We start from the raw sequence: 57,671 nt of genomic DNA on the forward strand, positions 1-57,671 counted from the left end.
TAAAGAAGGAAGATAGCGATTGACAAAGCTAGAAAAATGAAGTATCTTGTAAATAAGATTTAAATAGGTACGTTGATGAGAAAAAGTAGAAACAAGCTCTTTATTTAGCGAACTTGGGTAGGTGAGAGCCAAGTGAAATCTTGTTTTGAAAAGGCGTTTCGGAGTACAGACGAAATCAAGGTGGGAATTTAACAATTCCAAGTAGGGTGGAACCGCGAGATAACTCTCGTCCCTATATGTTGTCATGGCATATAGAGACGAGAGTTTTTATATGGCCGTAAAACTTTGGAGGTGCTAAAAATGAATTTACAAAAAATGATTCGCACATTGCAAGATTATTGGTCAGAACAAGGTTGTATCATGTTACAATCCTATGATGTTGAAAAAGGAGCCGGAACGATGAGTCCGTATACGTTCTTAAAAGCAATCGGACCAGAACCGTGGAAAGCGGGTTACGTGGAACCATCGCGCCGTCCAGCTGACGGTCGTTACGGAGAAAATCCTAACCGCTTGTTCCAACACCACCAGTTCCAAGTTGTGATGAAGCCGTCACCAGACAATATTCAAGAGCTTTATCTCGGCTCGCTTGAAAAGCTAGGCATTAATCCGTTAGAACATGATATTCGCTTCGTTGAGGACAATTGGGAGAATCCTTCACTAGGCTGTGCTGGTCTAGGCTGGGAAGTATGGCTTGACGGGATGGAAATCACACAATTCACTTATTTTCAACAAGTAGGTGGGTTGGAATGTTCGCCGGTCACATCGGAAATTACGTACGGCTTGGAGCGCTTAGCAAGCTACATTCAAGATGAGGAAAATGTTTTTGATTTGGAATGGACAGAAGGCATCACCTATCGCGATATTTTCTATCAAGCTGAATATGAAAATTCTAAATATGCGTTTGAAACGTCCAATACTGAAATGCTATTATCGCTGTTTGACACATATGAACGCGAAGCAGGCAACCAAATGGGCGAAGGGCTCGTTTTCCCGGCATATGACTACGTGCTAAAATGCTCGCACACCTTTAACTTGCTCGATGCAAGAGGTGTCGTATCTGTAACAGAGCGCGCGCAGTACATTGGCCGAATTCGAAATCTCGCAAGACGAATTGCACGCACCTTTTACGAGGAACGCGAAAAACTTGGCTTCCCTTTAATAAAGGAGGAACAAAACCATGAATAAAGACTTTTTACTTGAAATCGGGCTTGAAGAAATGCCCGCTAAATATATTACGGCTTCTGTAGAGCAGCTAAAAGAACGCGCTGCAGACTGGTTTAAAGAGAAAAAAATTGCTGTTGAAGCGATTCAAACGTATTCTTCGCCAAGACGCCTCACAATTTTGGCGAAAAACGTTGCCACGAAGCAAGAAGACCAAATCGAAGAAGCAAAAGGACCAGCTAAAAAAATCGCTTTTGATGAAAACGGTGACTGGTCCAAAGCCGCACAAGGATTCGCTAGAAGTCAAGGCGTTACGCCAGATGACTTTACTTTTCGGGAAATAAAAGGCGTCGAGTATATCTATATCAAAAAAGAAGTAAAAGGCCTTAAAACGCTTGATTTACTCTCTGAATTCCAAAAAATCGTAACAGACATGACTTTCCCGGTTAGCATGCACTGGGCAGACTGCGATTTGCGCTACATTCGGCCGATTAAATGGCTTATCGCGTTATTCGATACGGAAATTATCCCGTTTGAAGTGGCAGGTGTGAAAACGGGAAATGAAACGCGGGGGCATCGCTTCCTCGGCAAGTCTGCGGTTGTGAAAACGCCATCTGATTATGAAAAAGTACTCCTTGAACAATTTGTTGTAGTTGATGCGGAAGCAAGGAAAGATGCGATTCGCGAACAAATTGCGGAAATCGAAACTATTCAGAACTGGAAAATTCCGGCCGATGCGGATTTACTAGAAGAAGTCAACAATCTTGTCGAATATCCGACCGTTTTATTTGGTAATTTTGAAAATGAATATTTGGCGCTGCCAGAAGAAGTTTTAATTACAACAATGAAAGAGCATCAACGTTATTTCCCAGTATTTAGCGAGGATAACAGCTTGTTGCCGCATTTTGTGACGGTTCGTAATGGAAACCATGAAAACTTGGAAACCGTGCAAAAAGGAAACGAAAAAGTACTGCGCGCTCGGTTGTCAGATGCGGATTTCTTCTATCAAGAAGATTTAAAAATGACGATTGACGAGGCTGTTCATAAGCTCAAAAATATTGTGTTTCATGAACGTCTAGGCTCATTGACTGAAAAAATGAAGCGTGTTCAGAAAGTAGCATTACTGCTTGCTGATTACTTGGACTGGGCGGAAGAAGAGAAAAAAGATATTTACCGCGTGACGGATATTTACAAATTTGATTTAGTCACGAATATTGTCGGTGAGTTCCCTGAATTACAAGGCATTATGGGAGAAAAATACGCCAAGCTTCAAGGCGAAAATGATGCTGTGGCTACAGCAATTCGTGAACACTACATGCCAATTTCGTCTGAAGGAGAACTGCCACAATCAGATTTAGGTGGACTAATTGCTGTGGCCGATAAATTAGAAACGCTCGTTAGCTTCTTCTGTATTAATATTATTCCAACTGGTTCAGCTGATCCATTTAGTCTTCGCCGTAGCGCGTTTGGTGTCATGCGAATTATTCAAGCGAACGAGTGGAATTTGCCATTTGCAGAAGTACTTGCTGAAATTGTAGGCATTGAGCGCAAAGAAGGCTTCTCAGATTTACCGGGCGAAGAAGTTTATCAAGTGGCGCAAAACTTCATGAAAAACCGCCTACGTGCCATTTTACGCGGTCATGATGTGCGTCAAGATATTATTGAAGCGGTTGTCGGCGGTGAGCCAAATCGCATCCCAGAAGTAATCAACAGCGCAAAAGTATTAAATGAATCGGCGCAAGATGACTGGTTCCGACCTACTGTTGAGGCTTTAACACGTGTGACAAATATTGCGAAAAAATATGATGACCATGAACCCGTTAATCCAAACTTGTTTGAAAACGAGTATGAAAAAGAACTCTTTGAGAGCGTGCAAGAGTTAAAACATGATTATCCAAACATGACCATTGTTGAGCGACTGAAACGCTTTGCTAAAATTCGCCCGATTATCGATGCTTATTTTGAGAATACGTTAGTCATGAGTGAAAATGAGGCCTTAAAAGCAAATCGTCTAGCGCTCCTTGTTGAGCTTTCAACCTTTATCCGCGAATTTGCACAAATGGATGAAATTCAGGTAAAATAAATATATAAAATGAAGCAGGAATTTTTCTAGAAATGGGAGTTCCTGCTTTTTAAAGGAGACGAGTTTAATGACCCAACCAGCCGTTTATGTCGTTTCCGATTCAACTGGTGAAACTGCTGAACTTGTAACACGAGCTGCTCTTGCTCAGTTTGGACAAACCCCAAAATTCATTCACCGCTTTCATCATGTTGACTCGATTGAAATGATTGAAGAAATTATTGATTTAGTAGCTGTTAACAATGGCATCATTGTGCATACAGTCGTTTTAGAAGAAGTACGCACTCGGTTAAATGAAACCGCAGAAGCTTACGGGGTACCGATTATTGATATTTTCGGTCCACTTCTAGCACAACTTGAAAAAACGTATAAAATTAAGCCGCTATCTGAGCCAGGTCGCGTCCGCTCGTTAGATGAAGCTTATTTCAACAAAGTAGCTGCGATTGAATTTGCGGTAGAAAATGATGACGGGAGAAACCCGCGAGGCATCTTGCAGGCGGATTACGTTCTAATCGGGATTTCGCGAACATCTAAAACGCCTTTATCCCAATATTTAGCTTTAAAAGGGTTAAAAATTACCAATATTCCAATTGTGCCAGAAGCAAGCATTCCAGAAGAACTGTTTGAAATTGACCCGAAAAAAATTATCGGGCTTAAAATTAACAAGAAAAAATTAAATCAAATTCGTTCTGAACGATTAATTTCCATGGGGTTAAGCGGAAAAGGAATGTATTCCAGTGGCGACCGGATTGACGAGGAGCTCAAATTTTTCAAAAAGTTGACGGATAAATTGGGTTGTTTCGTACTCGATGTGACAAATAAAGCCGTTGAGGAGACTGCAAATGAAATTTTAAGTCACATTGGTCAACTTGATGAAGAAAAATTTGATTTATAAGAAGGAATTTTAACTTTTATGTCGAATATATATATTATACGCGATTTTTAAGCTTGAAAATAAGATTTTAATCGCGTATAATGCAATTTTGCTACATGTAAAATTGTTATGCATAAAAACGGGTTATCAGCTCGTTTTTTCGTTTGTCATCAGCTGAAAAGGAGGGAATGATTTGCCAAAAATAATTGTGGATGCAGATGCATGCCCCGTAAAGGCAGAAATTAATCAGCTCGCTAAAGATTTTCAGCTTGAAGTTATTTATGTCGCTTCTTATAACCATTATAGAAGCACAGAAACCGATGAAACTTGGATTTATGTAGATACAGAAAAGGAATCTGCAGATATCCGGATTGTCAATTTAGCTCAAAAAGGAGATATTATCGTCACGCAGGATATTGGGCTCGCAAGCATGTTGCTCACAAAATGTATTGTTTTTTCAAACCGAGGTGAAATTTACTTGGAAGAAAGAATGACGATGATGCTCGAACAGCGTAACGACAGACGCAAAGAGCGCAAACTTGGGAAGTATAGCAAAGGACCAAAAGCGATGACGGACCAAGATCATATTCGTTTTTACCAAAATGTTCGTGATTTTTTAGAAAATAAAGTGGAGTTGACGATAAAAAATGAAAAGGATTCCTGAAGAAACGATTGACCGCATTCGGAATCAGACGGATATTGTCGATATTATTGGTAACTACGTACAGCTTAAAAAACAAGGACGAAATTATATTGGTTTATGTCCTTTTCACGGGGAAAAAACGCCATCTTTTTCCGTTTCACCTGAAAAGCAAATTTTTCACTGCTTTGGTTGCGGAAAAGGCGGCAATGTATTTTCCTTTTTAATGGAACATGATCACTTAACTTTCACGGAAGCCGTTCATAAAGTGGCGGAACTAGGCCATATTGATGTGGATCTCCCCAAACTTACAAGCGATGAAACTTTGTCGGCACCTAAGGAAACAAGCGAAACACATAAAATGATAGATATGCATCAGCTTGCGGCTAAGCTTTATCATTATTTGCTTTTGGAAACCGAAGAAGGTTTAGAGGCTTTAAATTATTTGAAGGAACGCGGCATGAGCGAGGAACTCATTCAGACTTTTCAAATTGGTTTTGCGCCGAATCAACATGCGACGCTGACGTCTTTTTTTGAAAAGCGCGCGATGGATTTGCATTTGGCGGTAGCGGCTGGTCTGCTTTCTGAGCGCGATGACGGCAAAATTGTGGACCGCTTTCGCAATCGAATTATGTTTCCGATTACGGATGACAGAGGGCAGCTAGTTGGCTTTTCTGGCAGGTTATATAATCAGGAAGACGGTCCAAAATATTTAAATAGCCCGGAAACGCCCATTTTTAACAAAAGAAAGCTCTTGTATCATTTTTCAGAAGGTCGTCAGGCGATTCGAAAACACGAGGAAGTAATCCTTTTGGAAGGGTTTATGGACGTGATTTCGGTGAGTGAAGCGGGGCTTTTAAACGGTGTGGCTTCGATGGGGACCAGTTTGACGGAAGAGCATATTGGGCTGATTAAACGCGTGGCGAATCGTGCTGTTATTTGTTATGACGGAGACCGCGCGGGAATTGAGGCGGCTTTTAAGGCGGGGAATCTGCTTGCACAAGGCAGAATGGAAATTTTCGTCCTTAGTCTGCCGAGCGGAAAAGACCCAGATGAATACATTCGAACGTACGGAGCAGAAAAATTTAACACGCTTTATTTGCATGAGCGGCAAACCTGGACGGCGTTTAAATTGTATTACTTGAGCCGCAATCGTAACATGGCCAATGATACGGAACGCCTAGCGTACATCGATGAAGCACTTCTTGAAATCGGCAAAATTGACCAAGCTGTCGAACGCGAATTTTATTTAAAGCAGCTTTCCGATGAATTTGACATTACAATCCCAACTTTAAAAGAGCAACTTCAACGTGCGATGCAGGAATTGGCTCGAAAGAAACCACGCGAAACGCAGTTTGATGATTTTGCCAATTTGGCCCCGCCGCCTGATGATGATATGAGTTTTGTACATGCGGGACCAAGAGAACAGCAAAAACGTGAGGCGCATTATGTGGCGGAACAACATTTGCTTAAGGCAATGATTGAAAACCAAGATGCCTTTAGCCAAATCCATCAGCTTCTAGAAGGACTTGTTTTTTATAATGATGATTTTCAGGCGCTGTATACGCATTTGATTGCCTACTATTTAGACGGAAATGAAGCAAGTGCCTCAAGGTTTATGGATTACGTGACGGATATGCGCTTAAAAAACGTTGTGTCCAGTCTCGAAATGTTGGAGTCGCCCGAAGAACAAACAATAGAAGCTTATTCAGACTATATTTTAAGCATGAAAAGATATCGTCTTGAAATAAAGATTAAACAAAAAGAACAGGAAGTATCTGAGAAAATGCGCATGCAAGACCATGAAGGCGCCATAAAGGCATCTAGCGAAGTGATTTTGCTTCGAAAAAGTCTTGCCAACAAGGATTATGATTCTGCAAGTGATGAAACGTTTTAAAACCGCGAAATGATGGTAATGACTAATAGTTGGTCGTAACGCGGTATTTTGGGAGGAGGAAACAGGCAGTATGAGTGAAAAAGCACAAGAATTAAAACAAGAAACGATTGAACAAGCGAAAGAAGGCCTAGTTGAAGAAGGTAAAAAGACAGGGATTTTAACCTATAGTCGAGTAGCTGCTAGATTAGCTCCCTTTACACTAGATTCAGAGCAAATGGACGAATACTTGGAACAGCTCGGGGAAGCGGGGATTGAAGTCGTAGATGATGATGACGATGCAGATCCAGATGAAACTGAGCTTGTAAAAGAAGAAACTGAAGAATTTGACCTCACAGATATGAGCGTTCCTCCTGGTGTTAAAATTAATGACCCTGTCCGTATGTATTTAAAAGAAATCGGTCGAGTTGACCTTTTGTCAGCGGATGAAGAAATCGCGCTCGCAAAGCGCATCGAAGCAGGCGATATTGAAGCGAAAGGTCGCTTAGCTGAGGCGAACTTACGACTGGTTGTAAGTATTGCGAAACGTTACGTTGGTCGCGGTATGCTTTTCCTCGATTTGATTCAAGAAGGAAACATGGGCTTAATGAAAGCTGTTGAAAAATTTGATTTCAACAAAGGATTTAAGTTTAGTACGTATGCTACGTGGTGGATTAGACAAGCTATCACCCGTGCTATCGCTGACCAAGCACGTACAATCCGGATTCCGGTGCATATGGTTGAAACCATCAATAAATTAATTCGTGTGCAACGTTCCTTACTTCAAGATTTAGGACGCGATCCGTCACCAGAAGAAATCGGAGAAGAAATGGATTTACCGACTGAAAAAGTTCGTGAAATCCTTAAAATCGCGCAAGAGCCAGTATCACTTGAAACGCCAATTGGTGAAGAGGACGATTCTCATTTAGGTGATTTTATTGAAGACCAAGAAGCGACATCACCGTCTGATCATGCGGCATATGAGCTTTTAAAAGAACAACTAGAAGATGTACTTGATACGCTTACGGACCGCGAGGAAAACGTACTTCGCTTGCGCTTTGGCCTAGATGACGGTCGCACGCGCACGCTAGAAGAAGTGGGCCGCGTATTTGGCGTAACGCGTGAGCGCATTCGTCAAATCGAAGCGAAAGCACTTCGGAAGCTTCGTCATCCAAGTAGAAGCAAACAGTTGAAAGACTTTTTGGAATAAAAATAAGAGGTTTGGACTGGGCTTTTTTATGCCTAGTTCCGGCCTCCTTTTTATAGGGAGTGTCATAATGAACGAGCAAAAACTATCAAACCGCCTCACTTGTGTGGCAAATTACATACCTAAAGGCAGCCGAATTGCTGATATCGGTAGCGACCACGCTTATTTGCCTTGTTACGCGATTTTAAATGAAATGGCAAGCTTTGCAGTGGCAGGTGAAGTCGCCAAAGGCCCGTTTGAATCGGCGCAAGAACAAGTCATAAAAGCGGAACTGTCAGGAAAAATTGACGTGCGTTTTGGTGATGGCTTGGCAGTCATAACGTCGGCGGATGCCATTGATACGGTCGTCATTGCTGGCATGGGTGGCACATTAATTCGGACGATTTTAGAAGCGGAACCACAAAAATTGACCTCCGTTAAGCGACTCATTTTGCAGCCTAACATTGGCGCTTGGCAAATTCGCGAGTGGGCGGAAAACAATTACTTTAAGCTTATTTCGGAAGCGATTTTACGCGAAGATAATAAAACGTATGAAATTCTTGTTTTAGAGAAAACAGAAAGGGCAGCGAGCTATACGGATAAGGAGCGTCTGCTTGGTCCGTTTCTCTTAACGGAAAAAAATGATGTTTTTGTCGCAAAATGGCAACACGAGCTAGCGAATTGGCAACGGATTGTTGCAGGGCTTCAAAATGGGCAGGAAAGTGAACAAAATGCGGATAAAATGAAAGAACTTACCAAAAAAATACAATTAGTGGAGGAAGTGCTCAAATGAAAGTAGCAAATGGCTATGAATATGTCGCCATGCTGGAAGAAATTGCACCTAAAAAGCTTGCTATGGATAATGATCCCATCGGACTTCAATTAGGTGATTTATCCAAAAAAGTACGCAAGGTCATGTTTACTTTAGACGTTTTAGAGAGCGTTGTGGAGGAAGCGGTCAGCAAAAATGTGGATATGATTATCGCACATCACCCGTTTTTATTCCGACCGCTCAAAAAAATTGATATGGCAACTGCTGAGGGGCGCATGATTCGAAAGCTGATTAAGCATGACATTATCGTATATGCGGCGCACACCAATTTGGATATCGCGGACGGTGGGGTTAACGATATTTTGGCGGAACTTTTAGCACTCGAAAATACGGAAATCATTGTGCCTACACACAGCGAAAACTATATGAAGATTGCCGTTTATGTGCCCGAAGACAGCGCTGAACAAGTGCGGTTAGCGCTCATGCATAACGGGGCCGGCAAGATTGGTGCAGAATACGAGGAATGCAGCTTCCGCACACTCGGAACGGGAGAGTTTAAACCAAGTGAAAAAGCGAACCCTACGATTGGTGAAAAAGGGGAGTTAACAGCCGTCTCTGAGGTCAAACTAGAAGCCGTAGTCCCTTCTAGCGCAGCTGACAAGGTCGTAAAAGCAGTACGCACTTCTCACCCCTACGAGGAGCCAGCGATTGATTTAGTTCACCTGCAAAACTTGCAGGAAACAAAAGGACTCGGCCGAATTGGTACGCTAAAAAAAGAAAAAAGCATCGAAGCATTCATCGAAGATTTAAAAGGTGCACTTGCGATTGACCATGTTCGTTTCATCGGTGATCCTAGTAAGCTTGTTAAAAAAGTGGCTGTAATTGGTGGCGACGGAAATAAATTTATTCATGACGTCAAGCGAAGCGGCGCCGATGTTTTCGTGACGGGAGATATTTATTATCATACAGGGCACGACTTACTTGCGATTGATTTACCTACGATTGATGCGGGACATAATATTGAAAAAGTGATGAAACGTTATTTAAAAACGGAATTTGAAAAAAGGGCGGAAAATCTAAAATATGAGGCTGATTTTATCATTTCAGAAGTCGATACTGATCCGTTCACGTTCTTATGAAAACGAAATTAATTCTTTAAAGCGGCAACTCAGGCAGTGGGAAAGCAACGCTCTTTCAATGTCATTAGAGTAAATTTTTAATTCAATCTGTCGATGTCTAGTAATGTGAAAATGCTGGGACATCGACAGAAATCCGGAATTCATTGCGGGAGAAGGGAAGATGGCGGAAAGAGAGACAATGACTTTCTTTTTTACTCCATTTTTCTCCAAAAATCCGGGGGTCGACAGAAAATCACTTTTGAGCTATGATGGGAGTAAGAGTCACGAGGGTACCTGTTTTAATCTATGTATTGTGAAATGTAAATACCAGTTCGGAGCGCAACAAACGCAAACCAGTGTGTTTTAATCTATGTATTGTGAAATGTAAATCCATGCCATTATCAGAATCACATACACAATAGGCATGTTTTAATCTATGTATTGTGAAATGTAAATTTGCGTAGCATCATTGGTATTAATCCAAGAACATGTTTTAATCTATGTATTGTGAAATGTAAATTTGATGAATTTTGTGACATCTATCCTAATGCTTCCAGTTTTAATCTATGTATTGTGAAATGTAAATGTTGTTAGACCTGAATAGGCTACATCATCTTGAATGGAGTTTTAATCTATGTCCTATGAACTGTATGTTTAGCCAAATAAAAAGTTAAAGCACAATTAGAGCATATATTAAAACAAAACAAAAAGCATAAATCCAGTAGTGATTCCATTTCAGAAATGGTTTTTACTGGGTTTATGCTTATTTTTTATCGACCGCCGTTTTTTAAATGTTCTAATCGGGCGCGGCGTTTTTCTTCCATGTTTTTCTTTTTGGCACGCGGTAGAATGGCTTCGGCGCTTATTTGGTGGTGGCGTTCCCAAGTTGTGGGGTCATCTGGTTCGTACTGGTCTAAAAAGACGAGCACTTCTCGGATAATATGTGTTGGCGTGCTAGCACCAGCAGTTATCGCCACTTTTTTAGCATCTTTAAGCCAATCTAAATTAATTTCGCTCACATCGGCCACTCGATATGCGGGGACTAAAGCTTTTTCAATCGAAACTTGGGCGAGACGATTCGTGTTATTGCTCCGCGGGTCGCCTACAACAATTGTGACGTCAGCGCCGACAGCTTGTTCTGCAACGGCTTCTTGGCGTGTTTGTGTCGCCATACAAATTTCTTTATGATTTTCTGCTTGTGGGTACAAGGTTTGAATGTAGTCCATCAAATCGAGGACGTCCCACTGGCTCATTGTCGTCTGATTCGTTACGAATATTTTTTCAGAAGAAAGGTTTAAAGCATCAATATCGGCCGCTGTTTCAACAAGGTGAACGATGTCAGGGGCAGTCCCGTAGGCGCCTTCTGGCTCTGGGTGGCCTTTTTTACCGATATAAATAACGTGATAGCCTTCTCTTTTTTTCTCTAAAATGAGGTCATATGTGCGCATAACGTCAGGACAAGTGGCATCAATCGTTACAAGTCCCTTTTCTTGTGCGATTTTTTTTACGCGAGGGGAAGTACCGTGTGCCGTGAAAATAACAGTTCCTGTATCAATTTTTTCGAGAATAGCTTCCCGATTTTCTCCGTCAACCGTGTAGATTCCAATTTCTTCAAATGCATCGGTGACATGTTTATTATGAACAATCATACCTAAAATATGAATAGGACGTGGCAAATTTGGATCAAGCGAAGCGTTTTTAGCAATGACCATTGCATCGACAACACCGTAACAATAACCGCGTGGGCTAATTTTGATAATTTCCATTGAATCCTCCTAAACTAAAAAAGCAAATTCTACATCTATTATAACGAAGAATCTTTTTTTTTGCTAGAACGCGTTTTTCTATATTTTTTTGTCGCAGTCATGCGCTGTAGATGGTATAATGGCACAAGGAACTGAAACGGAGTGAAATGATGACTATGAAAAAGACAAGGTTTGAACAATTTGGTTTTCAGCCTTTTATCAATGTTGCGATTGAAAAATTAGGTTTTTATGAACCAACAGAGGTGCAACAAAAGTTAATACCGGGCGTCATGCGCGGAGAAAGCATTATCGGGCAGTCGCAAACTGGAACGGGAAAAACGCATACTTTTTTACTGCCGATTATTGAAAAAATTAATCCGCATAAAGATGTTTTGCAAGCTGTTATCACGGCGCCAAGTCGCGAACTAGCTACACAAATTTATAACGAAGTAAAAAAAATTACGAAATACAGCGAGAACGACATTAGCGCGCAATTAATTATCGGAGGTACGGATAAAAAACGCGCGATAGAAAAACTTAAGAAACAGCCGCAAATTATTGTGGGGACACCTGGTCGTATTAATGATATGATTCGGGAAAACGCGCTACAAGTATACACGGCAAATGTGCTCGTCATCGATGAAGCTGACATGACACTTGACATGGGCTTTTTAAATGACGTGGACCAAATTGCTGGGAAAATGCCGCCTGAACTTCAAATGCTTGTATTTTCGGCGACTATTCCGCAAAAATTAAAACCATTTTTGAAAAAATATATGGAAAATCCGCGCTATGAGCACATTACGCCAAATGTAGTGGCATCAAAATCAGTCACGCATGAATTAATTGCGGCCAAAAGTAAAAATAAACTCGACTTATTAAAAGATTGCTTGGTGACTTTCCAGCCATTTTTAGCCATTGTATTTACGAATACAAAGCAGACAGCAGATGAAGTTCATGCTGGGCTTGTTAGTCGCGGTTTAAAAGTGGCTAAAATTCATGGCGATGTGAATCCGCGCGAACGTAAACGGACGATGAAGGCCATTGAAAATATGGATTATCAATACATTGTTGCGACAGATCTTGCGGCAAGAGGGATTGATATTCAAGGCATTAGCCACGTTATTAATTATGAACTTCCAGACGATAATGATTTTTATATTCACCGTACAGGTCGGACGGGCCGGGCGGGGCACTCTGGTATTGCCCTTACCATTTTTGAACCAGCCGATGAGGATCGTTTAAATCAATTGGAGAAACTGGGAATTAGCTTTAAACATGTAGAGCTTAAAAAGGGCGAATTTGTTGAGGTTCAAGACCGCAATAAACGCGCGAAACGTGAGGCGAAACGTGAGGCAGCTGATCCGCGTGAAATCGGCATGCGTAAAAAAGCGAAACAGAAGCGAAAACCTGGTTATAAAAAGAAAATCAACTACAAAATGGCGGAAATTAAACGCCGTGAAAATCGTAAAAAGAATCGAGGGAAAAAATGAGCAATTTAAGAATTGGTTCGCACGTTTCGATGAGCGGCAAAAAAATGTTGCTAGGTGCAAGCGAGGAAGCGGCTTCTTACGGTGCCAATACGTTTATGATTTATACGGGTGCTCCGCAAAACACGCGGCGTAAACCGATTGAGGAATTAAATATTGAAGCAGGACTTGAGCATATGGCTGACAATGAGATGCAAGATATTGTCGTGCATGCGCCGTACATTATTAATATTGGTAATGCAGTTAAGCCAGAAACATTCGAACTTGGCGTAAGTTTCTTACGTCAGGAAATCGAACGCACCGCAGCACTTTCGGCGAAGCAAATTGTGCTACATCCGGGCGCGCATGTTGGGGAAGGCGCTGAAGTTGGGATTAAGCAAATCATCAAAGGCTTAAACGAAGCGCTTGATCCAAGTGTTGATGTGCAAATTGCACTTGAAACGATGGCTGGAAAAGGAACGGAAATTGGACGTTCTTTTGAAGAAATTGCCCAAATTATTGACGGGGTGACACATAATGAGCTTTTGTCAGTAACATTTGATACGTGCCATACGCACGATGCTGGTTATGATATTGTGAATGACTTTGATGGTGTTTTAAATGAGTTTGATAAAATTATCGGCATCGACCGTTTAAAAGTACTTCACATTAATGATAGTAAAAATGTTTGTGGGGCACATAAAGATCGTCACGCGAATATTGGATTTGGTCATATTGGTTTTGATGCATTAAATTACATCGTGCATCACCCGAATTTAATGTCTGTTCCGAAAATTCTCGAAACACCTTATGTGGGTGAAGATAAAAATAATAAAAAACCACCATATCGATTTGAAATTGAGATGCTGCGCAAGCAAAAGTTTGATCCCGATTTAATCGAAAAAATTATGGCTGATGAATAAGGAGAGATAAATATGGAAAAAATGTTAGTTTTTGGGCATAAAAACCCGGATACCGACACAATTTGTTCGGCGATAGCCTTCAGCGAACTAAAAAAGGCAGAAGGTTTTGAAGTGGAAGCAGTTCGCCTCGGTGAATTAAATTCTGAAACGGAATTTGTTTTAAAAAGTGCAGGCATCGAAGCCCCGCGTTTAGTCCAAACGGTTGCAAATGAAGTAACTACAGTGTGCCTTGTCGACCATAATGAAGCGCAACAAAGTGCAGACGATATTAAAAACGTGACGGTACATACGGTCATTGACCACCATCGTATCGCCAACTTTGAAACAGCAGATCCGCTTTATTACCGCGCAGAGCCAGTTGGATGCACGGCGACAATCCTATTAAAACTTTTTGTAGAAAAAAATATTGAAGTTCCAAAAACCGTTGCCAAACTGATGGCTTCCGCAATTATTTCGGATACATTGCTATTTAAATCCCCAACATCAACGGCAGAAGATCAAGCTGCGGCAGAAAAGCTAGCAGACATTGCGGGCATTGATCTACAAGCTTACGGCATGGAAATGCTCCGTGCGGGCGCCGATGTAAGCAAAAAATCCGTCGCTGAACTATTACTTGATGCGAAAGAATTCGATATGAACGGTCATAAAATTGAAATCGCACAAATTAATGTCGTAGATGAAGAAGATGTGTTATCACGCATGAGCGAAGTGGAACCTGTTATCCAAAAAGCCATTGCAGACAAAGGCTTAGGCTTATATTTATTCATCATTACCAACATTTTAACAAATGATTCTGTTGGTGTAGCGATTGGTACAGAAACAAATGCTGTAGAAGAAGCGTATAACGTGAAAATTGTAAACGGCAAAGCACCACTTGCTGGCGTTGTATCACGTAAAAAACAAGTTGTTCCAGTGTTGACAGAGATTTTCTCTAAATAATAAAAAAGTGCCAAGCGAAATTACGCGCTTGGCACTTTTTTATTTATATTGCTTTAAACGGAACCAATTCAACATGAAAATCATAATCGCCATAATGAGCGCTGTATAGGCAACAAACGGTGCCAATGCGTAATCGCGAATGAAAATACCGATGAATGCCCAAACAAAAACGAGCGGCACAATAAAATCATTTTGCTTGTAACGAAATACGAGAACGAAGAAGCTTGCTAAAAGAAGTAAAATAATTGTTGCGCCAGATTGAAAGCTCACTAAGCCCAAGACATTGAAGTAATAACAAATGTTAGCAATTGTTGCCACGAAAATCCAGCCAAGATATACTGAAATTGGCACACGCCACAAACGTCGCTTTGAAATTTGCTTTTGATACGCATAAAATAATAGTAGCGAGAGAAGCAAGAGCAGCATCACAACGATGGATAAAAAAATCAAATTGAAATGCCACATAAAAATCCAAAGTGCATTTAAAAGGCTACTTGAAGTAAAGACAAACGCCAGTTGACTTGTTACGTGCTCACGTTTCACAGTCACGCCTACAAGCCAAACAAATAAGAGTAAGTAAATAAGACCCCAAATTGAAAACACATAACCGGCAGGTGTAAACAAGGTTTGATACCGATTGCTCACTTCGCCAGTCGTTACCCCGTTTAAAGGTAAAATATTGGCAAAAGCATTAACTGCCACCATTACAAAATACGTTATGTACATCCAGATTAAATTCATCTGTCGCACCCCCTGACAACTTATTTCCCTAAAGTACAAGAAAGTAATCTTTTTTCTTAATCAGATTCATTACGATTTACATTTTAACATAAATCCGCTATACTAGGAAAGTGCTTGAAAAGCTCAAAAAGGAGTTTTGAAAATGAAAGAAATCTTGGAAATAGCAGGGCTATCCTTTCATTATGATCATGAGGAAGTTCTTGAAAACATACATTTTTCTGTTAAAAAAGGAAGTTTTACAGGTATCATTGGACCGAATGGCTCTGGCAAGTCAACGCTTTTAAAATTAATTTTAGGGCTTTTAAAAAATCAAAAGGGAAGTATTTCTTTGTTTGGCGAGAAACAGCAAAATTTTCGCCATTTCGAAAAAATCGGTTTTGTTTCCCAAAAATCAAACGCGTTCAATTCAGCGTTCCCGGCTACCGTGAAGGAAGTTGTGGCGAGTGGTTTAACCAAGAAAAAAGGGCTGTTTAAAATGTTAGGTAAAGCGGACAACGAAGCCATTTTCGAGGCGCTTAAAACCGTTTCAATGACGGACTTTTTAAACCGCAACATTGGCGAACTATCAGGTGGACAGCAGCAGCGCGTCTTTATCGCGAGGTCACTTGTCAGCAAGCCTGAAATGCTCATTCTGGACGAGCCAACTGTCGGCGTCGATGTAGAAAATGTTAAAGCGTTTTATGAGTTGTTAGGGAAACTCAATCAGACAAAAGAAATGACGCTAATACTTGTAACGCACGACATGCTTGCGATTAACAACTATGTCGACCATGTCATCAGCATCAACAAGCGAATTTTGTTCGATGGGAGTACGCGCGATTATCATCTTTATTTAGAAGAACGTGAAATCGAAGCGGCCACAGAAGGGCTAGAAAGAGAGGGAACGCATTGTGATTGCCACACTGTTTCAATATGATTTTATTCGCAATACCTTTATTGTCGGCCTTGTCATCGGCATTGTGGCACCGCTTCTAGGTAGTTTTATTGTCGTCCGCAAGCTGTCTCTTATGGCAGATGCGCTTAGTCACGTAACATTAGCCGGCATCGCCGTAAGTTTGTTTTTAAGTAAAACGTATGTACCGCTCGTCAGCTTAAATCCACTTTATTTAGGATTTGGCTTTGCGACAGTTGGTTCGCTCTTGATGGAAAAACTGCGCTCCGTCTATAAACACTTTGAAGAGCTCGCCATTCCAATTATAATGTCCGCCGGCATGGGATTTTCCGTCATTTTCATTTCGCTCGCAAACGGTTTTAACACAGATTTGTTTAGCTATTTATTTGGGAGCGTCAGCGCAGTAAGTAGAAGCGATATGTACACCATTGTCGGCATCGCTGCATTTGTTTTTATCGTGATTTTGCTTTTGTACAAGGAATTATTTTTACTTTCGTTTGACGAAGAATATGCACGTGTTTCAGGAATTCGTGCTAAAGCCTTCGATATTATCTTTATGGTACTTGTTGCACTCGTCATCGCGAGCTCCATGCGCATCGTTGGCATCTTGCTCGTATCGTCACTGATGACCTTGCCTGTTGCAGCGGCAATCCGTATCGCGAAAGGCTTTAAGCAGACGATTATTTTCGCGATTATTTTTGGGGAAATTTCCGTTATTGTTGGTCTTGTTAGCGCCTATTACTTAGACTTAGCGCCAGGTGGAGCCATCGTTTTATTATCTGTCATCATTTTAATTTTAACAATGGTTTATCAAAAAATCCGCATGCGCTTTATTCTTGCGAAAAGAGGTGAAGAAAATGGCATTATCAGCGAGTGAAGCACTCCTAAAAATGAAAGATTCCGGGTATAAACATACCGATAAACGCCAATTTTTAATTGAATTATTTGCACGTAAAAATTGCTATTTAACCGCAAAAGACGTTCTTGAAAACATGAAAGACGATTTTCCCGGCATTAGTTTTGACACCATTTACAGGAATTTATCGCTGTTTGTTGACCTCGGAATTTTTGAAGAAACAGAACTTTCGGGTGAAAAAAACTTCCGCCTAGCATGCTCACACGAACATCACCATCATCATTTCATCTGTCTAGGTTGCGGAAAAACAAAAGAAATTATGATGTGCCCGATGGATTTCCTAACCGAAGCACTTCCCGGATACGAAATTGAAGGCCATAAATTCGAAGTTTATGGAAAATGCCCTGATTGCTTAAAAAAAGCAGCCAGTTAACTAGAAAACAGAAATGAGACCCTCATTTCTGTTTTTTTTGTTCATATTTCATTCATAATTATGACGCAAACCTTTCAAAACTATCGTTTATACTAATTGAAGATAGTGAAAGAAAGGAAGTCGTACATGAAACTCAAACAAACTTTAATTGTACTAGCCGCAACAACAACACTCATTTTAGGAGGGTGTTCAAGCAGTGCCGTTGTTAAAACGGACGCAGGAAATGTTACAGAAAGCGAATTATATGAGGCGCTTAAAACGAGTTACGGAAGTGATGCCGTTCAGCAGCTCACTTTTGAAAAAATCCTCGAAAAGAAATATTCTGTATCCGACAAGGAAGTGAGTGCAGAATATAAAAAATATGCGGAGCAATATGGGGATAGTTTTGAATCAACACTTGCATCCAATAATTTAACGGAGGAAAGTTTTAAAGATAATATAAAATATAACTTACTCGTTCAAAAAGCAACGGAAGCAAACATAAAGGTGACGGATAAAAAGTTGAAGGAATATTATAAGACTTGGGAACCCGATATTACGGTTAGCCATATCCTTGTTGATGATGAGGCCACTGCGAAAGAAGTGAAGGAAAAACTTGATAATGGTGAAAAATTTGCAGATTTAGCCAAAGAATATTCAACAGACACATCCACTGCTGAAAATGGTGGTTTGCTTGATCCGTTTGGTCCAGGCGAAATGGATGAAGCCTTCGAAAAAGCGGCGTATGCGCTTGAAAATAAAGGCGATGTTAGCGAACCAGTAAAATCTTCTTACGGCTACCATATTATCCAGTTGGAAGAGAAAACGGAGAAAAAATCTTTTAAAGAAGACAAAAGTAAGGTGAAGGCTGCTTACATAGAGTCGCAAATGACATCCGAAAACATGACAAAAGCGCTTAAAAAGGAATATAAAGCAGCCAATATTAAAATCAAAGATAGCGATTTGAAAGATGCTTTTTCTGATTACACCGATTCGAGTACGGCTACTGAATAAAAGATAAATCCCGCAAAACTCCATTTTAAAAGATGGTATTTTGCGGGATTTATGCTTATTCGTTTTACTTTATACTTTGGCGAAATTGGCACCGTTAATTTGTCCGAAGCGGTAACCAATTGAGTTGATGAGTGCTGGGACGGTGGAAACTTCTTTGATTTCTGCGAGCTTTAAGACAATTTCTGCGGCGGCTTTTGAATCGTCAAGTGCGTTGTGGTGGTTAAAGTAAATGCCGAAGTAGTCCGCGACCTGGTTTAAACGGTGGCTTTTTAACGGCAAGATTTGCTGTGACAAAATGCAGGAGCAGAAATAGTCATTTTCAGGTAAAATCAATTGGTATTTCTCTGCTGATTTGCGGAAGACGCTAATATCAAAACTCGCGAAATGCGCAGTGACCGGTGTTGTGCCGATAAATTCGCTAATGAAAGGATAGATTTCTTGAAAGGTTGGAGCGCCCAGCACATCGTCAGGGTAGATGCCGTGGATTTCAATATTCCGCTTGTAAAATGGTTCTTCGGGATTGATTAGGGAATAAAATGTATCGCGAATTTGGCCATTTTCGACTTTTACAATGCCAATCGAGCAAGGACTTGTTCGGCTTCCATTCGCGGTTTCAAAATCAAGCATACAGTAATTAAGTTGGTTCATCAAATACCTCCTAGAAGAAAAATCGAAGTGCGGCCATTGAAATGATGCCAATCACAACGACCCAAAGTAAGTTTTTAGTTAAAATAGCAGTCAGAATAGTTGGTAGAGCAGCCAAAAATGGTAAAAGATCGATAGACGGAAAGTTACCATCATGTTCCGTGAGCAAGCTTTGTATAAATAAGGCTGTCAAAATGCATAACGGGACATAGGAGAGGTAACTCATAAGCAAATCTGGTAGTTTCATTTTTCTAACAAAAAGAAAAGGCAATACGCGCGGGATAAACGTGACGATGGCGCAACCGATTATCGCGAGGAAGGTGTATGTGCTGATGGCCATTTGTCTAAAATCACTCCAATCAAACAGCCTAATAGTGTCGCGCTAAGAACGGCGAGCTCAGGTGTCATAAAGCGCATGAACAAGAAAACAAGTAGCATAACCGTTGCCATGACAAGTAGCGACGTTTTGATTTTCTTACTTTTATCACTGATAAGCTGTAAATATAGTAGGCCAATAAACATGGCGGTTAAAGCAAAATCAAGACCAAACATTTCAGGATTAGGTAACCAACTCCCAATAATAGCGCCGAATAAACAAGCTAAAATCCAAGTGGCGTAAGCTGTTACGTTTAATCCGTGCATCCACATGACGTTGATGTTTTTTTTATTCCCAATTTGGTTCATAGCGACGGCAAAGGATTCATCTGTTAGAAGAGCACCAATCCCGATATTATGTAAAATCGAGGCTTTTTTAAAACTTGGGGCTGTTGCCATGCTCATCAGGAAATGCCGCGAATTAATAAGAAAAGTGGTTGTGACAATGGCTGAAATAGGACTTTGAAGTAATAATAACCCGCAAATGATAAACTGAGCTGCTCCCGCATAAACAAGTGCAGAAAGAAGTGTAATCTCAAGGAAGCTTAAGTGGGAGGCTTTTCCAACAACGCCTGCAGCAATCCCGATACCAACATATCCTAAAACAGTTGGTAAGCAAGCTTTTACGCCATCTAGAAAAGTTAATTCTTTGTTCATTTAAATCTCCTCTTTTATAACTCATCATAGCATAATTTAAGATGTTTAGGAATAAAATAAATGCAGGTGCAATTTTTAATCGCACCTGCATTTATGAGTGTTACTTTGCCGCAGCTTCTTCAGCTGCCTTTTTAGCGAAATATTCTTCAGCCAAAATGTCAATTTCTTTTTTAAGTTCATCGACCATGATATCCTCAGGCACTTTGCGCACAATTTTACCGTGGCGGAAGAGGAGGCCTTCACCTTTAGCTCCCGCGATACCAATGTCCGCTTCACGCGCTTCGCCAGGCCCATTTACGGCACAGCCAAGCACAGCCACTTTAATGGGCGCTTTAATTGTAGAAATATATTCTTCAACTTCATTCGCGATGCTGATTAAATCGATTTCAATTCGGCCGCAAGTTGGGCAAGAGATTAACGTTGCAGCATTGGAAGAAAGGCCGAATGATTTTAATAATTCACGCGCGACTTTCACTTCTTCAACTGGATCGGCACTAAGCGAAACGCGGAGAGTATTACCAATTCCGCGGCTCAAAATGGCGCCAAGACCAGCAGCACTTTTAATGCCTCCAGCAAATTGTGTCCCAGATTCAGTGATTCCAAGGTGGAGTGGATAATTAAATGCGCGACTCGCCTTATCATAGGCCTCAATGGCTAAGTTTACATCGGAGGCTTTTAAAGAAACGATAATGTCGTGAAAATCTAAATCTTCAAGTATTTTTATGTGGTGCAAGGCACTTTCAACCATACCGTCAGCAGTTGGATAGCCATATTTTTGAATAATTTTCTTTTCAAGGCTACCAGCATTGACACCAATACGAATTGGAATGCCTTTCGCTTTCGCCGCATTCACGACTTTTTCAACGCGTTCACGGCGACCAATGTTACCAGGATTAATGCGGATTTTATCCACACCCGCTTCAATCGCTTTAAGCGCCAAACGGTAATCAAAATGAATGTCAGCAACAAGAGGAATATGGATGCGTTTCTTTATCTCGCTAAGCGCATCAGCAGCTCGCTCATCAGGACAAGCAACTCGAACAATTTGGCAGCCCGCCTCTTCCAATCTTAAAATTTCAGCAACCGTTGCCTCAACATCATGTGTTTTTGTCGTCGCCATACTTTGGATAAATAATTCATTACTACCGCCAATGGTCAGATTTCCAACTTTTACAGGGCGTGTTTCCGTACGTAATATTCTCTCGTTCAAGGACAATTCGCTCCTTTATAGTGTTTTTCACCTAGTATCATACCATTTTTTTAGGGTTAAAGCACGATTTCTAGTATGAGAATTTGATAAGAAAAATGCGACTTGCTGCGTTTTATTCCTGCTCTTTCGTTTTTTGGGGCAGCGATCTAATCGCGAGAAAGAGAACAATTAACGTAACAACCAAATTGATTTCCATACCATAAGGAACCGCTATTTGAAGCCATTCCATAATCATCGTAAACGTTGCAGAAAGCGTAATTGCATAAGTCGCCATCATCCAGTTTTCCTTGTAAGAAATGCCGTTTCGGCCAAAGCCAGTTAAAATGTATCCAAACAATCCGTAAAGACCAACTCGGAAAAATGTTGATCCAAGTGCAAATAAAAAGATAATCAATAAAATAATCGGGATGAAAACTTTGGACATATCAGTGATTGACGCATACAGACTTAAAACATCATCTTTATCTTTAATCCCAAGTGTGTCATAGCTGACAGATTGTGAAGTGCCAGCAGCCGTCACATAAATTTCTTTAGACAAGAAAGCAAATGCTCCGTCATAAGAGCCGATTTTATTATCGACAGCATCTTCATCTAGTGTTCCACTCGCATCAAAATAAACATGCAAGTTCCCTTCATCAATTGAAATCGGCAGGTCGTCTTTGGAAGGATCTTTCGTAACAAGTTTACCACCTTCAATTGTAAAATCAGGAATTTCATTTTTTAACGTGCTTTCGCCAACTTTGAGCCCATTGTTTATAGTCGTTGTTGTGAAATAGGCGAGCGGGAGAAACATGACGAAAGTTAAAACGATGATGTAGAAAATACTTGAACCTACTTTATCTTTTCGGAAGGAAGCAATATCTGCAGGAGAAAAAAGGCTTTTCCAAAAACGTTTAAAAATATTCATTTTTTTCGTAAGCACCTCACAGCTTGTTTTAAATTTTTCGAAAAGGGAAGAGAGAACTGTGTGTACATATTCTCAACTTCTTTCGCTATTTCATCATAGCTTTATTTGAACTGAAAATCAATTCAAGCAGAAAAATTGCATGTGATTTCGGAAAGTGCTAGTCTAAAAGATGTAAGCGAGAGGATAAAATGGTGCGGGTGAAGCTGTTTTTTGGAAGAAAGCTAAGTCTATTGGCATAGTCTGATTTGTTTACGCACAATCAAAATTATTTTCAAGGAGGAATTTTAAATGACTTATGAATTACCAAAACTACCATATACTTACGATGCGTTAGAACCTAACTTTGACAAGGAAACAATGGAAATCCATTACTCAAAGCATCATAATACGTATGTTACAAAATTAAACGACGCTTTAAAAGGTCACGACGATTTAGCGAGCCTTCCTGTAGAAGAATTAGTTGCTAAATTAGATACTGTACCTGAAAATATCCGCACGGCTGTCCGTAATAATGGCGGCGGTCATGCAAACCATACATTATTCTGGTCCATTTTAAGCCCAAATGGCGGCGGCGAACCTGCTGGCGAATTAAAAGCAGCTATCGATGCTAAATTTGGAAACTTTGCTGATTTCAAAGCAAAATTTGCTGATGCCGCAACTACTCGCTTTGGCTCTGGCTGGGCTTGGCTCGTTGTTAAAAATGGTGAGCTTGAAATTATCAGCCTACCAAACCAAGATTCCCCATTAAGCGATGGCTACACACCAGTTCTTGGCTTAGATGTTTGGGAACACGCTTACTACCTTAAATTCCAAAATCGCCGCCCAGAATACATCGATACTTTCTGGAACGTAGTAAATTGGGATGAAGTTGCAAAACGCTTTGCAGCTGCTAAATAAGTTTAATATCTAAACTTTTAAACCGTGATTGGTTAGTGACCAATCACGGTTCTTTATTTTTTCTTATACTATTTTTAATTAAATTCTAACTTGCAGAAGGTGGAAAGTTTGTTAGTTTTCGGCTACAATGTAAAGAGGCATTATCTTTTAAGAGAGGGTTTGTGATAGGTGAAACTGAATTTTAGAAAAAAGAAAGATAAATCAAAGAAAAAAAAGCGTGCCGTCATACCACTCCGACTCAATATTCTTTTCTTCGTCATCTTTATTTTGTTTTCTGTACTCATTCTACGCCTTGGCATTGTCCAAATTGTTCAAGGGGATACGTATAAAAGACAACTAGAAGAAACTGAAAATGTTATAGTCTCAAAAAATGTACCACGTGGTGTTATTTATGACCGCAATTATAATCTTTTAGTTGGAAATACAGCAGTAAAATCGATTACGTATACAAGAAGTCAACAAACAAAACCATCTGAAACTTTGCAAGTTGCGCAAAAGCTCGATAAGATGATTAAAGTTGAACCTGAAAAATTAACAGAACGCGATTTGCAAGATTATTGGATTTTAACAAATGAACAAGAATCGCTTAGCCGATTAACAGCCAAAGAACAAGCACTTGATGCTTCTAAATCTTATAAAATCCAAGTTGAAAAAGTAACAGATAAAGATTTAGCGAGCTTAACAGCGGATGATAAACGTATCGCTACGATTTATAAAAAAATGACAAGCGGTTATGCAATGACCGAAGCGGTTGTGAAAAGCAAAGATGTCACAGATCAAGAAATCGCTAGAGTTAGTGAAAATTTAGAAAGCTTGCCAGGCGTTGATACAACCACAGACTGGAATCGCTTTTATACGTATGATGAAACACTCCGCTCAATTTTAGGATCGGTTTCATCAGCAAAAGAAGGGCTTCCAAAAGAAAAAGCAGAATATTACTTATCGCAAGGCTATAGCCGAAATGATCGTGTCGGAAAAAGCTATCTAGAAGCAGAATACCAAAACGTTCTCGCTGGACAAAAATCGCAATCAGAAAGCGTACTTGACAGTCAAGGAAATATTATCGAAACGGTACAAAAAAATGAGGGCTCAAAAGGAAAAGACCTCGTTTTATCCGTAGACGTTGAATTCCAAAATGCTGTAGAAGAAATTTTGCGAAATAATATTAAAAAAGGTAAATCTTCTGGTGGATCTGATTTGCTTGATCGCGCATTTGTCGTTGCGATGGATCCATACAGTGGTGAAGTTTTAAGTTTAGCTGGACAAAAAATAAACGACAAAGGCGAATTTGAAGATTATTCCCTTGGAACGTTTACAACCGCCTATAATATGGGGTCAGCTGTAAAAGGTGCCACGGTTTTAAGTGGGATTATGAGCGACGCCATCACAAAAGATACAGTTTTTGTCGATCAGCCAATTGTTTTCAAAGGTACAAAACCAAAAAGTTCTTGGTTTAATAGAAATGGGGAGCGCTCGCTTGCGCTTAACCCAGTTGGCGCACTTGAAATTTCATCAAACTCCTACATGTATCAAGTTTCCATGAAAATGGGGGGCGCGAAATACGTGCCAAACGGTCCGCTTCGTGCGCCGCTTTCAACTTTCGATGAAATGCGTTATTATTACAATCAATTTGGCTTAGGCGTCCGAACAGGCATTGATTTGCCGGGCGAACAAGTTGGGTATAAAGGTCAAGATGATACAATCGGTAAAATTCTTGACTTTGCAATTGGACAGTATGATTCTTATACGCCGCTTCAACTTGCGCAATATGCGTCAACGATTGCAAACGGCGGTTCACGTATTCAGCCATCTATGGTGAAGGAAATCCGCAATCCAAGTACTTCAGGCGACACCGTTGGAACGGTTGCATCTAGCAACGAACCAAAAGTGTTAAACCGTTTAGGTGTTACGGAGGCGGATATTAAAACAGTACAAAATGGTTTTTACCAAGTAACACACGGACCAAATGGTACAGCGCGTACTGTTTTCGGTTCTGCGGACTATGATGTAGCAGGAAAAACTGGTACGGCCCAAGGTTTCTATGATGGACCTAAAACAGCTTCAAAAATGGCCGAAGTTTGGAATACGACTTTTGTTGGCTATGCACCTGCCAAAAAACCAGAAATTGCTATTGCCGTTGTTGTCCCGTGGGAATATCGCGATGGATATAGTGACAGCAAAATCAATATGAGTATTTCAAAGGAAGTCTTAGATAAATATTTCGAACTGAAGAAGAAACGTTCGGAACAGAAAAAAGAAACTTCAAATGTTGACCAACCTATTAATAATCTGCAAGCAGCACGAGCGGCACAATCGAAACAAACGGAAAAATAATAGGTAAGGCCTTGTCTGAAAATCAGGCGAGGTCTTTTTTTCAAAAAAAGTGGAAAAGAACTGCGAAATAGTGCGTTTTATGATATGATAAATAGAGTTTAAAGTGAACGATCACTTTGATGAAAGCAAAAATGAAGGAGGAATAATGAATGACAAAAAGCTATCATGTTGCCGTTGTCGGTGCGACTGGCGCAGTAGGAACACAAATGATTCAGTTATTAGAAGAGGCGGCGACGTTTAAGATTAAGCAAATTTCTTTCTTATCTTCCGCACGTTCTGCAGGACAAAAACTTACTTTTAAAGGAAAAGAAGTTATCGTGCAAGAAGCTACACCTGAGTCTTTTAATGGTGTTGATATAGCTTTATTTAGCGCAGGTGGCTCGGTTTCGAAAAAGTTTGCCGAGGAAGCCGTGAAGCGTGGCGCTATTGTGATTGACAATACAAGTGCATATCGCATGGATGAAAATGTTCCACTCGTTGTCCCAGAAGTGAACGAAAGAGCGCTAAAAAAACATCAAGGTATTATTGCCAACCCAAATTGTTCGACCATTCAAATGGTGGCGGCACTTGAACCTATTCGCAAAGAATGGGGCTTAAATCGGATTATTGTATCCACATATCAAGCGGTTTCTGGTTCTGGCGTTTCTGCCATTCAAGAACTGAACGAACAATCACGCGCGGTGTTAGATGACAAACCTTTTACGCCTGAAATTATGCCCGTCAAAGGTGACAAAAAGCATTATCAAATCGCGTTTAACGCGCTACCGCAAATTGATGTTTTCACCGAAAATGACTATACATACGAAGAGATGAAAATGATCAATGAAACGAAGAAAATCATGGAAGATGCTTCTATCAAAGTAGCCGCAACGTGTGTGCGAATTCCCGTTGTTTCTGGACATTCTGAATCCGTTTATATTGAAGTTGAAAAAGAAACAGACGTGGCGAAAATTAAAGCTTGTTTGAAAGAGGCTCCAGGCGTTGTTTTAGAAGATGATCCAGAAACGCAACTTTATCCGCAAGCGGCAAATGCGGCTGGGAAAAAGGAAGTTTTTGTTGGACGAATTCGTCGCGATTTAGATAATCCGCTAGGTTTCCACTTATGGATTGTATCGGATAATTTACTCAAAGGAGCGGCTTGGAACTCCATTCAAATTGCAGAGAGCCTAGTTAAATTAGAAATTATTTAGAGGTGCAAGGAATGAAAATGATAGTTCAGAAATTTGGCGGGACGTCGGTGCAAAGTCCGGAAACACGCGAAATGGCATTTAAGCACATTAAACGTGCCGTTTCTGACGGCTACAAGGTCGTTGTGGTTGTGTCAGCAATTGGGCGTTACGGCGATCCTTATGCGACTGATACGCTACTTGAATTGATTGGCGCTAAAAAGACGAAGCTTTCAAAACGTGAACAAGCTATGCTGCTTTCTGTTGGGGAAACAATTTCCTGTGCAGTTTTTACGAACATGTTGAAGGAATCTGGCGTGTTGGCAGAAGGGTTTTCAGGTGGGCAGGCTGGTATTCGCACGACGCCTAATCATTTGAATGCGAAAATCTTGGAAGTGGACACCGAACGAATTACAGCTGCTTTAGAAAAAAATGATGTTATCGTAGTTGCAGGTTTTCAAGGCGTTGATGAGCATCATGATGTGACGACGCTTGGTCGCGGCGGTAGTGATACGTCTGCTGCGGCTCTTGGTGTTGCGCTTCGTGCGGAATATGTCGATATCTTTACGGACGTCGATGGCATGATGACAGCAGACCCGCGCATTGTCGAACACGCGAAAAGCTTACGGCAGGTGAGCTACAATGAAGTGTCCAACATGGCATATCAAGGGGCGAAGGTGATTCACCCGAGAGCTGTTGAGATTGCGATGACAGCAAAAATTCCGATGCGCATTCGCTCCACTTATTTGGACGGAGAAGGCACGCTGGTCGCTAGCGGAGAAGCAGGGCACTTTGATGTGAAGGAGCGCCTCGTAACAGGCATTGCTCACGTAACGGATTTAGTACAAGTTTCCGTGCAAACAGATGCCAAAAGAACGCAGGAATCAGCTTTTGCACTTTTAGCAGACGGCGGAATTAGCCTTGATTTTATCAATATTTCGGCCACGAATATCGTGTTTACCGTTCCAGAAGAAAAAAAAGAAACCGTTGAAAAACTTTTAAAAGCAAAAGATTTTTCGGTTATGTCTAAAACGGAGTGCGCGAAAGTTTCAATTGTTGGCGCGGGCATAACAGGAGTACCAGGTGTCACAGCGAAAATTGTACGCGCACTTGCCCAAAAAGGCATTCAAATTTTACAATCCGCAGATAGCCATACGACCATCTGGGTTTTAGTCAGCGAAGACGATTTAATTCCAGCAGTTAATGCTTTACATGATGAATTTTGTCTTGATTTTGAGTAATTCCCTACTATTTAGGAGGAATAAAAATGAACTTTGGGAAAGTGATTACGGCGATGGTAACGCCGATTCATCCAGAAAAAAATGTAGTCTGCCGCAAACGAATTCATGCTTTAGTGAATTACTTGATTGAAAATGGAACGGACGCGCTTGTTGTTTCAGGAACAACGGGCGAGTCACCAACTTTAAGCCACGATGAAAAAATCAAATTGTTTACAGAAGTGGCGAAAGCAAATGATGGACGCGCGAAACTAATTGCAGGTACAGGATCAAATAATACCGACGAAACAATTCGGTTCACAAAAGAAGTGGCCGACCTTGGCGGCTATGACGCCGCACTAATTGTGGCGCCGTACTACAATAAGCCAAATCAAGATGGGCTTTATGCGCATTTTAAAGCAGTTGCTGAAAATTCGCCGTTGCCGGTGATGATTTATAATATTCCGGGTCGTTCTGTCGTTAATATCGAGCCAGAAACCATCATTGAACTCGCGAAATTAGACAATATCGTTTCTGTTAAGGAATCCAGCGGGAACTTAGATAATATTTCCAAAATTATTGAAGAAACAGCAGCTGATTTCTCCGTTTATAGCGGAGATGATAGCTTGACGTTGCCTATTTTAGCTGTTGGCGGGCACGGCGTGGTATCTGTTCTTAGCCATGTAGCGGGTCCTGAAATGCAAGAAATGATTCATTCGTTTGAAAATGGGGAAGTGAGAAAGGCGGCCGCGATTCATCGGAAGTTGCTTCCGCTCATGACTGGTATTTTTGCCGTTCCAAACCCAGCTCCAACGAAGTTTTTACTACGAGAATTAGGGGTTGATGTTGGCCCTGTTAGACTTCCTCTTGTCGATTTGAATGCTGTGCAAGCGGAAAAATTACAATCTATTTATAAACAAGCGAAAAAAAGCTAAAGGAGGTTTCCGCTTTGACAATTAAAAAAGCGAAACAGATAAAAATCATTCCTCTTGGTGGAGTGGCTGAAAGCGGAAAAAACATGTATGTGGTAGAAGTGGACGATGAACTTTTCGTCCTTGATGCGGGGCTGATGTTCCCAGAAGATGAATTGCTCGGCATCGATGTGGTCATTCCCGATTTCCGCTATTTGGAGGAAAATAAGGACCGTGTTAAAGCGATTGTACTATCGCACGGACATGAAGATGCGATTGGCGCCTTACCGTACTTACTTCAAAAAGTAAAAGCGCCAGTTTACGGGACGGAGCTTACGATTGAACTTGCGAAAGCTTCTGTAAAAGAGTATAAAAAAGTGCGCTTTAAAAATTTCCACGTGATTGATGAAGATAGTGTCATTGAATTTAAAAAAGCAAATATTCGTTTCTTCCGGACAACACATACGATTCCTGATTCCGTTGCAATCGTTGTTGATACTAGTGAAGGCGCGATTGTTTACACAGGAGACTTTAAAATTGATCAATCGGCGAAAGATGGCTATGAAACAAGTTTGAGTGCCATTGCTGATATTGGAGAGTCGGGCGTTCTCGCGCTTCTTTCCGACAGTTCTGAAGCGGAACATCCTGGGACAACTTCTAGCGATAGCGACATTGAGGAAGAAGTGCGTCACGCTTTCCGCACAGCAGAAGGACGAATCATTGTGGCATGCGTAGCCTCAAACGTCATTCGCTTGCAGCAAGTTTTAGATGCTTCTGCCGCAACAAAGCGTAAAGTCGTTATTGTTGGAAAGGAATTGGAACGAGTAGTAGAGATAACAAGACGCCTTGATAAACTTATTGTCGAAGATGATTTGATTATTTCTCATAAAGACATGAAGAAATACAAAGATCATGAAATTACGGTGATTGAAACTGGGAATCTAGGCGAGCCCATTCAGTCGCTGCAACAAATGACAAAAGGTAACCATCCGCAGCTTAACATTAAAGCGGGCGATACGGTTTATGTCACTACGACACCAAGTCCTTCGCTTGAAACGATGATGGCGAAAACAATGGATATGCTTTACCGGGCGGGCGCTCGTGTTCTGACAATGAGTCGCAATTTATTCATTTCTGGTCACGGGAGTCAAGATGATTTAAAATTGGTCTTAAACTTGTTGAAACCGACGTATTTTATTCCCGTTCACGGAGAGTATCGGATGCTCATTAGTCATGCTAAATTAGCTTATAGTGTCGGCATTCCGAAAACGAACGTTTTTGTCGCTGGGAAAGGCGATGTGGTAGAATATAAAGCAGGCAAAATGACAATGGGCAATCGTGTTTATGCTGGCAATACGCTCATTGACGGTTTAGGTGTTGGCGATGTTGGTAACATTGTCTTGCGCGACCGCAAATTGCTTTCAGAAGATGGTATTTTCATTGTGGTTGTAACATTAAACCGCAAATCGAAAACAATTGTGTCGGGTCCTGAAATTATTTCGCGTGGCTTCATTTATGTGCGCGAATCGGAACATTTGATTGAGGAATCGGCCAAAGTGGTGAGCAAAATTGTTTTAGACAACTTACAAGAAAATGAATTTGAATGGGCGAAACTAAAACAAGATATTCGTGATAAATTAAATCGTTATTTGTTTGAGCAGACTAAACGTAGACCGATGATTTTACCGATTATTATGGAAGTTTAACAAAACTGCAAAGCCAGCGATGGTTTTGCAGTTTTTTGCCTCCCTGTTCAATAAATGATATGATAAACACAATATTTCATTAAAAAAGGAGACATAATATGGTATTTTGGATTTTTGGTGGAGTCATCTCCTTTATCTTATTCATTATAGGAGTGGTCATCCTCTTTTTCCCGAAAAAAAGAAAAGTGGGTGCCATTATTCTTGGAAGCAGCACGGTTTTGATGATTGCTTCGATAATTGGAATTATTGTGGCGTTTAAGAATTTCCAAGACGTGCAAGATAGCGTGCGCAATTTCTCAATGACCAATGATTCAGGGGAAAGCTCGGCAACGGAATCGAAAACATATCCTGTGAATTTTAAGCAGACGGACAACCAAATTGAAAGCAAGATTACGAGTATCAAAGTGGAGAAAAAAGCGATTTATTCTTCGCTTGAAGACAAAGAATTGCCGGGAAGTGTGACGGTAGCGCTTGAAATCACGAATCATGGGGACAAGAAAGTGACCACATATCCGAATCAAGGGGAATTGAAGACACCGAAAGAAAGTGTGAACGGCGGCGATATGCTCCTTTCAACTTTCGATGATAGTGAAATCGAAAAAGGAAAAACGATTTCTGGTGAGCTAGTTTTCCCGATTAGCAAAATTGATAAAGTCAGTGATATCAAGTGGATTTCTTTATCATGGCTTTCTTATGTGGGCGATTCGCTTTCGCCTATTACGATAGATACGGGTCAAATTACTTTAAAATAAGAAACGGGGCAGATGATGGATTATATCAATTGGATTCGTTCAAAAGTAGGGCATGAAAAAATTATTTTGACATTCGTTGTAGGCGTTATTGGGAACGGGAAAGGTCAGATTTTAATGCAACGCCGCGGAGATAGCAACCTTTGGGGATTAACGGGTGGGGCAATGGAACTTTCTGAGAAACCTGAAGATACACTTCGACGTGAGATTTTTGAAGAAACAAGTATCGAAAAGTTTTCGGTTAGGGACTTTCAAGGTGTTTATACGACGCTTGAACAGCACTATCCAAATGGTGATGTTGCGCAGTGCATCGATTTAGTCTATCAAGTTGTTGTATCAGAAAACGTTGATTTAAGCTTTAACAATGAAGAAACGTTGGAACTGAAATGGGTGGGACAAAACGAGATTCCGCCGCTTTTCAATCCAACGCATATGGAAATTATTGAAGATTACTTTAAAAAAGCGTGAATCCAGTTGGATTCACGCTTTTTTATCAGTCATTCACTTGCATGACTTCTGCTAAATAGCCGTCATAACTAATTTCTTTATTGTAGAAATTATCTTTAGAAAGGTTCACAATTCGCGTTGCTATACTTTCAAGTAGTTGATGGTCATGTGAAGCTAAAATCATCGCGCCTTTAAAGCCAAGTAGGCCGTTATTTAGAGCGGTAATCGACTCCAAGTCCAAGTGGTTAGTAGGCTCATCAAGCAGTAGTACGTTGGAACCTGAAAGCATCATTTTCGACAACATACAGCGTACCTTTTCGCCCCCAGAAAGTACTTTCACTTTTTTAAGCACTTCGTCACCGCTAAAGAGCATGCGTCCAAGGAAGCCGCGCAGGAACGCTTCGGAATCGTCTTGCGGAGAATATTGGCGCAGCCATTCCACGAGATTTAGATTGTTTTCTGTGAAAAACTCAGAGTTATCTTTCGGGAAGTAGCTTTGGCTTGTTGTCACGCCCCAGCGGAAAGTCCCGGAATCCGGCTCCATTTCACCAGCTAAAATCTGGAATAGCGTCGTTTTCGCAACTTCATCGTCACCAACGAGCGCCACTTTGTCATCGCGATTAATCGTGAAGGAAACATTATCTAAAACCTTAACCCCGTCAATCTCTTTGGTTAAATTTTCTACGGTTAGGAGGTCATTGCCGACATCCCGGTCAGGCTTAAATTGAATGAATGGATAGCGCCGACTTGATGGCTGAATATCTTCTAGCGTAATCTTTTCAAGCATTTTCTTACGGCTAGTCGCCTGTTTTGATTTGGAGGCATTCGCACTGAAACGCGCAATGAAGTCCTGAAGTTCTTTCATTTTCTCTTCTTTTTTCTTGTTGCGGTCGCTCATCATTGTTTGCGCCAGTTGGCTCGACTCATACCAGAAATCGTAGTTTCCGACATAGAGTTTAATTTTGCTGAAATCAAGATCGGCAATATGCGTACATACTTTGTTTAAAAAGTGACGGTCATGCGATACGACAATAACCGTGTTCTCAAAGTTGATTAGAAACTCCTCTAACCAATGAATCGCCCGAATATCCAAGTGGTTTGTTGGCTCATCGAGTAGCAAAATGTCAGGTTTACCAAATAAGGCTTGTGCAAGTAACACTTTCACTTTTTCAGAACCTGTTAAGTCTTTCATCATTTTACCGTGAAGTTCAGATGGAATGCCAAGACCGTTTAAAAGGACAGCTGCATCTGGCTCAGCTTCCCAACCGCCAAGCTCACCAAATTCGCCTTCGAGTTCAGCCGCACGGATACCATCTGCATCGCTGAAATCCGGTTTCATATAAATTGCGTTTTTCTCTTCCATGATGTCATAAAGCGTTTTATGCCCCATAATGACGGTGTTTAAAACGAGTTCATTATCATATTGGAAATGGTCTTGTTGAAGCACAGCAAGGCGCTCGCCAGGCGTGATATGCACATTTCCTGATTGCGAATCCACTTCACCTGATAGAACTTTCAAAAATGTCGATTTACCGGCCCCGTTTGCGCCAATTAAACCGTAACAATTACCTGGTGTAAATTTAATCGATACATCTTCAAATAGCTTTTTATCGCCATATCGAAGTGCGACGTTATTCACTGTTAACATTATTTTCCTCCTATAAAAAAGCACATTATCCCTATTTTACCATGCTACCGCTCGTAAATAAAGCTTTTCACGTGTTATACTAAAAAAAGAGGTGGGGCAAATGGAATTTGAATTAGAACGAATAAAATGGGTTGCCTTTTGCGAGTCCTTACAAGGAGCAAAACTGACTTTCCCGTTTGGAAAAGAAGCAAGCGTAATGAAAGTTGGCGATAAGATGTTTGCGCTTATTCATCGTCACCAAGATATTCTGTTCATTAGCGCAAAATGTGAGCCTGAACGGGCGGAACGTCTAAAGGAAGAGTATCAGGCGATTGTGCCGGGCTATCATTTGAATAAGACGCACTGGATTTCGGTGATGATTTCGAGCGATTGCGATGTGCCAGATGAACTGCTTTCTGCCATCTTGGAAAATAGCTATAAGCTGGTTTTTGCGAAGCTTAGTAAGCGAAAACAAAACGCGGTGCTATTTTCAGGAGAAGAATAGGGTTTACTTTTTTTCTTGGCATGGTATAATAGGTTTTGTTAAGAATTTCATATTACGTTACCACAGGGGGGGCTTTAAGCTGAGATTGAGTGTTTCACTCTGACCCTTTGAACCTGTTCGTTAATACGAGCGTAGGGATTGTGGCGATTGCATTTTTCATATTGAAAACTGCTTTCTTCTGCGGTGCGTGTATGTCCAAAAGAAGAAGGGAGTTTATTTTTTATGGCAAACAAACGTTTAATTGTTTTACTGGAATGTGCAATTTTTGCAGCGATTGCGATGATACTAAGTTTTATACCACTTGATATCGGTTCGAGCTTTTCGATTTCGCTCGGCATGATTCCCATGTATGTAGTAGCAATTCGAAGGGGCTTTTTAGCTGCTGGATTTGCTGGACTTCTATGGGGGGTGCTTCATTTTTTAACAGGAAAAGCTTATATTTTAATGTGGAATCAGGCGCTCATTGAGTATGTTCTTGCTTTCGCTTTCATTGCTTTTTCTGGAATTTATTCTAAAAAAATCAGAGCCTTCTTAACTGAGAAAAACTTTAAAAAAGCCATCACTTTTGCGTGGGTGGCGATGTTTGCGGGAGGTATTGCTAGGTATTTCTGGCATTACCTTGCTGGTGTTCTATTTTGGGGAGCGTATGCATTCGCTGGTTGGAGTGCCCAACTTTTCTCCATTGTAATGAACGGACTAAGCTGCCTTGCGACAATAGTTGTTTGTGGCTTGGTGATTACCGTGATGATGAAAATGAAACCGCAGTTGTTTCTGCCGAAATAAATTAGGAAACTCCTTGTAGCGCCATCTACAAGGAGTTTTATAGTGCTTAGAAGTTAGATATGTTGCGTTTTGCTAGGCACAAGTATATACTTTTTATATAGTCTCCTTATAGATAGTTCTATAAGGATTTTTTGTTTAGACGCCTAGAAAATAGGGAACTTGACTAAAGATTGGTTAAAATAGAAATACATATGGAGGTGTTCTTCGTGTTAAAGTTTGAACACGTTACGAAGACGTATAAAGGTGGGAAAAAGGCGGTTAGTGACTTAAACCTGAATATTGAAAAGGGTGAATTTATTTGTTTTATCGGACCAAGTGGTTGTGGGAAAACGACTACGATGAAAATGATAAATCGTTTGATTGAACCTTCTGAAGGTAAAATTTTCATTAACGATAAGGATATTTTACAAGAAGATCCAGTAAAACTTCGCCGTTCAATTGGGTATGTGATTCAACAAATTGGTTTAATGCCGCATATGACGATTCGCGATAACATCGTTTTAGTCCCAAAGCTTTTGAAGTGGTCGGATGAAAAGAAACATGAACGCGCTAAGGAATTGATTAAACTGGTCGACTTGCCAGAAGAATATTTAGACAGATATCCATATGAGCTTAGCGGTGGACAGCAACAGCGTATTGGCGTACTTCGTGCCTTAGCAGCTGACCAAACGCTCATTTTAATGGATGAACCGTTTGGGGCACTTGACCCGATTACGCGTGATGCACTTCAAGAGGAATTTAAAAGCTTGCAGCAGGAACTTGGAAAGACAATTATTTTTGTGACGCATGATATGGACGAAGCTATCAAACTAGCGGACCGAATTGTCATTATGCGTGACGGAAAAGTTGTACAATTTGATACACCAGATGAAATTTTGCGTAATCCTGCTGATTCGTTTGTTGAAGATTTCATTGGAAAGGATCGCTTGATTGAGGCACAACCGAATGTAACAATCGTTAGTCAAATTATGAATCCAAAACCAGTTTCCATTACGGCAGATAAATCTTTACAAGCTGCGATTCAACTTATGAAGGAGCGCCGAGTAGATACGCTTCTTGTTGTTGACGAACGCAATATTTTGAAAGGTTTTATCGATGTCGAGCAAATTGATTCTAACCGACGAACAGCAACATCTGTTGTGGATATTTTGGAAAAAAATGTATTTTACGTGAAGGAAGACGCGCTGCTTCGTGACACCGTGCAACGGATTTTAAAACGTGGCTATAAATATGTGCCCGTTGTAGATAACGATAAGAAACTCGTTGGGATTGTAACGCGAGCAAGTCTTGTTGATATGGTTTACGATTCTATCTGGGGCGATGATGATATGGCTTCTACTTCGGAGGAAAAGAAAGGCGAAGAACTTGCGCACAGTAGTCAGGGGGGAGAATAATGGATGCGATTACGCAATTTTTCCAAGAAAATGGGCATAACTTGCTTGTTCAAACTTGGCAGCATCTTTACATATCGCTTGCCGCTGTTATTTTAGGCATCATTGTGGCTGTTCCTGTCGGCATCTTGCTGACGCGTTCACCGAAAGTGGCGGATTTTGTAATCGGCGTTGTGAGTGTCTTGCAGACTGTCCCTTCGCTCGCGATTCTTGCGTTTATTATTCCAATTTTAGGTGTTGGAACATTCCCTGCGATTATCGCACTATTCATTTATGCGCTCTTGCCAATTTTACGGAACACGTTTATTGGCGTGCGTGGTGTGGATAAAAACTTAATTGAATCAGGGCGCGGCATGGGTATGACAAGTTTCCAGCTTATTATAAATGTGGAAATTCCCAATTCGATTTCCGTCATTATGGCGGGCATTCGGCTATCGGCTGTGTATATCATTGCATGGGCAACGCTCGCATCATATATTGGTGCCGGTGGGCTAGGCGACTTTATTTTTAACGGTTTAAATTTGTATCGCCCAGATTTAATTTTAGGCGGTGCAATTCCAGTTACGATTTTGGCGCTGCTCGTTGAATATTTCCTCGGTAAGCTCGAAAATGTGTTAACACCAAAACCACTTCGCGATGCGAGAAACAACGGTTAGGAGGGACGGAAAATGAAAAAAATTACAACTTTAATAGCTGTTTTATGTGCGTCTTTCGTCCTTTTAACAGGCTGTTCATTACCTGGTTTAGGCGGGGGTTCAAGCGATACCATTCGAATTGGTTCGATGTCGACAACAGAATCGCAAATTGTTGCAAATATCGTGAAACAAATGATTGAACATGACACGGATTTAAAAGTAGAAATGGTAAATAATTTAGGCTCATCTGTCGTGCAACACCAGGCGATGATGAACGGAGATGTGGATATTACCGCGACAAGATACACGGGCACGGATTTAGTTGGCCCACTTGGCGAAGAGCCGATTAAAGATCCAGAAAAAGCGCTTGCGGCAGTTCAAAAAGGCTTCGAAGATAAATTTCAGCAAACTTGGTTCGATTCATATGGATTCGCGAACACATACGCATTTATGGTGCGACAAGACACCGCTAAAAAATATAATTTAAACACGATTAGCGATATGCGTCCGGTTCAAAACGAGCTTACAGCTGGGGTAGATAATTCTTGGATGGAACGTGCCGGTGACGGGTATAAAGCTTTTTCAAAGGAATACAACATCGACTTCAAAAAAATATTCCCGATGCAAATTGGTTTGATTTATACGGCGCTTAAAAATGACCAGATGGACGTGGCGCTCGGTTACTCCACAGATGGACGGATTCCAACCTATGATTTGAAGATTTTAGAGGACGACAAAAAATTCTTCCCGCCATATGACGCGTCACCTGTAGCTACAGACGAGATTTTAAAAGAACACCCAGAACTTAAAACAACTTTAAACAAACTGGTTGGAAAAATTTCGACAGAAGAAATGCAGAAGTTAAACTATCAGGCTGACGGTAAATTGAAAGAACCGTCTGTTGTTGCAGAAGAGTTTCTTCAAAAAAATAACTATTTTGAGGATGAAGGCAAATGAATACGTTTAATCAATTAATCGACTATTATGCGACCAATGGGGCATATGTGGCAGAAGCTTTTTGGCGACACTTTTTGATGAGCATCTACGGTGTGCTTTTCGCAAGTATCGTGGCGATTCCACTTGGCATCTATATCGCGCGTAAACGCCGTCTTGCCAATTGGGTCATTCAAATTGCGAACATCATTCAAACCATTCCAGCGCTTGCAATGCTCGCTGTCTTAATGCTGATTATGGGACTTGGCACAAACACCGTCGTACTCTCACTCTTTTTATATTCACTATTACCTATTTTAAAAAATACGTATACGGGTATACAAAATGTAGATGGCGCTTTGCTCGAATCAGGCAAAGCCATGGGGATGACAAAATGGCAAGTTTTACGCATGATTGAGTTGCCACTCGCACTTTCCGTCATTATGGCCGGCATTCGTAACGCACTCGTTATCGCGATTGGCGTTGCAGCCATCGGAACATTCGTAGGTGCTGGGGGACTAGGCGATATTATCGTTCGGGGGACAAATGCGACCAATGGAACAGCCATTATTTTGGCTGGCGCTATTCCAACCGCGCTCATGGCTATCATCGTCGACCTCGTACTCGGATTTATCGAACGTTCGCTAAATCCTGTTAAAAATAAAAAGAAAAAACTTACAGAAGCACTTTAGAAACAAACTGGCAAATGTGGTGTACGTCTAGCTACATTTGCCTTTTTGGTACAAAAAGAGGAGGGATGCTTTTGAAAAAGGAAAAGCAAGCTTGGCGCCGCAAAGAATCAGACTCGTCACTAAGCGAAGTGAACAACACCGTTAAAGTACCTCAAAATGCCACTTTTTTTAGAAAACTTCTTGCGTTTATGGGCCCAGGGGCACTGATTGCCGTCGGCTACGTAGACCCAGGGAACTGGGCAACGAGCATTGCCGGCGGATCTGAGTTTGGCTACACACTCCTGTCAGTCATCCTCATTTCAAACCTCATGGCGATTTTATTACAGTCACTTGCCTCCAAACTTGGCATTGTCACCGGCCGCGATTTAGCCCAAGCCTCACGAGATAGCTTTCCAAAAGGCGTGTCATTCGTTTTATGGATTTTAGCAGAATTAGCCATCATTGCAACCGATATAGCAGAAGTCATTGGGAGTGCCATCGCATTAAATCTCCTTTTTGGGATTCCACTCATTTGGGGCGTCTGCATTACATCGCTCGACATCTTTCTTGTTTTACTCTTACAACATCGTGGTTTTAGATACATCGAAATTATCGTCATTACGCTGATGGTAACCATTTTAGTTTGTTTTGGCATTGAACTTATCATGAGCCATCCAGATATGGCCGCAGTTGCGAAAGGGTTTGTCCCTCAAAAAGAAATCGTTACGAATCCAGCAATGCTCTATATCGCGCTTGGAATTCTAGGAGCAACTGTCATGCCGCATAATCTTTATTTACATTCCTCTATTGTGCAAACAAGACAGTATGAACGAAACTTAAAAGGCCGGAAAGAAGCCATTAAATTTTCATTTATCGATTCTACTTTTTCGTTAACAATGGCTCTTTTCATTAATGCCGCTATTTTAATTTTATCGGCGGCCGCGTTTTATTATACTGGGCATAGGGAAGTTGCTGGGATAGAAGATGCATATAAATTGCTTGATCCAACACTTGGAAGCAGCATTGCGAGTACGCTTTTCGCAGTGGCGCTACTCGCATCTGGGCAAAATTCGACGCTTACAGGAACGCTAGCAGGACAAATTGTGATGGAAGGCTTTCTGAATATACGTTTAAAACCATGGCTACGAAGACTGCTTACGAGACTATTAGCCATTATTCCAGCCGTCATAGTAACAGCGCTTTACGGAATAGAAGGAACCAATGATTTACTCATTTTGAGCCAAGTTATTTTATCTATGCAATTATCATTTGCTGTTATCCCACTCGTTTTATTTACAGGAAATAAAAAGAAAATGGGAGTATTTGTGAATGCCAAATGGTTGCAAATACTATCATGGACAGTGGCCATTTTCATTGCATTGCTGAATATTTACCTCCTCATTCATACATTTGTTTAACGATAATAAGATTATGTAAACTATAAATTAGAAACATCTTAATATTTTCCCTCGAATTTTTCACCTAGATTCGTTATAATTAAATTATCAGAATAAGCGTAGTAAAGGTGTTGATTATAATGGCTAGCAAAATGTTGAAACCACAGAAAAAACTTTTAGAGCAAGACCATGTGTTACCTTATAAAATAGATGCACAAGATCAATTATTTCAAGTTGTCATTTTTACAAAACTAGGAAAGATCTCCGGCATCACAGTGCTAAGAAGTGAAGATGAATTAGCCAGCCGAGAAGAGGCTCTAGCGGTTGTTCAAAAATTACAGAAGTACAATTTTTATTTTGAATATTTGACAAAGCGGGCAAGTATTGTGAAAGAGCGGGACAGTATTGTGGCCGAACGAATTGAACAAGCTCAACTCATTTTAAACAATAACGTTCTGTTTGGAGAAGAACTTCAGCCGACAATCGACCAACTTAGTTTGGCTCTTGAAGTATACAAACAACAGCAACATAAAATGGATATTTATCAAGAAGATATTGCGTTACTTAATGAAAAAATTAAAGAACAAGGGCTTATTAAACCAGAAGACTGGAAATCAGCAGAAGATTTATCGATTGCTTTCATGAAGGCTGCATATGCACAAACCATTTATTTAGAAGCAACAAGAGAAAATCGGGTGGCACTTGCAAAATGGTATCATAGCCATCAAAAACAACTCCCTTCTGAAGAACGAAAAGCGCTTGCTAAAATGGTAACCGTTTTAAGCGATACAAATGGCGGTTTAGTCTTTGATCAAATTATTTCGCTACTTCCACTTGTAGAAGAAGGGCTATTAATTGATAAAACAAACCCGCTACCAAAACGTGCACAAGAGTTTAATATGGAATACGAAGCACATTGTCGCTTCTATAAACCAAATACGAATAAAATCATAGAACTTATTCGAAATGAATGAGAAAAACGGATACTAAAAGCAATGAGCTCTTAGTATCCGTTTTTTTATTTTTTAAGAATGTTTTCTTTGATTAAAAAGGCACGTGCGACTTCTTCGGCAGATTTTCCATTTACATTAACTTCATAGTTCATTTTCCGCATTTCGTCATCCGTAATTTTGCCAGCAAGCTTATTGAGTGGCGCCCTAATTTCTGGGTACTTCTCAATCGTTTTAGTTAGCATTAGCGGAGCACCTTGATAAGGCGGGAAAAATTGTTTATCATCTTCTAAAACTTTCAATTTATACTGCGCGAGCTCACTATCTGTTGAATACGCATCAAGCAAATTAATATCATTCGCTAAAATAGCATTGTAACGCAGTTTTGGTTCCATCGTTTTGACATTATCAAATTGCAGGCCGTACGTTTTTTGAATGCCTTTATAGCCATCATCACGGTCATTGAATTCCAACGTAAAACCAGCTTTAACAAGATTTTGGACGCCAGATAAATCGGAAATTTTCTGCAAATCATTTTGTTTCGCGAAATCATTTGACACCGCGAGGGCATACGTATTGTTGTATTGCATCGGTTTTAAGTAAGTCATGTTAAATTGCTTAGCAAGTCCGTCCCGTGCTTGTTCGTACACTTGATTCGCGTCATGCGATTTAGCAGGGTCGTTTGTAAAGGTTTCTAAAACGGTGCCAGTAAACTCAGGATAGATATCGATATTGCCGGATTTAAGCGCGTTAAACAAGAAACTGGTTTTTCCCATATTTGGCTTTAAATTCACCGTTAAGTCCGTTTCATCTTCAATGACTAGCTTATACATATTGATGAGTATTTCTGGCTCTGCACCAAGTTTACCTGCAATGGTAATTTCCTTTTTGTCGGTCGTGAAGAGCGGGACAATAATTAGGGCAGCAGTCAGCAGGACGCCGATAGACACCGTTATAATTGTGCTTCTGAAACTGGCTTTTTCCAAGAAGCGTAAGAGGACATCAAATAAAATCGCGAGAAGCGCTGCGGGAATGGCTCCGAGCAAGATTAAACTATTGTTGTTGCGGTCGATTCCGAGCAGGATTAAATCCCCGAGTCCACCAGCACCAATTAGCGCAGCAAGCGTTGCGGTTCCAATAATTAGTACCATCGCCGTGCGAATGCCGGCCATAATAACAGGCATGGCAAGCGGCAGCTGAACTTTGTAAAGGCGGCGCCATTTGTTCATTCCCATTGCACGCGATGCTTCAACGAGAGCCGGGTCGACTTCATTGATCCCCGTGTATGTATTTCGCAAAATCGGGAGAAGCGCATAAATAACAAGCGCGATAATCGCTGGAACAATCCCAATTCCAACAAGCGGAATCAAAAGACCAAGAAGAGCTAAAGACGGTATGGTTTGAAAAATAGCCGCGACTTGGATAATCGGTTCAGCTATTCGCTTATGTCGAGTTAAGTAGATGCCAAGCGGGAGGGCAATTAAAACCGCAATGAAAAGGGAAATGAATGAAATTTGAATGTGCTGAACGAGCGCCGTCCAAAGAACATCTTTTCTTTCAACGAACGTATTAATGAGCGTATTCATTTCGCATCACCAACCTGTTCTAATTGACTAGCTAAAAACTTCGTCAAATCTTGATGTGTCACAACATAAGTTTTCCCGTCATCATTTTGAATTTGCACCGCATTGTTCCCTGAAAGTGCCACAATCATTTCGCTAATCGCCGCATCGCTTTTTAAAACAGGTAAATTTGGCGTATTTTTTTCCTCTATAGTTAAAAGCTCTATAATATCTTTGGCTTTTTTATTTTCAGGCAATAGATGAGGCTTCGCAATATTTCCAGAATCAAGGAAATGTCTAACAAAATCATTTTTCGGGTTTTTGAGAATATTAGACGGCGTATCACATTGAACGATTTCTCCGTCTTGCATGAGGCAAATTCGGTCACCAAGTGCCAGAGCTTCTTGCATGTCGTGTGTCACGAAAACAATCGTCTTTTTAATTTTCTTTTGAAGGAGAGAAATATCTTGTTGTAATTTTTGACGAGTGATAGGATCAAGTGCGCTAAATGGTTCATCCATTAAAATGATACTGGGGTCGGCTGCTAGTGCTCGCACAACACCAACACGCTGCTGTTCGCCGCCTGAAAGTTCTTTCGGTTTACGGTCGCGATAAGATGCTGGATCAAGGCCAACCATTTCAAGTAGTTCTGTTGTACGGTTATAAATCTTTTCTTTGTCCCATTTTTTAAGTTCTGGTACAATCGCGATATTTTCAGCAATCGTCATATGCGGGAAAAGGGCAATTTGTTGTAATACATAGCCAATATCAAAGCGAAGCTCATGAATATTGTAGTCACTAATACGTTTTTCGTCGATGTAAATCGTTCCAGTAGTAAGTGGAATGAGACGATTAATCATTTTAAGTGTTGTTGTTTTTCCACAACCACTCGGTCCAATGAAGACAAAAAATTCACCGTCTTTTATATCTAAGTTAAGTTTATTAACAGCAACGTTATCGTCAGTATAGTTTTTAGTGACATCTTTAAAGCGTATCATAAGGGCCTCCAATCTTTTAAAACAAAAAAGCGAATATTTGTTCCCACAATTTACCATTTTTTTTTATGAAAAACAATTATTTTACATTATTTTGTAAAAAACAGGCTTCGTGGTAAAATAGAAGAAGTGAAACTTACAACGTGAATGGAAGGTTTATAAAATGGAAAAAGTAGCGAAAAATTTAAGTGAAGTCTTACCAGAATTAATCATTAAAAAACAGGAAAGTCTTGCTAACTATACATATACAAAAACTGGTGGTCATGCAGATTTATTTGTGATGCCAAAAACAAAAGAAGAAGCGCAAACCGTTGTGAAATTTTGTCATGATGAACATGTGGCACTCACAATTTTAGGTAACGGTTCGAATTTAATTGTAAAAGATGGCGGTATCCGAGGTATCGTCTTGTATTTAGATTTATTAAATAAAGTGGAGCGACGGGAAACAACGATTTATGCGGGGAGCGGTGCCAAATTAATTGACGTATCACGTTTTGCACGCGATGAGAGTCTGACAGGACTTGAATTTGCTTGCGGGATTCCTGGTTCAGTTGGCGGTGCACTTTATATGAATGCTGGGGCATATGGTGGCGAAATTAGCGATTGTTTAGAAGGCGCAACAGTTTTAACAATGGCTGGCGAATTGCTCCACTTAGAACGTTCAGAATTAGCGGCGAAATATCGCCATAGTACCATTGCAGAAAAGAAATTGATTGTGCTTGAAGCTGAGTTTAAACTGGCGCTCTCGGAAAAACAGCCAATTGAAACGAAAATGGCCGAATTAACCGAGGCACGTGAATCCAAACAGCCACTTGAGTATCCTTCATGTGGCAGCGTATTTAAACGGCCACCAGGATATTTTGCCGGTAAACTTATTCAGGATAGTCAGTTGCAAGGGTTTCAAATTGGTGGTGCACAAGTTTCTAAAAAGCATGCCGGCTTTATCGTAAATGTTGGCGAGGCAACCGCGACAGACTATATGAAGGTCATCAAACACGTACAAGCAACTGTAAAACGCAATTTTGACGTCGATTTAGAAACAGAAGTCCGAATCATTGGGGAAGATTAAAGTGTCAGACTTGCGATGTATCTTTTAAAAAGATGGCTGTTTGCGGGGAAGTTATTTGTTACAATGGGATTGTTACTATTGTATGGGAGGACTATATTTGGAAAGTTTATTTGATTTTTTCAGCAAAAAAAGCACGCGACGTGTGTTAGTTTTTATGTTAGTCGTTTTTGTTTTGTATTTGCTCCGCAGTATGATGGATATTATCCTATTAACATTCATCTTTTCATTCTTAATTACAAGACTAGAGAACTTTATTTTAAAACGGATTTCCATTTACCGACAAATTATTGTGCTCATTTTATATGCCTTAATTGCGCTCGGGCTCACATTTGTTGTAGTCAAATACATACCAGTTCTAACCGAACAAATTGGGCAACTGGTGAAATTTGCTAATACTTTCTTTACACAGGATTCAAACAATGATTTCATTAACTATATCGTTACGATGGCGAATCAAATTGATATTATGAAATATACAGAGCAAGGCGTTCAAATGGTTGTCACGTATTTAACGAATATAAGCGTGGTTGCCTTTAACGTATTCATTGCCCTTATTTTAAGTCTGTTTTTCTCTTTAGGAAAAGATCAATTAATCACCTTCACTAATCAATTTGCGACCAGTAAAATTTCGTTCGTGTATGATGAGATAAAGTACTTTGGTACAAAATTTGTTGGCACTTTTGGTAAGGTGATTGAAGCACAATTTTTGATTGCCGTTGTGAATTGTGTCCTGACGACAATTGCTTTATGGATTATGGGATTCCCACAACTATTAACGCTTTCGATTATGGTGTTCTTATTGGGCTTAATTCCGGTTGCCGGTGTCATTATTTCGATGATTCCGCTCACCATTATTGCTTATACAGTTGGTGGTTTCCAATACGTCTTTTATATTTTAATTGTGGTTGTGATTATTCATGCGCTTGAATCTTACGTTTTAAACCCTAAATTAATGTCTGCTAAAACGGATTTACCGGTGTTTTATACATTCATCATTTTGATTTTTGGAGAGCACTTCTTTGGCGTTTGGGGACTAATTGTTGGGATTCCTGTCGTGATGTTTTTCCTAGACGTATTAGGGGTTACCGACCAAGCTGAACATTTACTTGAGAAGAAACCGAAAAAAGCGGATAAAACCTAGGCTATGTGTCTAGGTTTTTTTATTTGTTTTTGATACAATGGGAAAAGAAAGAGGTGCGTAGTATTGGATAGACATTTGTTTATAATTTCTTTTGATGCTTTAGGCGCAAAAGATTTGGAAGATATTGAAAGTTTACCAAATTTTAAAAAGATAAAGGAACAAGGCACTCACGTTAAAAAAGTTCGCTCAGTTTATCCTTCACTTACATATCCAGCTCATACCTCAATTATAACGGGGCATTATCCGCTCGCTCATGGCATTGTAAATAATACAAAAATTCAGCCTGATAAAGCTTCGCCTGATTGGTATTGGTACAAAGATGCTATTAAAGTTCCGACATTATATGAACTGGCGAAAGCGAAAGGATATAAGACGGCTTCTTTTTTATGGCCTGTTGCTGCACAGAGCGGTATCGATTATAACATCGCGGAAATTTTCCCAAATCGTTTTTGGTTAAATCAAGTGATGGTCTCTCTTTGGGGGAGTTCGCCACTTTTTCTTTTAAATATGAATAAAAAATACGGTCATTTGCGAAATGGGATTGAACAGCCGCAATTGGATGATTTCATAACGGCTTCAGTCATTGATACGATTCAAACGAAGAAACCGGGTCTTTTAATGGCGCACTTTGTTGACATGGACAGCATGCGGCATCGCTACGGAGTGACTTCAGATGAAGCGAAATCAGCGTTACAAAGGCACGATAAACGATTAGGGGAAATCATTGAAGCTACCAAAGAGGCTGGTATTTTTGAAAAAAGTGTTTTTGCGGTTTTAGGTGACCACTATCAAATTGACGTCGACACGATTTTGCGCCTTAATATTTTGTTCGCGGAGTATAACTGGCTTAGCGCTGGCAATGACAATAAAATAGAGACGTGGCAAGTATATGCGAAAAGTTGTGATGGATCTGCTTATATTTACATAAAAAATCCTGAACTTGAAAGTCAAGTTTTCGAAGTACTGCAAAGTTTACCAGGGATTGAGAAAGTATACAATTCAACGGAAATCATTCGCTTAGGTGCAGACGCGGAAGCGACATTTATGGTAGAAGGGGTCCCTGGCTGTTATTTCATGGATAACATCGACGGCCCACTCGTTGAAGAAGTGACACCAGAGAAAATCGGGCAGCCAGATTACTACAACGCCGTGCATGGGTATCACCCGCAGAAAAAAGATTACGAAACGACTTTACTTCTAAGCGGTCCGGGAATAAAACGCGGAAAAGAAGTGGAGCAAGCCAGTTTAATTGACGAGGCGCCAACCTTTGCAAGAATTTTGGGCTTTAAGATGCCAAAAGTCGAAGGGCAAGTCATCACAGACATTTTTGAGGGAGAATAAGTGAATGTTTACAAAAGAGGAGAAAAGTTGGATACTTCAAGATTGGGCGAATTCCGCCTATTCCATTATGATTACGACGGCGATTTTGCCGATTTATTTTAAAAGTTTAGCATCTAGTGCTGGAGTAAGCGATCATATGTCAACGGCTTACTGGGGGTATGCGAATTCAATTGGGACTTTGCTCATTTCTTGTTTGGCACCGATTCTTGGGACGATTGCGGATTACCAGTTTTTCAAAAAAAGATTCTTTAATATTTTTACGCTTTTAGGGGTTTTATGTACGGTTTCATTCGTTTTTGTGCCAAACGATGGCTGGTTTATTTTGCTTGGGCTTTATGCGCTATCTCTAATTGGTTTTTCGGGCGCGAATATTTTTTATGATAGTTTTTTAGTTGATGTGACGACGAATGACCGGATGGACCGGATTTCGTCAGCAGGCTATGCGTTTGGCTATTTGGGAAGTTCGATTCCATTTGTGATTTTTATCATTTTAAAAGCAACAGGAATACTGCCCATTAGCGAAGTGGCTTTAGTGAACATCGGTTTTCTACTTACAGCGATTTGGTGGCTTGGTTTTACGGTTCCTTTCTTTAGAAATGTTCATCAAAAGCATTTTCTGGAGCGAGTGAAAAATCCAGTACGCACGAGTTTTAAGCGTTTATTTACGACACTTCGGCAAATTAGCCAATACCGCACGATAGCGCTATTTCTAATCGCTTACTTCTTTTATATTGATGGTGTCGATACCATTTTTCGAATGGCGACATCATATGGCATTGATTTAGGGATTACGGACACAACGTTAATCATCATTTTGTTGGTCACGCAACTGATTGCTTTCCCGTTCACTATTTTTTACGGCTTTTTAGCCAAGCACTTTGGGGCGAAAAAGTTGATTCTCGTCGCCATTTTCGTCTACCTTATCATTTGTGTTTATGCAGTGTTCATGAAAACAACGCTTGATTTTTGGATTTTAGCAGTGCTTGTAGGAACAAGTCAAGGCGGCATTCAAGCACTGAGTCGTTCTTTTTTCGGGAAAATTATTCCAAAAGAGCGGTCAAATGAATTTTACGGTTTCTACAATATATTTGGTAAATTCTCCGCGATCATTGGCCCTGCACTAATGGGTATCATCACACAACTGACTGGAAATACCTCTTATGGTGTTGCCAGCTTAATCGTACTATTTTTAATTGGCGGGATTTTATTTTTATTTGTACGTGAGGAACGAATTTAAATTTTCTTTAAATCCTTTTAACGAATTGTTTATAAGTTAGCGCTATACTAATATAAACCATTCAAGTTAGGAGGAAACAAAATGAAAAAAATAGCTTCTATCGGAATCTTACCTTTTGTTTCCGTAGCGCTAGCGCTTTATCTTTACGTCTATTATTTTAAAGGCTGGCTATTATTTTACTTACATCACATTATGGAAATATATAGTTTTGTAGATTACATCGTGATTGGACTAACGGCACTTTTTATTTATCTCATCGGCGTACAGCTGATCGAATGGAATTTTAATAAGAAGTTAACGATTTTAGCCTATATGTTATATTTTGCTAGCTTGATTGTCCTATTATTTGGTAAAGCTAGTCATGTTCAAGGCTTTTCTTTTGAAACTTTTGATTTTATTTTTCCATTTTTAGAAGGGAATTTACGCGTCATTACGACAGGGAATATTTTAGCTTTTATTCCAATCGGCTTTTTATTTTATAGATGGAACTTTATTAGCACTTTACTAACAGCCATCATCTTAATTACGTTAGTCGAAAGCACTCAATTTATACTCGCCGTCGGTTTTTTTGATACAGGGGATATCTTTTTAAATGTGCTAGGCATTATGACTGGATATTCATTAATTCGTTTAAAAGTATTTATGACAATGAAAAAGAAAATCATAAAAAGTCAATGAAACTATTGGCTTTTTTTTGCGTATAAATGGCATAAGAAGCCCCTTTTTCGTGAGAGTGCTCTTTTTTATAAAAAAATTTAAACAAAAAGTGTTGACGAATCTACTACTTTGTATTACTATATAGTTGTACCTAGTAATACAAAGTAGAGAGGTGGACCTTATGAAAGGATTGACAGAACTGTTAAAAGGTGTCTTAGAAGGCATGATCCTCCAGAAAATTTCTAAAGGAGAAACATACGGTTATGAAATCACTAAGTATTTGAATGATTTAGGTTTTGATGAAATTGTCGAAGGTACTGTGTATACGATTTTAATGCGTGTAGAAAAGAAAGGCCTTGTAGAAGTTGAAAAGAAAAAATCCGATGTAGGACCTGCTAGAAAGTTTTACACGTTAAATGATACGGGTAAAGAAGAATTAGCAAGTTTTTGGAAACGTTGGGATTTTATTGCAGCTAAAATGGTAGAGGTAGAAGGAGGGGAAGCGAAATGATGAATTGGTATAAAAAATACCGCGAGGAAAAGCGTGCCTATAAAGCTTATAAAAAACGTGTTGCTGCCTTACCAACTGAGTATCGCCGTGTCATGGAGGGCATTCAAACGTATTTATGGAATTTCGCAAAAGGCTCAGGCATGATGGATATTTTAACGAGTGTTCTTGAAATGTTTGAAAGTGCCGTAGAGGACCAGCTAGATGTACGCGATGTTGTTGGTGATGATTTGGCAGAGTTTGCAGACAATTTATTAAATGAATTTCCAGAAGAAACTTGGATGGAAAAACAACGGAATGCACTTAGAAAAACGCTTAAATAGAAAGGAGAGGCTATGATGCCTATTATCGATATTCGGAATATTAAGAAAAATTTCAAAAAACAAACAGTTTTAGAAGATGTGAGCATTCAAGTAGAAGCAGGTAGTATTTATACATTGCTTGGTGCAAATGGTGCTGGAAAAAGCACATTGCTTAAAATTGTGACAGGGCTTTTAAATAGCGACGGAGGGAAAGTTGAAATTGACCAACTACCAGTTGATAAAGACCCGCGCGAAGCACAAAAAGTGTTTAGTTACAATGCCCAGCATGCAAGTGTTGACGAGGTATTAAGCGGTCTAGAAAATTTAGTACTGATTGGTAAGCTACGACACGTTTCAAATCCTAAAGCCGTTGCACTCTCCCTTTTAGAGCAATTTGGCTTGTTAGATGCGAAAGACAAAATTGTTTCCACGTATTCAGGGGGAATGAAACGAAGACTCGACTTGGCTATGAGTTTAGTAGGAGATGCTAAAATTTTATTTTTAGATGAACCTACAACAGGTCTTGATCCAAGTAGCCGCCTTGATTTGTGGAAAGTAATTCGGGAACTCCAAAGTAGTGGGAAAACCATTTTCTTAACGACGCAATATTTGGAAGAAGCCGATCAATTGGCAGACACCATAGGCTTTTTGAAAGATGGAAAGATTATTGCAACCGGAACGCCTAAAGAAATGAAACGCTTGGCGGGTGAGAACAGACTACATTTGACTTTCTCCCCAGAGGATTTAAAGCAAGCAAAAGAAGTTTTGATAGATTTCGAACCAAAAGTGCTTGCCCCTGAACTAATTTCTATTGAACTGACTGAAGAAATGACAACTATTTTGAATATTTTAAAAGTGTTGAACGACCATCACCTTGAGCCGACTGATTTTGAGACAATCCGTCCTACGCTTGACGATGTATTCGTGACACTGACGAAAGGGTGAACAATAATGAAAGAGTATTTCAGTGATATTTTCGCGCTATCAGGGCGCATTATTAAACACAACTTACGTAGTATTGATACGATGATTACAGTTGTGATTATGCCAATTATGATTATGCTAGGTATGGTATATATTTTCGGTGGTTCCGTGCAGATTCAAGGTTTATCCCATCAAGATTATGTGGATTACATTATGCCAGGGATTCTGCTTATTACAATTGCGTCAAGCTCAGCCTATACATCGCTTCGAATAAATCTCGATAAATCGGCAGGAATGTTTGAACGTTTTAAATCAATGCCAATCGCGAAGTCAGCAGTTTTAGGTGGACACGTGTTAGCATCTGTTATTTTTATGATGATTTCCTGTGCAGCAGTTCTTTTAGTAGGACTACTAATTGGTTTCCGTTCAGATGCAAACTTCGGAGAATGGCTACTCATTATTTTACTCCTTGTTTTATTCGCTTTTATGTTAACATGGCTCTCAGTCCCGTTTGGCTTAATGGCAGGGAGTATTGAAGGCGCAGGCGCATTCTCTTATGTCATCTTAATGCTCTTATTCGTTAGTTCAGCATTCGTTCCAGTTGAAGGAATGAACAAGTTTGTACGGATTTTTGCAGAAAATCAGCCGATGACACCAATTATTCAGACGTTGCGTGACCTATTTAACGCCCAGCCGCTTACGAGCGATGCTTGGCTATCACTTGCTTGGATTGCTGGTTTACTTGTTATTTCTTACATCGCAGGTATGAGAGTTTATCGGAAAGTATAATTAAATCATAAAAAAAACCATTCCAATTGGAATGGTTTTTTTTATGAATAAATTCACTATATTGTCATAGAATTTTAAAATCTATACGCTAAGCTAAAAATACTGAAGTGGCAAGGAGGAATTATAATGAGGAAAAAATCGCTTATTTGGACAATTATCATGTTAATAGGGCTAAGTAGCATCGTTTGCGCCTATCTCTTTTCCCAAAGTCTTAAAGCAGAAGCTGATCAAAATGAAGATAAAAAAACAAAATTTAGTTTATCGGTTGCAACTTCAAAAGATGTAGAAGTACTTGATTATAGTAATATCGGAATAAACGCCTATCAAGATATTTTCAATACGGCTAAACAAGCACAAATTGCTCAATTAATTGCAGCAAAAAAAGCAGCAGGTCACTATAAATTCCCTCAAATTTTAGCATTATCAAATCCGTATTTAACGAATACAACGAGTGTATACATATATTTTGAAACTGAGAAAGTCAGTAAAGTAAGTTACCAAATATCTGCAGCAGGTTATCCCGATTTTGTAGGAGAGGCAAATAGTTCAGAAAATGAATACGAAACAACACATGAATTCCAAGCGATTGGCTTTGTAGCAGGTGTTAAAAATACCATTACCTTAACAGTAACAGATAAGGAGGGAAATGAAACGACAAAAACATTAACCTATACACCTCCAAAATTAGTAAGTAAAGATAAAAACACATTAGAAGTCACTGATGGGACAAGCGAAAAAGCCTTAACAAGCGGTTTGTACACGGTGTTTGGTGATAAAAATGTATCACAAAGAGCCACTTACTTAGTGGATAACGACGGTATCATAAGAGGCGAATATCCCATTCTTTCTTATAACTCTATGCGTTTTGTGTTTGATGAGCAGTCCATGTATTACGGAATTTCAGCAGAAAAAATCGCTCGAATTAATCAGTTAGGGCAAGTTGAACAAGTTTATGATGTAGGAAGCGCGGGCTATAACTTACACCACGACTTTACTTTGGATAAAGAAGGCAATTTATTAGCGCTTGCAACAAGTGAAGAAGCAGAAGAAAAAGACAATTTGGTAGAGGACAGAATTGTTCAAATCAACACTAAAACAGGTAAGGTCAAACAAATTGCTGATTTTAAAGCGTTGCTACCTGATTTATACCAACTGGCAACCGGAATTGAGACTATCACAAGCTATGCAGGTAAATGGGATCCCATTCATTTAAATACAATTCAATATGTTGAAGATGGTAGCATTATTGTTAGCTCACGAGAAACTTCTACAATTATGAAGCTCAGTAATATCGAGGACGCCTTGTCAATCGATTACTTTATTTCAGATGAGAGTGTTTGGAAAGGTGTAGGGAATTATTCTAACTTTGTACTGGAAAAAGAAAGCGATTTTGTTTCACAACTCGGTCAACATTCGGTGACATATGTTGAAGATGCCACATTGGAAGAGGGGCAGTATTATTTATATATGTTTAACAATAATTCAAAAATAATGGATTCCCGAACAAATTTCGATTGGTCGGCATATCCTGATAGCTTCTCTGACCAAAGTACTGATGGTGATTACAGTCGCTATTCTAAATATTTAGTTGATGAGAATAAAGGCACGTATGAACTGGTCGACTCATTAGAAGTCCCGTACTCTGCCTTTGTGAGTAGCGTTCAAGAAATGGGGGATAATCTACTCGTGAATCCAGGATTACAAGGTATATTTACTGAATATGACAAAAATCATCAAGTTATTCGTACTTATCAATTAAGCGGAAACGGAGTAACCTCTTATCGCGTGTATAAGTATGATTTTAAAGGATTTTATTTTAAATAAACTAAGCAAGCGTATGACTGTCGTTAATCGAGAGTCATACGCTTTTTAGCAATTACTTTTCAGAAAAATACATAAAAAGTGTATAAATTCACTGTATATGTGGTCGTTTAAGACGAAAAATGGGGTTTCTGGGGAAGTTTACGTTTTTGACACTTAATTTGTGATATAGTGAACATGATTCATCAACATCACGGTGAATCAATTTATCATCTTTTGGGATGATGAAAACAAACTCAAAGAGAGCCTTTTGGAAGGGGCTCTTTTTGGGGTTCCATTATTGTAAAATTACGTAAATGATGTGGTATAATAGCAAAGTGCCCAAAACAGGGCGAGCTGTTTAAAATAAGGAGAGATCAACACTAAATGACACATGCACTTGAAATAAAAGACTTAAGAAAAGTATACGCAACTGGCGTAGAAGCTTTACGTGGAATTAATTTAGTTGTAGAAGAAGGTGATTTTTACGCTCTACTAGGTCCAAATGGTGCCGGAAAATCAACAACAATTGGGATTATTACATCACTTGTCAATAAATCATCAGGCAAAGTGAATGTATTCGGTTATGATTTAGATACAGAATTAGTTCGTGCCAAGCAACAAATCGGTCTAGTTCCACAGGAATTCAACTTTAATCCGTTTGAAACGGTGCAACAAATTGTCGTAAACCAAGCTGGTTACTACGGAGTTTCCCGCAAAGAAGCGCTTAAACGCAGTGAAAAATATTTAAAACAATCCGATTTATGGGAAAAACGCAATGTACGCGCCCGTATGTTATCAGGTGGTATGAAACGTCGCCTAATGATTGCCCGTGCACTCATGCATGAGCCTCGCTTGCTTATTTTAGATGAACCAACTGCCGGTGTGGATATCGAACTTCGACGTGAGATGTGGAAGTTCCTGAAAGAGCTGAACGAGCAGGGAACAACGATTATTTTAACGACACACTATTTGGAAGAAGCAGAGATGCTTTGCCGTAACATCGGGATTATTCAGACAGGCGAACTAATCGAGAACACCAGCATGAAATCGCTACTCGCGAAACTCCAATTTGAAACGTTCCTTTTTGATCTGGCACCTTATGATAAAAAGCCTGAAATTGCTGGCTATAAAAGTTTTTTCGAAGACGAGTTAACACTCGCTGTTGAAGTGGAACGCAATCAAGGAATCAACGAAATATTTGAACAGCTCTCGAAACAAGGGATAAATGTTCTTTCGATGCGAAATAAATCCAATCGCTTGGAAGAACTGTTTTTGAAAATCACAGAAGAAGAGCACCGAGTGGAGGAGAAACATGTTTAATCTATATTATACAGCCTTAAAAAGCTTAGCCGTAAAAGAAACAAACCGTTATATGCGTATTTGGGTGCAAACCTTAGTACCACCAGTCATTACGACATCGCTTTACTTTGTCATTTTCGGCAATTTAATCGGTGGAAGAATCGGGGAGATGGGGGGATTCTCCTACATGGAATTTATCGTGCCTGGCCTAATCATGATGTCAGCCATCACAAGTTCCTATTCAAACGTGTCATCTTCCTTTTTCTCACAAAAATTTCAAAAAAATATTGAAGAATTGCTAATCGCGCCAGTGCCCACACATGTTATCATTTGGGGCTTTGTCATTGGCGGCTTAGGGCGAAGCATCCTCGTGAGCGCACTCGTTACCATGATTTCCCTTTTCTTCGTACCTTTACAAGTGTATTCTTGGTCTATTATTATCATTTCACTTCTGATGACGGTTATTTTATTCTCATTGGCAGGCTTATTAAATGGTATTTTCGCTCAATCTTTTGATGATGTATCTATTGTACCAACCTTCGTCTTGCAGCCATTAACGTATCTTGGCGGGGTATTTTATTCCGTTGCTATGCTACCACCGTTTTGGCAAGCAGTTTCAAAAATCAATCCCATTGTTTACATGATTTCAGGATTTAGATATGGTTTTCTTGGAAAAACCGATGTATCGCTTTGGGTTTCAGTGGGCATTCTTGTGCTCTTTATCGCCGTACTTTACTCGATTTGCTGGTATTTGATTGAAAAAGGGCGCGGGTTGCGAAGTTAAACAATTTGGAGCATCTAGAAAAGCAATTCTAGATGCTCTTTATTAATTCATGTGTAAAACACCCATTTTTATACCTAATTAATGTGCAATTTTCGTATTTTGTTCACAGCTTTTACGATATAAAATATGCTATTATATAAGTATTCACCAGGCGTTGCAAGACAGTTACCAACTCATTTCTGTCACGAAAAACCGACTTCTTACATTAGAAGTCGGTTTTTCTATTGTTACGTTAAATAATTTGTTTTGTTTATAAGTATTAGTGGAATAATTTACATATTAGGCGAGGAGTTGAAAGAATGAAGGGGAAGAAGATAATCTGGTTCGTTGTTAGCGGCTTTTTGATGCTAGTTGTTTTAGTTTCAGTCGTATTAGTAAAACATCAAGAAGCTGTGCAGGCAGTAGAAGAAAAAGAAGAGGCAAGAAAAGTGGCATTGGAGCAAGAAATGGCATTAGAAAAAAATGCGACTTCTGCAGTGGAGCGCTTATTTGCATCTGAAACTGAAGAATTATTGAGTGACACGTATTCCGAAGATCTTAAAACGAAGGCTGAACAACTTGTGCAACAATTGGCTAATAAAAAAATGAAAGCCAATTTAAAAGGAAAATTAACTCGCGTAGATAAGTTTGTCAGCCAGATTTCTGCAAACCAATTGAAAGTGAATACGTTATTTTCAAATGAGCAGAAGAAAACATTAGCGCAAAATGTAACTCGTGAAGACATTAATAGTGTGAAAAAAGCTGTGACTAATGGGACTTTACAGACTAAATCAAAAAAAGAACAGCTGGCAGATGTACAAAAAGCGTATGATTTACTTATTCGGAACGAAGAATTGCAAAAAGCAGCTACAAGTAGTTCAGCTGAAAGCCAGGCAGACAAAAATTCGAATGATGTTCAATCTTCGGCCAAAGAGTCTGCTACAAGTGTCCAAGAAAGTCCGGAATCGAAATCAAGTAAATCGAATTCCAATAATTCTTCCGGTGCACCATCAGCATCAAGCACGAACATACCGACTGTTGCAAAAATGAAGCTTGCTTCACAAACGAATCAGATTATTACTGTCGTAGCCAGTGGAACGAGTGCAAATGTGAAATTTTGGGAAAAATCAGGCGAAACATGGAAGCAAGTATTTTCTACTTATGGCCAAGTCGGTTCGCAAGGCGTTGGTTCTGCGGATGAATACCATAGCAGGACACCTAAAGGGGCTTACTCCCTTGGTTTTGCTTTTGGAACAAGCAATCCGGGTACATCTTTAGCATTCAGACAAATTACCAATCAAAGTTACTGGATTTCAAATGTAAAGGATAATCAGTACAACACTTGGCAAGAACGAAATTCATCTAGCAGTGCTGATGAACATATGGCAAGTTATCCGGTGCAATATCGTTATGGCGTTGTGATTAACTATAATACAAGCCGAACAAAAGGCGCAGGATCAGGTTTTTTCTTGCATTGTAGCAATGGTGCGCCAACTGCTGGCTGTGTCGCTATACCAACAAGTCAAATGGCAACAGTTTTACAAAAATTGCATAGCGGCGCTTATATCGTAAACGTAACTAGTGAGCAAGAATTATTGCAGTATTGAAGTACAAATTTATTTTTACTTTTTAATCAAATAAGATGTTCAGCATGACTTATCATATAGGCTTGGAGTGGTGTATCATTTTCAGGTAATGAAAAAAGATAACCATTCCAAGCTTTTAATATCAAGTTTTCTAGTTTACATAATATATATTATAGGAAGTATCGAATTATTGTAAACAAAAACGCCTTCTAAAAAGAAAACGTTTTTTACTGTTTATTCCATTGCTTCAACGACATGTTCTACAGGTTGTACTTTCAAAAATAAAATGCCCATGCCAACAATTGCTAAAACGGCAGCAATTAAAAATGGATAACTTGTTCCGAATGCTTCGCTAATGATGCCTGAACATAGCGGCGCAAATGCAGCGCCTAACCAGCGAATAAAATTATATGCACCACTTGTTACGCTACGTGCATATGGTGAATGTTCTATAACGGTTGTGGTAAACAATGCGTTGTTTATTCCTAAAATTAAGCCTGAGATGACGATTAAGACGATTCTAACCCATAGAATGTTAATAAGGCCTAATAAAATTAAAATGATCGCACAGGCTATTAATGTGAACTTTAATATGGTTTTAGAGTTGTATTTGGATTCTAAATCGTGCGCAACTTTGGCGGAGCCAAATGCAAGGCATAAACCCCAGGCGAAAAAGACAAAACCAATTTTGATTGCAGATAATCCAAGGACAAGTGGTGAAAAAGCGAGAATCGTAAAGAAACAATAATAATAGAACATCCCACTTAACGAAATTTGTAGGAATGGTTTATAGGTAAACAAATGCAACATTTGCTTAATTGGAACTTGCTTTTTATCGACCGTGGCTGTAGTGTTTTTTGGCGCTTTTACTTTAAATAAAATGAGCA

General features: G+C 39.9%; 56 protein-coding genes, 1 CRISPR repeat array and 1 riboswitch (2 of these 58 cut by a window edge). Of the genes, 45 read left to right on the forward strand and 11 right to left on the reverse strand.

Features of this window, described 5'->3' with window-relative positions; genetic code table 11:
* The 9 genes from recO to BN1609_RS00355 form a co-directional block, all read left to right on the forward strand.
* A protein-coding gene (recO, locus tag BN1609_RS00315) for a DNA repair protein RecO (protein WP_088808997.1) crosses the window boundary here: on the forward strand, positions 1-23 show its 3' end. It extends 745 nt beyond the left edge of the window; the window shows 23 of its 768 coding nt (coding positions 746-768); its start codon lies off the left edge, out of view; its stop codon occupies positions 21-23.
* 277 nt (positions 24-300) lie between these two features.
* Positions 301-1,185, forward strand: coding sequence for a glycine--tRNA ligase subunit alpha (gene glyQ / locus BN1609_RS00320; protein ID WP_088808996.1), 885 nt, complete (start codon positions 301-303; stop codon positions 1,183-1,185).
* Positions 1,178-3,244, forward strand: coding sequence for a glycine--tRNA ligase subunit beta (glyS, locus tag BN1609_RS00325; RefSeq protein WP_088840388.1), 2,067 nt, complete (start codon positions 1,178-1,180; stop codon positions 3,242-3,244). The genes glyQ and glyS overlap by 8 nt, the downstream gene beginning before the upstream one ends.
* Before the next feature lie 67 nt (positions 3,245-3,311).
* Positions 3,312-4,136, forward strand: a complete 825-nt coding sequence (locus BN1609_RS00330) for a pyruvate, water dikinase regulatory protein (protein ID WP_088815277.1) — start codon at positions 3,312-3,314, stop codon at positions 4,134-4,136.
* A 172-nt stretch (positions 4,137-4,308) separates the two neighbouring features.
* On the forward strand, positions 4,309-4,779 hold the full coding sequence (locus tag BN1609_RS00335; RefSeq protein WP_088808993.1) for a DUF188 domain-containing protein: 471 nt from the start codon (positions 4,309-4,311) through the stop codon (positions 4,777-4,779).
* Complete coding sequence (gene dnaG / locus BN1609_RS00340; RefSeq protein ID WP_088840389.1) at positions 4,763-6,652, forward strand: DNA primase; 1,890 nt, start codon at positions 4,763-4,765, stop codon at positions 6,650-6,652. The genes BN1609_RS00335 and dnaG overlap by 17 nt, the downstream gene beginning before the upstream one ends.
* A gap of 70 nt (positions 6,653-6,722) precedes the next feature.
* The gene (gene rpoD / locus BN1609_RS00345; protein ID WP_088808991.1) at positions 6,723-7,838 is read left to right on the forward strand and encodes an RNA polymerase sigma factor RpoD; all 1,116 of its coding nucleotides are present in this window, start codon (positions 6,723-6,725) and stop codon (positions 7,836-7,838) included.
* Positions 7,839-7,905: 67 nt separating this feature from the next.
* On the forward strand, positions 7,906-8,607 hold the full coding sequence (locus BN1609_RS00350) for a tRNA (adenine(22)-N(1))-methyltransferase TrmK (protein WP_088808990.1): 702 nt from the start codon (positions 7,906-7,908) through the stop codon (positions 8,605-8,607).
* Positions 8,604-9,725 (forward strand): Nif3-like dinuclear metal center hexameric protein, encoded by a 1,122-nt coding sequence (locus tag BN1609_RS00355; protein ID WP_088825179.1) that lies wholly within the window; start codon positions 8,604-8,606, stop codon positions 9,723-9,725. The genes BN1609_RS00350 and BN1609_RS00355 overlap by 4 nt, the downstream gene beginning before the upstream one ends.
* A 274-nt stretch (positions 9,726-9,999) precedes the next feature.
* Positions 10,000-10,358: a CRISPR direct-repeat array (repeat unit 30 nt; unit sequence GTTTTAATCTATGTATTGTGAAATGTAAAT).
* A 116-nt stretch (positions 10,359-10,474) separates the two neighbouring features.
* On the opposite strand, the gene BN1609_RS00360 is transcribed toward BN1609_RS00355, so the two are convergent.
* Entirely contained in the window at positions 10,475-11,470 is a 996-nt protein-coding gene (locus tag BN1609_RS00360; RefSeq protein WP_088808988.1) for a 4-hydroxy-3-methylbut-2-enyl diphosphate reductase, read from the reverse strand.
* A gap of 155 nt (positions 11,471-11,625) precedes the next feature.
* On the opposite strand from BN1609_RS00360, the gene BN1609_RS00365 reads away from it, so the two are divergent.
* The 3 genes from BN1609_RS00365 to BN1609_RS00375 are packed head-to-tail and all read left to right on the forward strand — an operon-like array spanning position 11,626 to position 14,780.
* Positions 11,626-12,942 carry a DEAD/DEAH box helicase gene (locus tag BN1609_RS00365; RefSeq protein ID WP_369821509.1) on the forward strand — a complete coding sequence of 439 codons (1,317 nt, stop codon included), beginning with the start codon at positions 11,626-11,628 and terminating at the stop codon, positions 12,940-12,942.
* Entirely contained in the window at positions 12,939-13,841 is a 903-nt protein-coding gene (locus BN1609_RS00370) for a deoxyribonuclease IV (protein WP_088808986.1), read from the forward strand. Before BN1609_RS00365 ends, BN1609_RS00370 begins: the two co-directional genes overlap by 4 nt.
* 12 nt (positions 13,842-13,853) lie before the next feature.
* Positions 13,854-14,780, forward strand: a complete 927-nt coding sequence (locus tag BN1609_RS00375) for a manganese-dependent inorganic pyrophosphatase (RefSeq protein ID WP_088808985.1) — start codon at positions 13,854-13,856, stop codon at positions 14,778-14,780.
* 39 nt (positions 14,781-14,819) lie between these two features.
* Here the strand turns inward: BN1609_RS00375 and BN1609_RS00380 are convergent, their stop codons facing one another.
* Positions 14,820-15,521, reverse strand: coding sequence for a tryptophan-rich sensory protein (locus BN1609_RS00380; protein ID WP_088808984.1), 702 nt, complete (start codon positions 15,519-15,521; stop codon positions 14,820-14,822).
* 142 nt (positions 15,522-15,663) lie between these two features.
* Between BN1609_RS00380 and BN1609_RS00385 the strand changes: the two genes are divergently transcribed.
* The 4 genes from BN1609_RS00385 (at position 15,664) to BN1609_RS00400 (ending at position 18,695) form a co-directional block, all read left to right on the forward strand.
* Positions 15,664-16,437, forward strand: coding sequence for a metal ABC transporter ATP-binding protein (locus tag BN1609_RS00385; protein ID WP_088808983.1), 774 nt, complete (start codon positions 15,664-15,666; stop codon positions 16,435-16,437).
* Complete coding sequence (locus BN1609_RS00390) at positions 16,412-17,290, forward strand: metal ABC transporter permease (RefSeq protein ID WP_088808982.1); 879 nt, start codon at positions 16,412-16,414, stop codon at positions 17,288-17,290. The genes BN1609_RS00385 and BN1609_RS00390 overlap by 26 nt, the downstream gene beginning before the upstream one ends.
* Positions 17,271-17,702 (forward strand): Fur family transcriptional regulator, encoded by a 432-nt coding sequence (locus BN1609_RS00395; protein ID WP_088808981.1) that lies wholly within the window; start codon positions 17,271-17,273, stop codon positions 17,700-17,702. Before BN1609_RS00390 ends, BN1609_RS00395 begins: the two co-directional genes overlap by 20 nt.
* A 126-nt stretch (positions 17,703-17,828) precedes the next feature.
* On the forward strand, positions 17,829-18,695 hold the full coding sequence (locus BN1609_RS00400; RefSeq protein ID WP_088808980.1) for a peptidylprolyl isomerase: 867 nt from the start codon (positions 17,829-17,831) through the stop codon (positions 18,693-18,695).
* Between the two features lie 69 nt (positions 18,696-18,764).
* Here the strand turns inward: BN1609_RS00400 and BN1609_RS00405 are convergent, their stop codons facing one another.
* The 5 genes from BN1609_RS00405 to BN1609_RS00425 all read right to left on the reverse strand — a co-directional run bounded on the left by BN1609_RS00405 (position 18,765) and on the right by BN1609_RS00425 (position 22,489).
* Complete coding sequence (locus BN1609_RS00405) at positions 18,765-19,343, reverse strand: 3'-5' exonuclease (RefSeq protein WP_088815271.1); 579 nt, start codon at positions 19,341-19,343, stop codon at positions 18,765-18,767.
* A 10-nt stretch (positions 19,344-19,353) separates the two neighbouring features.
* The gene (locus tag BN1609_RS00410) at positions 19,354-19,680 is read right to left on the reverse strand and encodes an AzlD domain-containing protein (protein ID WP_088815270.1); all 327 of its coding nucleotides are present in this window, start codon (positions 19,678-19,680) and stop codon (positions 19,354-19,356) included.
* A complete protein-coding gene (locus BN1609_RS00415; RefSeq protein WP_088815269.1) occupies positions 19,647-20,372 on the reverse strand; it encodes an AzlC family ABC transporter permease in 726 nt (241 codons plus the stop codon). Before BN1609_RS00415 ends, BN1609_RS00410 begins: the two co-directional genes overlap by 34 nt.
* Before the next feature lie 100 nt (positions 20,373-20,472).
* Positions 20,473-21,582, reverse strand: coding sequence for a flavodoxin-dependent (E)-4-hydroxy-3-methylbut-2-enyl-diphosphate synthase (gene ispG / locus BN1609_RS00420; protein ID WP_088808976.1), 1,110 nt, complete (start codon positions 21,580-21,582; stop codon positions 20,473-20,475).
* A gap of 112 nt (positions 21,583-21,694) precedes the next feature.
* Positions 21,695-22,489, reverse strand: a complete 795-nt coding sequence (locus BN1609_RS00425) for a DUF1189 domain-containing protein (RefSeq protein ID WP_088808975.1) — start codon at positions 22,487-22,489, stop codon at positions 21,695-21,697.
* Between the two features lie 288 nt (positions 22,490-22,777).
* Here BN1609_RS00425 and BN1609_RS00430 point away from each other — a divergent pair, with 288 nt between their 5' ends.
* The 8 genes from BN1609_RS00430 (at position 22,778) to BN1609_RS00465 (ending at position 31,937) form a co-directional block, all read left to right on the forward strand.
* Positions 22,778-23,386 carry a superoxide dismutase gene (locus BN1609_RS00430; protein ID WP_088825181.1) on the forward strand — a complete coding sequence of 203 codons (609 nt, stop codon included), beginning with the start codon at positions 22,778-22,780 and terminating at the stop codon, positions 23,384-23,386.
* A gap of 168 nt (positions 23,387-23,554) precedes the next feature.
* Positions 23,555-25,720, forward strand: a complete 2,166-nt coding sequence (locus tag BN1609_RS00435) for a penicillin-binding protein 2 (RefSeq protein ID WP_088840390.1) — start codon at positions 23,555-23,557, stop codon at positions 25,718-25,720.
* A gap of 149 nt (positions 25,721-25,869) precedes the next feature.
* Positions 25,870-26,910, forward strand: coding sequence for an aspartate-semialdehyde dehydrogenase (locus tag BN1609_RS00440; RefSeq protein WP_088808972.1), 1,041 nt, complete (start codon positions 25,870-25,872; stop codon positions 26,908-26,910).
* A gap of 11 nt (positions 26,911-26,921) precedes the next feature.
* On the forward strand, positions 26,922-28,127 hold the full coding sequence (gene dapG / locus BN1609_RS00445; RefSeq protein ID WP_088840391.1) for an aspartate kinase: 1,206 nt from the start codon (positions 26,922-26,924) through the stop codon (positions 28,125-28,127).
* Between the two features lie 26 nt (positions 28,128-28,153).
* A complete protein-coding gene (dapA, locus tag BN1609_RS00450; RefSeq protein WP_088808970.1) occupies positions 28,154-29,038 on the forward strand; it encodes a 4-hydroxy-tetrahydrodipicolinate synthase in 885 nt (294 codons plus the stop codon).
* A 14-nt stretch (positions 29,039-29,052) separates the two neighbouring features.
* The gene (locus BN1609_RS00455; protein ID WP_088825182.1) at positions 29,053-30,720 is read left to right on the forward strand and encodes a ribonuclease J; all 1,668 of its coding nucleotides are present in this window, start codon (positions 29,053-29,055) and stop codon (positions 30,718-30,720) included.
* A gap of 98 nt (positions 30,721-30,818) precedes the next feature.
* On the forward strand, positions 30,819-31,472 hold the full coding sequence (locus BN1609_RS00460; RefSeq protein ID WP_088808968.1) for a DUF4352 domain-containing protein: 654 nt from the start codon (positions 30,819-30,821) through the stop codon (positions 31,470-31,472).
* 15 nt (positions 31,473-31,487) lie between these two features.
* On the forward strand, positions 31,488-31,937 hold the full coding sequence (locus BN1609_RS00465) for an NUDIX hydrolase (protein WP_088838765.1): 450 nt from the start codon (positions 31,488-31,490) through the stop codon (positions 31,935-31,937).
* A 25-nt stretch (positions 31,938-31,962) separates the two neighbouring features.
* On the opposite strand, the gene BN1609_RS00470 is transcribed toward BN1609_RS00465, so the two are convergent.
* Positions 31,963-33,564 carry an ABC-F family ATP-binding cassette domain-containing protein gene (locus BN1609_RS00470; protein WP_088808966.1) on the reverse strand — a complete coding sequence of 534 codons (1,602 nt, stop codon included), beginning with the start codon at positions 33,562-33,564 and terminating at the stop codon, positions 31,963-31,965.
* Between the two features lie 100 nt (positions 33,565-33,664).
* Here BN1609_RS00470 and BN1609_RS00475 point away from each other — a divergent pair, with 100 nt between their 5' ends.
* The 8 genes from BN1609_RS00475 to BN1609_RS00510 all read left to right on the forward strand — a co-directional run bounded on the left by BN1609_RS00475 (position 33,665) and on the right by BN1609_RS00510 (position 40,832).
* The gene (locus BN1609_RS00475; RefSeq protein ID WP_088808965.1) at positions 33,665-34,048 is read left to right on the forward strand and encodes an MmcQ/YjbR family DNA-binding protein; all 384 of its coding nucleotides are present in this window, start codon (positions 33,665-33,667) and stop codon (positions 34,046-34,048) included.
* Between the two features lie 55 nt (positions 34,049-34,103).
* Positions 34,104-34,204, forward strand: a riboswitch (TPP riboswitch).
* Between the two features lie 66 nt (positions 34,205-34,270).
* The gene (gene thiT / locus BN1609_RS00480; RefSeq protein ID WP_088840392.1) at positions 34,271-34,831 is read left to right on the forward strand and encodes an energy-coupled thiamine transporter ThiT; all 561 of its coding nucleotides are present in this window, start codon (positions 34,271-34,273) and stop codon (positions 34,829-34,831) included.
* 206 nt (positions 34,832-35,037) lie between these two features.
* Positions 35,038-36,225, forward strand: coding sequence for a betaine/proline/choline family ABC transporter ATP-binding protein (locus BN1609_RS00485; protein WP_088808963.1), 1,188 nt, complete (start codon positions 35,038-35,040; stop codon positions 36,223-36,225).
* Complete coding sequence (locus tag BN1609_RS00490) at positions 36,225-36,878, forward strand: ABC transporter permease (protein ID WP_088808962.1); 654 nt, start codon at positions 36,225-36,227, stop codon at positions 36,876-36,878. Before BN1609_RS00485 ends, BN1609_RS00490 begins: the two co-directional genes overlap by 1 nt.
* Positions 36,879-36,890: 12 nt before the next feature.
* The gene (locus BN1609_RS00495) at positions 36,891-37,814 is read left to right on the forward strand and encodes an osmoprotectant ABC transporter substrate-binding protein (protein ID WP_088808961.1); all 924 of its coding nucleotides are present in this window, start codon (positions 36,891-36,893) and stop codon (positions 37,812-37,814) included.
* The gene (locus BN1609_RS00500; RefSeq protein WP_088808960.1) at positions 37,811-38,482 is read left to right on the forward strand and encodes an ABC transporter permease; all 672 of its coding nucleotides are present in this window, start codon (positions 37,811-37,813) and stop codon (positions 38,480-38,482) included. The genes BN1609_RS00495 and BN1609_RS00500 overlap by 4 nt, the downstream gene beginning before the upstream one ends.
* A 65-nt stretch (positions 38,483-38,547) precedes the next feature.
* Positions 38,548-39,879, forward strand: a complete 1,332-nt coding sequence (locus BN1609_RS00505; protein ID WP_088808959.1) for an Nramp family divalent metal transporter — start codon at positions 38,548-38,550, stop codon at positions 39,877-39,879.
* 119 nt (positions 39,880-39,998) lie between these two features.
* Positions 39,999-40,832: a hypothetical protein gene (locus tag BN1609_RS00510; protein WP_088808958.1), complete on the forward strand. Its 834-nt coding sequence runs from the start codon at positions 39,999-40,001 to the stop codon at positions 40,830-40,832.
* A 44-nt stretch (positions 40,833-40,876) separates the two neighbouring features.
* On the opposite strand, the gene BN1609_RS00515 is transcribed toward BN1609_RS00510, so the two are convergent.
* Together BN1609_RS00515 and BN1609_RS00520 are read right to left on the reverse strand one after the other, a co-directional pair.
* The gene (locus BN1609_RS00515) at positions 40,877-42,394 is read right to left on the reverse strand and encodes an ABC transporter permease/substrate-binding protein (RefSeq protein ID WP_088840393.1); all 1,518 of its coding nucleotides are present in this window, start codon (positions 42,392-42,394) and stop codon (positions 40,877-40,879) included.
* Positions 42,391-43,368, reverse strand: a complete 978-nt coding sequence (locus BN1609_RS00520) for an ABC transporter ATP-binding protein (protein WP_088808956.1) — start codon at positions 43,366-43,368, stop codon at positions 42,391-42,393. Before BN1609_RS00520 ends, BN1609_RS00515 begins: the two co-directional genes overlap by 4 nt.
* 160 nt (positions 43,369-43,528) lie before the next feature.
* Here BN1609_RS00520 and murB point away from each other — a divergent pair, with 160 nt between their 5' ends.
* The 13 genes from murB (at position 43,529) to BN1609_RS00585 (ending at position 56,805) form a co-directional block, all read left to right on the forward strand.
* Positions 43,529-44,434: a UDP-N-acetylmuramate dehydrogenase gene (gene murB, locus BN1609_RS00525; protein ID WP_088808955.1), complete on the forward strand. Its 906-nt coding sequence runs from the start codon at positions 43,529-43,531 to the stop codon at positions 44,432-44,434.
* A gap of 97 nt (positions 44,435-44,531) precedes the next feature.
* Positions 44,532-45,575 carry an AI-2E family transporter gene (locus BN1609_RS00530; protein WP_255377273.1) on the forward strand — a complete coding sequence of 348 codons (1,044 nt, stop codon included), beginning with the start codon at positions 44,532-44,534 and terminating at the stop codon, positions 45,573-45,575.
* A 63-nt stretch (positions 45,576-45,638) separates the two neighbouring features.
* Positions 45,639-46,916 (forward strand): ectonucleotide pyrophosphatase/phosphodiesterase, encoded by a 1,278-nt coding sequence (locus BN1609_RS00535; RefSeq protein ID WP_088808953.1) that lies wholly within the window; start codon positions 45,639-45,641, stop codon positions 46,914-46,916.
* Between the two features lie 4 nt (positions 46,917-46,920).
* Entirely contained in the window at positions 46,921-48,153 is a 1,233-nt protein-coding gene (locus tag BN1609_RS00540) for an MFS transporter (RefSeq protein ID WP_088840394.1), read from the forward strand.
* A gap of 81 nt (positions 48,154-48,234) precedes the next feature.
* Positions 48,235-48,831 (forward strand): VanZ family protein, encoded by a 597-nt coding sequence (locus BN1609_RS00545; RefSeq protein ID WP_088840395.1) that lies wholly within the window; start codon positions 48,235-48,237, stop codon positions 48,829-48,831.
* 160 nt (positions 48,832-48,991) lie between these two features.
* Positions 48,992-49,321 carry a PadR family transcriptional regulator gene (locus BN1609_RS00550; protein ID WP_088808950.1) on the forward strand — a complete coding sequence of 110 codons (330 nt, stop codon included), beginning with the start codon at positions 48,992-48,994 and terminating at the stop codon, positions 49,319-49,321.
* Positions 49,318-49,641: a DUF1048 domain-containing protein gene (locus tag BN1609_RS00555; protein ID WP_088808949.1), complete on the forward strand. Its 324-nt coding sequence runs from the start codon at positions 49,318-49,320 to the stop codon at positions 49,639-49,641. The genes BN1609_RS00550 and BN1609_RS00555 overlap by 4 nt, the downstream gene beginning before the upstream one ends.
* A 15-nt stretch (positions 49,642-49,656) precedes the next feature.
* Positions 49,657-50,565, forward strand: coding sequence for an ABC transporter ATP-binding protein (locus BN1609_RS00560; protein WP_088808948.1), 909 nt, complete (start codon positions 49,657-49,659; stop codon positions 50,563-50,565).
* Positions 50,566-50,571: 6 nt separating this feature from the next.
* Positions 50,572-51,333: an ABC transporter permease gene (locus tag BN1609_RS00565; protein ID WP_088808947.1), complete on the forward strand. Its 762-nt coding sequence runs from the start codon at positions 50,572-50,574 to the stop codon at positions 51,331-51,333.
* 126 nt (positions 51,334-51,459) lie between these two features.
* On the forward strand, positions 51,460-53,157 hold the full coding sequence (locus BN1609_RS00570; RefSeq protein WP_088840396.1) for an aryl-sulfate sulfotransferase: 1,698 nt from the start codon (positions 51,460-51,462) through the stop codon (positions 53,155-53,157).
* A gap of 363 nt (positions 53,158-53,520) precedes the next feature.
* Positions 53,521-54,456, forward strand: a complete 936-nt coding sequence (locus tag BN1609_RS00575; RefSeq protein ID WP_088808945.1) for an ABC transporter ATP-binding protein — start codon at positions 53,521-53,523, stop codon at positions 54,454-54,456.
* Complete coding sequence (locus BN1609_RS00580) at positions 54,449-55,219, forward strand: ABC transporter permease (RefSeq protein ID WP_088808944.1); 771 nt, start codon at positions 54,449-54,451, stop codon at positions 55,217-55,219. The genes BN1609_RS00575 and BN1609_RS00580 overlap by 8 nt, the downstream gene beginning before the upstream one ends.
* Before the next feature lie 299 nt (positions 55,220-55,518).
* Positions 55,519-56,805, forward strand: a complete 1,287-nt coding sequence (locus BN1609_RS00585; RefSeq protein WP_088840397.1) for a toxin Cry1Ac domain D-VI-related protein — start codon at positions 55,519-55,521, stop codon at positions 56,803-56,805.
* 213 nt (positions 56,806-57,018) lie between these two features.
* On the opposite strand, the gene BN1609_RS00590 is transcribed toward BN1609_RS00585, so the two are convergent.
* Positions 57,019-57,671, reverse strand: partial view of an MFS transporter gene (locus BN1609_RS00590; RefSeq protein WP_088808922.1) — the 3' portion only. It continues 523 nt past the right edge of the window; only the last 653 of its 1,176 coding nucleotides appear in the window; its start codon lies beyond the right edge, outside the window — the gene reads right to left on this strand; its stop codon occupies positions 57,019-57,021.

Origin of the sequence: Listeria sp. ILCC797, assembly GCF_900186185.1 — a bacterium.
GTDB lineage: Bacteria > Bacillota > Bacilli > Lactobacillales > Listeriaceae > Listeria > Listeria goaensis.

Bases quoted from the DNA above. Each gene is read 5' to 3' on its own strand.
- BN1609_RS00405 (WP_088815271.1), bottom strand. From the start codon at position 19,343: ATGAACCAACTTAATTACTGTATGCTTGATTTTGAAACCGCGAATGGA.
- BN1609_RS00550 (WP_088808950.1), top strand. From the start codon at position 48,992: ATGAAAGGATTGACAGAACTGTTAAAAGGTGTCTTAGAAGGCATGATC.
- BN1609_RS00490 (WP_088808962.1), top strand. From the start codon at position 36,225: ATGGATGCGATTACGCAATTTTTCCAAGAAAATGGGCATAACTTGCTT.
- BN1609_RS00415 (WP_088815269.1), bottom strand. From the start codon at position 20,372: ATGAACAAAGAATTAACTTTTCTAGATGGCGTAAAAGCTTGCTTACCA.
- BN1609_RS00560 (WP_088808948.1), top strand. From the start codon at position 49,657: ATGCCTATTATCGATATTCGGAATATTAAGAAAAATTTCAAAAAACAA.
- BN1609_RS00430 (WP_088825181.1), top strand. From the start codon at position 22,778: ATGACTTATGAATTACCAAAACTACCATATACTTACGATGCGTTAGAA.
- BN1609_RS00555 (WP_088808949.1), top strand. From the start codon at position 49,318: ATGATGAATTGGTATAAAAAATACCGCGAGGAAAAGCGTGCCTATAAA.
- BN1609_RS00330 (WP_088815277.1), top strand. From the start codon at position 3,312: ATGACCCAACCAGCCGTTTATGTCGTTTCCGATTCAACTGGTGAAACT.
- BN1609_RS00510 (WP_088808958.1), top strand. From the start codon at position 39,999: ATGGCTAGCAAAATGTTGAAACCACAGAAAAAACTTTTAGAGCAAGAC.
- BN1609_RS00565 (WP_088808947.1), top strand. From the start codon at position 50,572: ATGAAAGAGTATTTCAGTGATATTTTCGCGCTATCAGGGCGCATTATT.
- glyS (WP_088840388.1), top strand. From the start codon at position 1,178: ATGAATAAAGACTTTTTACTTGAAATCGGGCTTGAAGAAATGCCCGCT.
- BN1609_RS00400 (WP_088808980.1), top strand. From the start codon at position 17,829: ATGAAACTCAAACAAACTTTAATTGTACTAGCCGCAACAACAACACTC.
- BN1609_RS00375 (WP_088808985.1), top strand. From the start codon at position 13,854: ATGGAAAAAATGTTAGTTTTTGGGCATAAAAACCCGGATACCGACACA.
- BN1609_RS00380 (WP_088808984.1), bottom strand. From the start codon at position 15,521: ATGAATTTAATCTGGATGTACATAACGTATTTTGTAATGGTGGCAGTT.
- BN1609_RS00585 (WP_088840397.1), top strand. From the start codon at position 55,519: ATGAAGGGGAAGAAGATAATCTGGTTCGTTGTTAGCGGCTTTTTGATG.
- BN1609_RS00495 (WP_088808961.1), top strand. From the start codon at position 36,891: ATGAAAAAAATTACAACTTTAATAGCTGTTTTATGTGCGTCTTTCGTC.
- BN1609_RS00370 (WP_088808986.1), top strand. From the start codon at position 12,939: ATGAGCAATTTAAGAATTGGTTCGCACGTTTCGATGAGCGGCAAAAAA.
- BN1609_RS00460 (WP_088808968.1), top strand. From the start codon at position 30,819: ATGGTATTTTGGATTTTTGGTGGAGTCATCTCCTTTATCTTATTCATT.
- BN1609_RS00355 (WP_088825179.1), top strand. From the start codon at position 8,604: ATGAAAGTAGCAAATGGCTATGAATATGTCGCCATGCTGGAAGAAATT.
- BN1609_RS00385 (WP_088808983.1), top strand. From the start codon at position 15,664: ATGAAAGAAATCTTGGAAATAGCAGGGCTATCCTTTCATTATGATCAT.
- BN1609_RS00545 (WP_088840395.1), top strand. From the start codon at position 48,235: ATGAAAAAAATAGCTTCTATCGGAATCTTACCTTTTGTTTCCGTAGCG.
- dnaG (WP_088840389.1), top strand. From the start codon at position 4,763: ATGAAAAGGATTCCTGAAGAAACGATTGACCGCATTCGGAATCAGACG.
- BN1609_RS00395 (WP_088808981.1), top strand. From the start codon at position 17,271: ATGGCATTATCAGCGAGTGAAGCACTCCTAAAAATGAAAGATTCCGGG.
- BN1609_RS00440 (WP_088808972.1), top strand. From the start codon at position 25,870: ATGACAAAAAGCTATCATGTTGCCGTTGTCGGTGCGACTGGCGCAGTA.
- BN1609_RS00350 (WP_088808990.1), top strand. From the start codon at position 7,906: ATGAACGAGCAAAAACTATCAAACCGCCTCACTTGTGTGGCAAATTAC.
- rpoD (WP_088808991.1), top strand. From the start codon at position 6,723: ATGAGTGAAAAAGCACAAGAATTAAAACAAGAAACGATTGAACAAGCG.
- BN1609_RS00410 (WP_088815270.1), bottom strand. From the start codon at position 19,680: ATGGCCATCAGCACATACACCTTCCTCGCGATAATCGGTTGCGCCATC.
- BN1609_RS00465 (WP_088838765.1), top strand. From the start codon at position 31,488: ATGGATTATATCAATTGGATTCGTTCAAAAGTAGGGCATGAAAAAATT.
- BN1609_RS00515 (WP_088840393.1), bottom strand. From the start codon at position 42,394: ATGAATACGCTCATTAATACGTTCGTTGAAAGAAAAGATGTTCTTTGG.
- murB (WP_088808955.1), top strand. From the start codon at position 43,529: ATGGAAAAAGTAGCGAAAAATTTAAGTGAAGTCTTACCAGAATTAATC.
- BN1609_RS00520 (WP_088808956.1), bottom strand. From the start codon at position 43,368: ATGATACGCTTTAAAGATGTCACTAAAAACTATACTGACGATAACGTT.
- BN1609_RS00500 (WP_088808960.1), top strand. From the start codon at position 37,811: ATGAATACGTTTAATCAATTAATCGACTATTATGCGACCAATGGGGCA.
- dapG (WP_088840391.1), top strand. From the start codon at position 26,922: ATGAAAATGATAGTTCAGAAATTTGGCGGGACGTCGGTGCAAAGTCCG.
- thiT (WP_088840392.1), top strand. From the start codon at position 34,271: ATGGCAAACAAACGTTTAATTGTTTTACTGGAATGTGCAATTTTTGCA.
- BN1609_RS00570 (WP_088840396.1), top strand. From the start codon at position 51,460: ATGAGGAAAAAATCGCTTATTTGGACAATTATCATGTTAATAGGGCTA.
- glyQ (WP_088808996.1), top strand. From the start codon at position 301: ATGAATTTACAAAAAATGATTCGCACATTGCAAGATTATTGGTCAGAA.
- dapA (WP_088808970.1), top strand. From the start codon at position 28,154: ATGAACTTTGGGAAAGTGATTACGGCGATGGTAACGCCGATTCATCCA.
- BN1609_RS00475 (WP_088808965.1), top strand. From the start codon at position 33,665: ATGGAATTTGAATTAGAACGAATAAAATGGGTTGCCTTTTGCGAGTCC.
- BN1609_RS00360 (WP_088808988.1), bottom strand. From the start codon at position 11,470: ATGGAAATTATCAAAATTAGCCCACGCGGTTATTGTTACGGTGTTGTC.
- BN1609_RS00580 (WP_088808944.1), top strand. From the start codon at position 54,449: ATGTTTAATCTATATTATACAGCCTTAAAAAGCTTAGCCGTAAAAGAA.
- BN1609_RS00425 (WP_088808975.1), bottom strand. From the start codon at position 22,489: ATGAATATTTTTAAACGTTTTTGGAAAAGCCTTTTTTCTCCTGCAGAT.
- BN1609_RS00540 (WP_088840394.1), top strand. From the start codon at position 46,921: ATGTTTACAAAAGAGGAGAAAAGTTGGATACTTCAAGATTGGGCGAAT.
- BN1609_RS00505 (WP_088808959.1), top strand. From the start codon at position 38,548: ATGCTTTTGAAAAAGGAAAAGCAAGCTTGGCGCCGCAAAGAATCAGAC.
- BN1609_RS00470 (WP_088808966.1), bottom strand. From the start codon at position 33,564: ATGTTAACAGTGAATAACGTCGCACTTCGATATGGCGATAAAAAGCTA.
- BN1609_RS00365 (WP_369821509.1), top strand. From the start codon at position 11,626: ATGAAAAAGACAAGGTTTGAACAATTTGGTTTTCAGCCTTTTATCAAT.
- BN1609_RS00575 (WP_088808945.1), top strand. From the start codon at position 53,521: ATGACACATGCACTTGAAATAAAAGACTTAAGAAAAGTATACGCAACT.